A 57,671-nucleotide genomic window follows, 5' to 3' on the forward strand; every position below is an offset into this window, starting at 1 on the left:
GCCGTGTCTTCGCAAGGCGTAGCCAATCTGGCGCGGGGTCAGTCCAAGCAGGCGCGCCGCCTTCGCCTGTACCCACCCGGATCTTTCCATGGCTGCGATGACGCGCTCGCGATCGGTGACTTTCGCGGCACCCACCACGGGGCGCCCCAGCGGTGTCAGCTCGCTGCTCACCGGCTGAATGGGTGTGGCGGCTTGTGTTGGCGGCATGCTCAGCCTCGCGGGCAGTGAGATTGTCGGGCTCGGCTGTCGGGCCATTTCCGCCGGTCCACACTTCCATAGCAAAGCCGACAGGCATTGCCCGTGGCAGCACGCAAAATCATCTCTTACGATCGACGATCCTCGCGCTAGCGTCGCGGTCCGCTGCACGCAGTTTTCGAGCTCACGGACATTACCGGGAAATCCGCAATTCATGAGGACCTCAATCGCACTTGAATCGAATACCAGAGTACGGCCGTTCTCATTGTTAAAGTTCCTCAAAAAACGAGCGGCGAGAAGCGGAATATCAGTGCGTCTTTCCCGCAGCGGCGGCAATAGCAGAGGAACAACGCTGATGCGGTAATAGAGATCGGCACGGAACTCGTTCCTTGCCACCGCCTCTTCAAGATTTTTGTTCGTGGCCGCAATCACGCGGACGTCGACTTTGATCGTCTGATTGCCGCCCACCCGCTCGAATTCCTGCTCCTGAAGCACGCGCAGAAGCTTCGCCTGGAACGAGCCCGAGATCTCTCCAATCTCATCCAGAAACAGCGTTCCCTTGTCGGCGATCTCGAAGCGCCCCTTGCGCGCGTTGAATGCGCCCGTAAACGCCCCCTTCTCGTGTCCGAACAATTCGGATTCCAGCACGGTCTCGGTGAGGGCTGCGCAATTCAGCTTGATAAAGGAGCGTTTGGCGCGCGCTGAACGCTCGTGAATAGCCTTCGCGACCAGCTCTTTGCCGGTACCCGATTCGCCACGCAACAAAACCGTGCTATTTGATTTTGAGATCACCTCGATCTTGTCAAGTAGCGCGCGCAGCGCCGGGCTGTCGCCGATCATCCCCTCGACTTGGACCTTCTTACGGTCCCGCCCATGAGGCTTGAGCTCGGAGAGTTGCTTCTGCAGCCGGAACTCCTCGTCCATAAGGCGCCCGCGATCGCGCACAAACGAGCAATGCAGCTTCGTCGTCTGGCCTAGCAGGCTGGCGACCATCGTCAGAAGGCGGAGGTCGTCGTCGAGCTGCGCACGCGTCCCATTGTCCGCGATGCGGTCAATGCTCAGCGTACCCACAACTTTGCCGTCAACGTCTATGGGAACGCCGATGAACGCAACACGCGTATGACCGCCGGCATTTAGCATATCGACCTCCGAAGAACTGAAGGCCGAATGCAGCGCTACATTCTCCACGATGAGCGGCTGCCCCGACGCGACGATTTGATCGATTGCTCCTTGCGGCAAGCGCACCCGGCAGCGGGCATCGCAGTCTTCGCTCCTGCCGTCCTCTACGATGATCTCCGGCCCGCCGTCATGCTCGAACAGACATACGATGCCGCGCCGCATCTGCACGAGCGATCGCAGGCGCTCGATGACGCTCGCCAGCTTAGCCTCGAGCCGACATAGGCCAGTGAGCGTGTGCGCTATCTCAACAATCGTGCTTAGCGATTTCTCTTGGGACCGCACAATACAAGCGGAAGCATCCGCGTCGGAGGTTGAGTTTGGCTTTTCGCGCAGGGAAATGCTGTCTAGCATGACGACTTCTTCGTTCCTTTCTCGATCCTCCCCATCGGACTTGTTGGATTCGTGTTGCATGCCCGATCTGACATCCAGTTCTCAGGGCGGACGAGAGATTACCCCTCTTCATGGCACGTCGGCAGCACTTAGAGTAACTAGCTTTGCCGCTTTGTTTTCCAACTCGCTGCGCGGATTCACCCCGGCCAACATGCCTTCCATCGATGAAGCTCAGAACAGCTGGGGCTCTTTAGGGGCTGATTGAATTATAAGTGTTGCCCGCCATTGATCGGCACTTCGGCGCCGGTGACATAACTTGCCGCATCTGAACATAGGAAGAAAATGACCTTGGCGACCTCTTCGGGTGTACCCACTCGGCGGAGTGGGATCTTTGGCACAAGATGCGCTTCCGTGTCAGGCGACAAAATGTCCGTCTTGATTTCGCCGGGCGCGATCGCATTGACGCGAATGCCATGCGCGGCGTAATCGTGCGCCATTTCGCGCGTGAGACAAGCGAGCGCAGCTTTCGAAGTCGCATATGCCGAGCCTGCAAATGGATGCACCCGCGAGCCGGCGATCGACGTCACGTTGACGATCGAGCCTGACGCCCTTTTTAATTCGTCGAACAGGCCTTGAGCGAGTAGGATCGGTGCCACCAGATTGAGGTGGAACACGCTCATCCAGGTGTCGACTGAGGTCGCCAGCGATGTCAGCCTGGTACCGTTTGCCGCTTTTGGTGAGTTTCCGGCATTGTTTACCAGTCCGTGCAACGGTGCGCCAGCAAGGCGCTCCTTGATCTCGGCAATCACGCGCGGCAGCATCCGATGATCGCCCAGGTCGACTTCGATATAGCTGTCGCCCTCTGAGTCTGATGGGCGACGCGCCGCGTCCAATGATTGGCGCGCGCAAGAAATGATGCGCCAACCGGCTTTCGAAAACAATTTTCCGGTGGCGCGACCGATACCGCGCGATGCCCCGGTCAATACCAGCGTCTTTCGCTCACGCAGGGGACGGCCCGCTCGATTGGCGTGAATTGGACCGCTAGGGTCCGTTTCCGACGATTGAGGTACGACCGCTTTGTCATCTGGTAGATCTAGATTCACACGCGGCTCCCTTCCGCTCCCATCGGCTGTGCACCTTGTGCAGGATCCGGGCCAAAGCGACGCAGGGCATAAGGGGCGCACTTTTGCGACAAATGGCAGGTTCTGAACATCTGGCCTGTTTGCTTTTCGACAACAGCAACGCCGCGTCAAACCCCCGGGCGCGTTGAGTGGGTCGCACTCCAGGGGTGGTCTGTGGCTCATTCGAATTGGCGGAGATAGTTTAGCTGCCTTGTGCGGAGATCAGGATCGATGGCCAGTTCGTTCAATTTCCTCGGTTGGACGCGCCGCCGCAGATGCGGCTCTGGTTCGACATCGATGGGCTGGGGCTCGTGCCGTTGATCAGCTGCGGTCGAAAGTATTTCGCAACCAGCGCATGAACAAGGCCGTCGTCCAGAAGACGAGCTGACCGCCAAGGGATTAACGCAGAAACGGCGATACGTCTACCTGACGCGCGTCCTTGCTGCTGGGACATTCTGACGTGACCGTCTGCTACGTCAGATTCCTCGGCGGCCCGGGCCACCATTACCGTGCTCTTCACCGCGTGGCCACCGATGGCGGTTTCGGCCCGGCGATGCGGGACCCTAACCTTTTCTCCGGCCAGTCGACTTACACGTCGCGGTCCGACGTATCCCGGGACAAGGCCGCCGAGCTCGCCGGCATTGGCCTACGCTTCGCCGGGCATTCGCTGTACCACTGCATCCCGGCAGTGCGTCGGTCAGCCCTCAGCTGCGGACGTTGCGAAACCCGATGCTGTGGAAGCCAGCAGTATCAGGCCGACGATCTAAGGCGACGATTGCTCAGGTTCAGATTCGCGGCACCTCATGAAGCCGCGAAATGCTCGTATGGATTATCGACCAGGGTCAACTGCTCGGGATTGCTCAGATCGAATTCAATAATGCGTGGCACGAGCAGACGGGCATAGCGCGTAAAGGCGCTGGTGGGGGGAAAGCGGATCACGGTGGCGCATCGCGCAAGAAGATACATGTCGATGAGCGCGGAAGCTCCACCTTCAATTCCCATTTCCGCACTATGCAACGGCCCTGCCAGATCGGCCTGGAACCGTTTTGGTACGGCGAAGATATCGGGAAACAGACCCGATATGTGATCGAGCACCTGTGCGCTATCCGTGCACAGGAAGATCTTAACAGGCTTTGGATATGGCAAAGCCATGGCTTTACGGATTGCCATGCAGACCTGACGAAGAGCGAGCTCCGAATCGGCCCAGTACGGAGCATGCCCCATGATATCTTCGCCATTGCCGTGCCGAACATGAACGCCGATGATACTATGGCCGTTAAAGTGTTGCTCATACAAGTCCTCGATCCGCGCTCGAATCTCAGACCTGAGTTTGATGTTTCGGAAGATCAGTCGTTCGGCTTCCTCACCACAACGCCACATCAGGCAAGCGTCACAGACAATGGTGTTGGCCTCGTTATCGTCTCCTGCTTGGAACAGCTCAGTCAGTTCGTCACGTTCTCGGAAGATCTGCTCGTCCGGACGATTGATACAGTCGATCGATGGCCTATTCCACCACGGCGGGAAGAACGGGCCGGGAAACGAGAGCTGGTTGAGCCTGTCATCGCAAATCACCGGCACGCCAGCGATCTCCTCAACCGGCTCGAAGAACACCGGAAAGGCATTGCTGAACGGTTGGTCGACATAACAGGAACCGCGCCAGTCAATAACGAGCGTTCGCCCGGTCCGCTGCGCGTACGACCAGGCTGATGCCAACGACCAGAGGCAATCACCAAAGCCGGTGCGCCTCCGAGAAACAACAAAGCGTTCCTTCGTCACGTTATCAAACCCTTCTCGTTGCGCGAGTGTGGCGCACCAACTCATCCGCGATGCCGATCTACGCCGGGCGCTGGTCACCTGGACGCAAGTCACCCAACCCGCAAACTCATCCTGCACGGCACTGCGATTGTTAGGTCATGCTAGAGGTGTCACATTACGCACCTTTTACGACGGCCCAGTCTGTTGACGGATGCAGCCGAATACGACGCTGATCCCACAGCCCGCGCAGTTCGTTCAGGAGAGCTTCGCGCCTGGTCCTGTCAGAGGTGACCCTGGCGAGAAGATCGGCCAGAACAGCTTCCTTCTCGATTTGCATCAGCATGTCGAACAGGTCATGCGAGACGCGTACGCTGTCATGGCTGGAGTGACCCATGCGGATCTCGCAGATTGTCTCCTGGCGGTCTCGGCCCGCATGAGCGCGAACCCGGTAAAGAGATACATGGGGCGGCAGTGATACAGCGAGTGCGGTCCAATTTTCGAGCGTTGTTGCCCGCTTTTTGATGAGGAATGACCCGACCACAAGCCCATCCAGCTCGGTCGACAAAAACGCCGTAATCGCATCGGCAACGGAATCTACGATCGGTTCGGCATTGTTGTTGAACGACGTATTAAGCAGAATCGGGACGCCCGTTCGAGCTTTGAACGCATTGATAAGTTCCCAATAGGCGGCATTGCTCGTGCGGGACACCGTTTGCAGCCGAGCCGTACCATCGATATGCGTGATCGCGCCCAGCAATGCACGCATGGATTCGCGCACGCGCACGACGAAATTCATGAAGGGATATTCTGCGCGACCATCCGGCAACTCAAAGAACGCGCCCGCATCCTCCTCGAGAACCGATGGCGCGAACGGTCGATAACTCTCGCGCTTCTTGACCATCGCATTGATCCGGTCCTTGTTTGCCGCGGGCCTCGGGTCCGCAAGAATGCTGCGGTTGCCGAGCGCACGAGGGCCGAACTCGGACCGGCCCTGTACCCACCCGATCACAGCGCCATCAGCGATCCACTCGGCTGCTCTGGCTGCGACGTCAGCGGTCCGTTCAATCTCGAGGTGTCCGGCCCATCCCTTCAGTTCCTGTTCAATGCTGTCGTCGCTGCCGACATCGGGCCCCCAATAAACCGCCTGTAGTCGTTCGCGGGGCGGAGCCTGCCCGGCCTCCTTCGACACCATCAGCGCCGCACCCAATGCGCATCCGGCATCATGCGAGGCCGGCTGCACAAAAATCTCTTCGAATAGCCCTGAGTACAGCAGTTTTCCGTTTAGCGTGCAGTTGTGGGCTACCCCGCCAGCCAGGCACAACCGTTTCATTCCGGTCTGCTCACGATAATGCCGAAGAATGTGAAAGACGATCCGCTCCAGCGCTTCCTGCAATGAAGCGCTCACATCTCGGTGTTGTTGCGTGAACGGCATTCCCTTTCGCCGGACCTCGATATTGCGCAGCAATGCCGGGCCGATACGGTCGAGGTGAACGCGGTAGGCACCGTTGGGGGAGAGCTCATAAAATTGGGAGAAAAGCTCGCGATGGCGAGCGGGATCTCCATAAGGAGCCAATCCCATGACCTTATATTCGTCGAACAGGCCGTAGCCGAGGTATCGGATCGTTTCCAGATAGAACAGTCCGAGAGAGTTGGTCTCTGGAAACGTCATGAGCTCGGTCATTTCGGTGCCCGACCCCACCGCCAACAGACCCGAGAGGAAGTCGCCACAGCCGTCGATCGCGAGAACCAGGCTTTCTTCAAAACCGGACATTGCCAAAGCGCTTACGGCATGGGCCTGATGATGGCCTACGAATGACACCCGCGAAGGGTCAACTTGGGTACCGAACTCTGCCGCGAGAAGGTGCCGCAACAGGAGATTCGCATCCAGCGGAATTGAGATCTCAGGTTGTGAGATGAACAACCGTTCGAGCATCGAATTGCAGTAGGCTTCAGTCGCGTAGAACGCAATACGATCGACGTCGCGAAGCTCCACACCCGCGGCTGCTAGACAGTATTCAATCGCACTGCTCGGGAGCTTGTTCGAATGTTTGATGCGGTTGAGGCGCTCCTCTTCAACGGCGGCGATCACGCGACCGTCCTTGACGAGCACCGCGGCGCCGTCGTGCAGAAACGTGTTCGGTAGTTGCAGCGGGTTTTCATAGACCCTGTCAAGCCCGCCACTCAATCCTAGACACAGCATCTTGTTCTCCGTTCATTTTGAGAGGCCTGCTGGCCTATTTCATATCGCTTGCTTGGCGAGTAGGCTGCACGTCGCCGCGGGGCCGCAGGCATCGCCAACGAAACGAGGCTCGTATAAGCGTCGGCCGCGAACCGAAAGTTCGTTACGTCCGTGTCTGATCTCGCACCCGCGACGCTTCGCTTTAGGTCTTGTTCCTCTCACCGCATCAGGCGTTGCCGAAGCAGCGCAGCTGAGACGATGAAGGGAATGGCTGCGTAGATGCACAGTGTGCCCACATGCAAACCGACGCTGTCGACCGGCCGACCGAGCATTGCTGGACGAATGAGATCGACCGAATGTGTCAGGGGCAACAAGGCCGCGATGCGTTGAAATGAACCTGGCAGCTGGCTGATTGGGAAGATCGCCCCGCTCAAATACATCATGGGCGTGAGGATAAGGGATTGGTAGAAGATGAAATAGTCGTGGCTCGGTGCAAGAGCGGAAACGACCATTGCGAGGCTCGCGAAAGCAACGCCAGTGAGGGCGATGGCTGGTAACGCATAGGGAATGGACGACCACTCTGCATACCCCAGCGCGACGGCAACAATCGTGATCGCGGTCCCGGCGAGCAAGGCCTTGCTTGCTGCCCATGCCACTTCACCTAGAACAATGTCGCCGAGCGTGAGAGGCGTACAGAGCACCGCCTCCCACGTGCAACCTGTCTGCATGCGAGCGTAAGCCCCATAGATGGTTTCAAAGGTTGAGGAGACCATTGCGCTTGTGGCGACCATGCCAGCCGCCAGAAACGCAATGTATGAAGTTCCCTCAACGCCACCTACGATCATTCCGAGGCCAAAGCCAAGACCGAACAGAGAGCTCATCGGCTCGGCCAGATTCCCAAGAATCGATGCCAGAGCGACTTTCCGCCAGACCAGAAAGTTGCGGCGCCATACCGCGATCCAGTTCCATGGATTAGCAGGGAGCGCGGGCGCAAAACGTTGCCACATCGTTCAGTCCTTCATCTCTCGCCCGGTTAGCCGCAAGAAGACATCCTCCAGATTTGGAGGTCGCTGCAGAAGACGGAGATCCGGACGGTTGGCAAGCCGGCGACGCACCTGCTCGGGATCCGCGGCATAGCAAAACAGCGTCTCCCCGCTCACCTCAGCGTGCTGCACTTGGGTTCTGACCAGCGGCAGCAACTCATGCGGGTTACCACCGTAAATCTCGATCACCTGACACCCGATCTGCTGCTCGATCAGAGCATGAGGCCGCCCTTCGGCGATCTTGCCGCCGTGCTCAAGCACGCACAGGCGGTCGCACAATCGCTCCGCCTCTTCCATGAAATGGGTGGTGAGAAGAATCGTTTTGCCGCGCGCTAATAGCCAGCGCAAGCGTTCCCAGATGAGGTGCCGGCCGTGCGGATCGAGGCCAGTCGTCGGCTCGTCAAGCACCAAGAGCTGCGGGTCGTTAATGAGGGCACGTGCCAGCGTCAGTCGCCGCTTCATGCCGCCGGACAGTTCGGCGACGCGCGCGTCCGCCTTGTTCTCCAAGCGAGCGAATTCGAGCAGTGACGGCGTCACCGCTTTGACCTCGGTCGCGCTCATGCCGAAGTAGCGACCGAATACGAGCAAGTTTTCGCGCACGGTGAGCTGAAGATCGAGGTTATCGAACTGTGGGACAACCCCGATGCCCCGACGCGCCAACGGCGCACGTGCCGGCACCGGCTCGCCAAGCACGTAGATCTTACCTGCGTCGGGCGATGCAACACCGAGGATCAAACGCGCAAGCGTGCTTTTACCCGCGCCGTTTGGTCCCAGCAGACCGAAGCACTCTCCTGGCGAGACCGTAAACGAAAGAGCGTCCACGACCGTCCGGTCCTTGTAGGACTTACTCACCTCGAAAAGGTCGATTGCCGGGCTTGACATTTGCTTACGCGATCGCGACGGACGTTGTTCGCACCGCGTCCTTGGTCGCGTGCTTTTTCGTCCAAAGCAGGCCGTCACACCACACGTGATCGACGCGTCCCCACTGGCACGCGGCGGCAGCATCCGGGAAAAAGCCGCGTCCATGCAGATTGGCGCTGGTATTGCAAAGCAGCGGAATGGCTGTGAGCTTCTCGTACGCGATGAGAAGCTCGACCACTTTATGCTGAGATGTTCTGGAAACCGTCTGTAGGCGAGCAGATCCATCGAGATGCACGACGGCGGGAATTTTGTCCCGCCATTCCGGTCGCGTCTGGTGATCGAACAGCATGTACGGATCGGCTATTCCGGGGCTAAAAATCTCCGCCGCACGATCCTCCAGGCATATCGGCGCTACCGGCCTGAAATGCTCACGAAGCTTGACGTCGTTGAGATGATCTTTCATTCCCTCCCAGCTCGCAGCCGCGAGAATGCTTCTGCCACCCAACGCACGTGGTCCGAGCTCGGCACGCCCGGCAAGGAAGATCACGGGCTTGTCACTCGCGAGTATTGCCGCAAGTTCGCCCATAGTGCAGGGCGCGCCGTCCCATCCGGGCGGGACTTCGCTGGGACGAACGGCCGGTCCACTGTAGACCGTCCATTCCAGAGCTCTAAAGCCTTGCTGTGCCGCCAGTGCAGAGCAAGCAGCACCGATCGCTGAGCCGCTGTCGTTCGGAAAGGGCGGCACCCACACGTCATCGAACAGGCCGGTCGCGCGAAATGCACTATTCCACTTGATATTCAGGCCACAGCCGCCGGCTATGCAGAGGTTACGCACCCCCGCAAGATCCGAATGTCGCTGCACAACATCAGCAATTGTGCGAACCAGCAGGCGCTCTAGAAAGACGTGAAATGACGCAAGGATGTCTTCGGCCTGCTTGGCCTTCAATCGCAGTGCGCACGCATCGAAGAAGTCGTGCAGAGCTTCAAGTGGTGATAGTGAGCTGTTGATCCGTGCAAGCTCATGACAAGCGCCCTCAGCATCCGTGGCAAAGTGCGCCTGGTAAAGCTCCTGAAACGTCGCAATAATCTCCTCGTCGGGAGCTCCCATTGCGATATAGGCCATCAGCTTGCCGGCGATGCCGAGATCCCAGCTGGTCCGGTCTGCCCGCCTGTAAGGTCCGAAGTGATGTCCTGCGGTCGCATAGGCGTGGCCTATCATCGGAAACAGGCACTCGATGAACCGGATGCCGTGCGGCTCGACATAGTAGAGGCGCGGAAACATGCAACCGTCCCACACCAAGCAGAAAGCAGATTGTGCGGATTTGGCAAACGAGCTGGTGCAGTATGCGGATGCTACGTGCCCGGTGACATGGGGATAGCTTTGATACGGATATAGTTTCCCATCAAGCATAAGGCCGATGCGATCGCGGGACGCGAGGGGGCTATCGCCTTGGCGTTCGACATACGGCGCGCCCTTAAGCTTAACGGTCGTCGTCCCACTAAGGACTTCAAACTGGGATTCGAACTCTCCATCCCAGCCATCAATGACGAACTGATCGACATCGCTCGGATCGAGCCCGTGCTCCGCCAAGGCGCTAACAACGGAATCCAGGTTGTCGATGGTTTGATAGCGCGGATTATTGTTTAGCTTCTCCTGCTCGACGCAGAACACCACTCGCCCGTCCTCAATCAGAGCGACTGCCCCGTCATGCGTCAACTTGATACCGCAGATACGCATAGTGGCTCCTCTTAGCCTCGGCCGTTGGGTGGGATCGAAGATGGCTCCGGATTCCGAAAGCGGACCAAAAGACAGTCTTCGTCAGCCGACTGCCCCTGGCACTGCACGCGTTCGACCTCAATGAGCGCTTCAGTCAAAATCGTGATGACCGTCTCGGCGCCAGCGACATGCCCCCATCGCTTGCAGGTCGCATCACGTGCAGATCCGAAGACCAGATGCCCACCCGGAGCAAGCATCTTCACCATGTTGTCGACTGCAGTTCGCATTTGTGTCATGTCTTCGAGATAATAGAGAACTTCGGCGACCACGATCAGATCGAACCGCTCTGCGGCCGAGAACTGCAGAATGTCAGTCGCCGCCCAGCTGATATGCGACCACCTCTTGGTCCGCTGGACCGCTCGACCGATCGCTCGCGGCATAACATCGATGACCGTGAGTCGTTCGCAGTGAGGAGCAAGCTTCTCTGTAAACGCACCGGCCGCGCACCCAATTTCGAGGCCATTCGAGACGGCGCTGTTCGACAGCGACAGCCGCAGCAATTGGGTGTGACGCTCACGTTCGAACGGATTGTCGTCGAGCCGCCACGGATCCTCATTAGACAGCTCCCGTTCCAACGATTGATATGTCTGATGCACGTTCACGACCTAATCTCCTACAAAGCTGCTCACTCAGTCTCGGCCGCAATGCCATCCGGCGCGATCAGCTGCGATGGAGCGCGCGAAAGACCTGCCCTGCGAATTGCGCCAGGCATTGCCGATCCGGGGTTAAGGCTTGGTCCAGTTGTCGCGTCTTCGGTGGAGCCCTTCGATTCATCAACGTCTGGTGAGTTCGCTATTTTGCGCGAGAGCCAATCGCTGTTGCTCAAGGTACAGAGCGCATAGGCTTTCATCGGGAGCAGGAGGAAGATGTTGATCGGGGTGTGCAGCGAGAAGCCGAGAAATCGAAGCTCACGGGCACGAACGGCTGCCACGCTGCATCTTATCATCGTCATCGCGATGATGGTCAGGCCCGTCCACCAGGGCACGGTGCCCGTGAGCGCAAGCTGAGCGAGCGCGGCAATCGATGAGACGGCGAGCAGCAGCGGCCCTAGGTTCTGTCCAACCACGTCCAGCGTGAGGTACCGGTCGAGGCCGGGCAGCAGGTGCAAACCGAGCAGGGTGTCGCGGTATGTGCTGCGCGCCCAGCGGAGCTGTTGGCGCAGATACGGCAAAAGCGTGTCCGGGACCACCGTGGCGGCGATGGCGTCCGGAACGTACTCCGTTCGGAACCCTGCCTTGAGCATGAGGATGGTCAGATGACGGTCCTCACCGAAGTCGCTGGGTTTTCCCCGGAAGAACTGCGTCTCGTATTGCTCGAGCAGCAACAGCAGCGCGGAGCGCCGGTACATGGCGCACGGCCCGCAGCAGCACATGACGGCACCAAACCGCGTTTGCGCCGCGCGCTCCTCGTTGCAAGCCAACCAGTACTCCATGTCGATCAATCGGGTCAGCCAGCTGTCGTTTCGGTTGCTGGCCTTCAATTGGCCCATGGCCGCGCCGACGGCTGGATCCTGCATCTTGCGCACGAGCTTGCTGACCACGTCGCTGTCGATTTCCGTGTCGGAGTCGACGTTGAGCACGAGATCGCCGAATGAGCGGCGAATCGCTGCGATCTGCGCCTTGCGTTTTCCCACATTGCTTGGCAGCAGAATGATGGTGAATCTCGGGTCATACGCGTAGCTCGCGTGGACCGCGGCCACTGCGCCGACATTTGCCGAGCCGTCGTCGACCACGTAGACCTGCAATCGCCCTGGGTAATCCTGACTTGCGATAGACTTCAGGCAGGCCGCCAGCGTGCGCGGGTCCTCGTTGAAGCAGGGCACGATGACATCGACGCTGGGCAGAGCATCGGCGTCGACCCGGTCGTACGGCGGCAGTGGAGCGTCGCTTCGCAGCGCATAAAGCGCCTGCGCGCTCTTGTGGACGCTGGAGAGCAACGCGTAGGAGGCAACAGCAGCGGTGCTGATGGTGGCAAGCAGGCTCATGGGAATCGATCTATTCAGTGAGGTTGAGGAAGCGACCGGATTGCAAATCCACGGTCATGCAGTGCTGGAATGAGTTGGGCGAGCGCCGTCACGGTCTGGTCGCGCCGACCAGCATGAGGGCAGCGTCCGAACTCGTCGGGAGGGCATCCGTCGTGCAGGAGCACGATTGCGCCCGGCTGGACCGAGGCCAGCACCGCGGCAACTATCGCCTCGACGCCCGGACGCGACCAGTCTTGCGGGTCGACTGACCAGTGCAGGGCTGCCAGTTCGGCCTTCGCCGACACGGCGAAGGCCTCCTTGCTCCAGATCCCGTACGGCGCACGCATGTGCCGCACAGAGGCCCCGGGGCAGGCCATTCCAATGACCTTATTCGTCGTGAGGATCTCGTATTCCACCTCATCGGCGATGCATTTGGCCAAGTCCGGGTGCGTCATTGTGTGGTTTGCGACCTCGTGCCCTTCTGCAATGATGCGCTGGATCAGCTGTGGCTGGGCCGCCGCGTATGCACCGATCACGCAGAAGGTGGCGGGCGTCCGATGCTGCGCCAGAACATCCAGGATAGCCGGCGTGCAAAGCGGGTTGGGACCATCATCAAAGCTCAGATAGACGCAAGGCTCTCCGCCGGCATCGGCGTAGTCGCTCCGCGCTTCAGTCGCGTCGTTTGTGGACCTCACAGTTCTGGCCCGTTCCGTTCGATCGTGTCACCCGCCGGCCATTCGCTCATGGGTCTCGCAATCGGCAGAACGAGGCCGACCACGTCCTCCACACGCGTCGGAGGCACAGTGAGGTAGATGTCCGGACGAGCGGACCGGACGCGGAGCCCTGGCAGAACAGTCGCCAATCCCTGTCGCCCGAGCAGCCTGGTAATATGTTTCTGCAGGGCAGCTCGGACTGTGCCAAAGCCGAACGGCACGCCAAGATCTCGCAATACGGGATACATCACTCGGATCGAGTGGGTTATTCCAAGCCCCTCCAGATCCGGGCGAACCCCGTACAATCCGAGTTCAGCCACGAGCAGATCGGTCTGACCAATTTTTATGAAGCGGCGTAGTGCCGCGATGTGAATCGCAACGCCACGATCATCGTAGCCAATTGCCCGAATTTCAGGCCTTGCGCCGGCCCAGCTTCGATGACCTTCAAAGGGCTTTGCATTGAATTCCCCGGTCGGACCATAGGTCTTCCGGAAGAAGTCGGATAATTCAATATGGTCAGCAAGTTCAAGGTCATTCTCCCAGCACAACCTCCAACGGACCGGAGGGCGCGCCGAAGCACCTCGTGTGGATTCGGGCACGATCATGTTCATAGGGCGTCATTCCTGTTCGCTATCTGGCTCCTGACGCAGGCCAGCAGTTCGCTGCCTTCGAAAGGCTTGCTCATGAACTGGAGTCCAGGGCGTCGCCTCACATCGTGTTCGGAATGGCCGGTGATCAGAACGGTGGGAATCGCGCCTCCGGATGCAACCAGATGATCGAAGAGCTCGAGGCCACTCATCGCGCTCGAGTGCATGTCCGCGATCAAGCACGACGTGATCGAACGGCGGTCTGATTTCGAGAACCCCTCTGCGCTCTCGAATGGCTCAGGCACGTAACCTGCGAAAAACACCATATCCGTCAGATCTTCACGCCCTGACTGATCTGCATTCACAATCGCGACCACATCGCGCATGTGCGCAACTTTCATTAGATTCGCCAAGGACGCCTTCGCTTGCATGTTCCGCACGATTTCACCGTCGCAAGGACGCAACCCAATCGGATGCGACCAAGGCACATTTGGCACCCGCAACCGGAGGGGTGCGACCGGACGGCAATCTACGGCCTGGTTGAGGGTTCGCTCAATTCTACGGCGGTACACGGTGGATATAGAATGGGTTGGCGAAGCCATACGATGGTTTGCTCGGCGTATACGCCCACGCAACTTTGCGGATTCCGATCGTTCTAGCTCACGGCGATATGGCTTGCGCAACACGCGCGAAACTGCGACCGCTCGATCGAGACGTCTTGATTGATACCTAGCGCTGGGCTGAGACGCGCAACGGTTTGTAACCATTCTGATGGATCTGACATCTCGCTAAACTATCGTTTGCTACCCTCATTCGGTACAAATGGTAAAATCGATTATATCGATAGAACACATTCACAGCGTGGATCGCTCCGGATTATGCGTTTCAAGGGCCTTGATCTGAATCTCCTCGTCGCGTTCGACGCCCTGGTGACGCAAGGCAATCTCACGACGGCGGCAAGAAGCATCAACCTCAGTCAACCTGCCATGAGTGCCGCCGTCGCGCGGCTTCGCACTTACTTTCGCGATGAGCTATTCACCATGAAAGGACGGAAGCTTGTCCCAACGCCGCGGGCTGAAGCGCTCGCAGCCCCGATTCGCGAGGCTCTCGCTCACATTCAGCACTCCATTATTTCTCCAGACGGCTTCGATCCGTCTCAATCGAATCGGCGATTTAGGATCATCCTGTCCGACTTCATGACTGTCGTGTTTCTTCGAGGGGTCGTGGACCGCGTCGCGCGGGAGGCACCAACAATCAGTTTCGAGTTGCTGCCGCCCGCAGAGGAACCTGACGAGCTTCTCCGGCGCGGTGAAGTCGATTTTCTCATGTATCCGCAGATGTTCATGTCGAGCGCGCATCCGAAGGCGGCTCTGTTCGAGGACACTTTCGTCTGCGTGGGCTGCCCCATGAACAAGCAGCTCGCTTCGCGTCTCACGTTCGAGAAATACATCTCGATCGGGCACGTGGAAGCCCAGTTCGGGCGCTCCCTGAGGCCCTCCTTCCACGAATGGCTCTTGCTCGAGCATGGTTTCAAGATACGCACCGAGGTCGCGGTGCAGGGTTTTGGCATGATTCCGCCTATGTTATTGGGCACCAACCGTATAGCGAGCATGCCCTCAAGATTGGTTAGTCATTTCGCACAGACGATGCCGCTGCGGGTTGTCGAACCTCCCCTGCGACTTCTCACATTCACAGAGGCCGTCCAATGGCCCGCCATTCATAATACTGATCCTGCAAGCATGTGGTTGCGCGACATATTCTTGCAGCAGGCATCCACGATGGTCTCTCCGTCCGAGATCAGCCAATGTCACGGCCCGTCCTAGTACTGTTCGGGCCGGTTGCGGCCTGCTCCCGCTAGCCGGACTTACGCCAGGCCCGAAGCCCCGGTCGTCTGATTGACGTTTTGCACAGGGAAACAAAAGCGCGCTTACGCGTAGTTTGGTCGCGTCGCAGCCGATTGACTCGCGGCGCCGTGACGATCCTACGCATCACACAGCTCGCTTGCTAAGGACTTTCCGCTGATTCGGACGGGACCGCATCACAGGTGCATGCGCCAGCTTCAGAGTACGCAAAAATTATGTGGCCTGTCCGGCGAACAATGTTCGGCCTCAGCACCAAACTCGCTTGAATCGCACACCGCGTCAGGTTCAAGGCCAGAACCTGCGATCGAAGTTGCAGGCTTCACCTGGTAGCGAACCCGCATCGCTGTTTGCCTGAACTGGTGGATCTCATTGCCTTCAACAGCGATGGAGTTAGTCCCGAAGCGCGCCACTAGATACAAATGGCTGATGACCGGCAGAGGCGCTTCCTGCTCGTTCGGGTCGAATCAACATGAAAGCTGAACGCAAACGCCGCCCACGATCGCGCACCCCAAAGCCAACCGCCAGCTCGCGCAAACCCGGATGAGCGGGGAAGACTGCGTGTCTTTGCACAATGTCACAATGGAAATTCGGAACACTTCCTCTGTCGACGGCGCTTATGTTCCTCTCGACCCGGATCAAGTGACATCAGCTGGCGGCACTTTTCCGGCCGCGCGCGTGTTGCGGTGAGGAGTGTTCATGGAGGACCGCAACTGTGCCAAGGTGCGCCCGCGTAAGCGCTCGCCGCTCCCATTCGCCAAGCCTGCTCCTCCTCCAGCTTCCGATCATTTCGGCCGACATCCCCAGCCAAATCGGATGATCGGTGCCGGGACCTTCTTTCCGATGTCGCGACAATCGTGTTTTTCGAAACATTGCGGCGTGACTCACACCGCGCCACCGCCGTCCATCTCGAGCTGCTGCCTCGCACCGCTGACCCCGAAGGGCTCCTTTGCTGGGGCAAGATGATTTGCCTATCTTATCCCGAAGCATCTATGTCCAGCGCGCATGCCAAAGCGATACTGTTAGAGGCTAGAATTGAGTGAGTGAGCGGCCGGACGAGCAAGCCAATACCGCGACAGCTCGCCGTCGAGCCTTATGTTCGACGGGATCCTTACGACGAATCCGCCAGACACTGCCCCCCAGATCTGGGGAGTCGCTTGGACTTGAGCACGGTCTTAAGACGCGCATTAAACTCCTCGCCAAGCTACAGCATCTCTGCTTTGCTATTGCGGACCCGTATAGCGAGACTGCCAAAGGCTTGCCAACATCTGCAAAGGCAGTGTCGCCAGGGATCCTTGCACTTCGGGTGGATTACATCTGCCGAGAGCCGTCCGATGTACTGCGCTCCGCGACACCGAGCCGGCGCACGCCTAAACACGCAAATTATTGCTGTATTAGTTATGCCAGGCTTTCCCCGGGCGTGAGCGCGTGGCGCCTGGGGCGGTCGTAGACGCGTTTTGAGTGCCGCCACATGCAACGGATATGGCACGATTGTTCGAGACCCGGTCCTTAAATTGGGAGCACGTTTTACCAGGCGCTTCAGATGCGCCTGCGTTGAGATGATGTCGTCAGGACTGGTCTTGAGCTCCGCCTTCCCCATTCTCCCGACGTTTACGGCGACGGACCTGCGTCGTTGAAGAGCAGCCATCATCTTCCGGCGCTGAAAACCTGGGTAGCAATCGCGCGAGCGACCGCCTTCGAGCCCACAGTGCCAACACAACAGGACTAGCCGACGGTCGAAAAAGCTGTTAGGCGCCGAGCCGGCCGCCGCGCCGCGTACGTGATCGTGCGACTGATCTACGATAATCAACCCAATCAACCGCACCGCGCGCCTAGGTAATAGACGTCACAGCAAGGACTGCGACTGAAAGAGAGCATCTGGTCAGATCAGTGCGGTGTCTGGGGTCGCCGTTTCGGGAGGCCGTGTCTCAGCGGGTTGCGACGCACATGCTTCGCTTTCCTGATGATCAGGCCGCAGAATAGCCAGCGCTGCTGCAGGATCGAGGAGATATTACACACTTTGGGCTAGCGCACTGTCGGGCAGAGGAAGCAAACGCCATGTTGCACAACGGCATCACGTGGACGCACCTGTCACATTCTTTCACGCACGTCGCCGCTCCGCCTCCTTATTGCCCCACCACAGCCAAACGGCTTCTTCACGTGCGGCGCGAGTGCAATCATCAAAGGAGGTTTCTGTTGGATAAGCCGAGCGGAGTCTACGATCCGGATGATCTCGCGAGCTTGGGAAGGCTTTTCGATCAAGCGATCGCGTCTTTACCGGCATGCATGCGAACCAGCGAGAATCGCGTGGCAATCGCCGGACTTTTGATGCAACGCGCAGCGAGGGACGAATTGGCGTCGCTCGCGCACTTGATGCTTGCACTTGTCTCGGCCGCTTGAGCACCGGCATGCACTCTAACCTTCTGGGGCCTGCAGCAAGAGACGCATCATCTAGATCATTGAAATAACTTGATTCTCACGTGACGTCAGGTTGTAGGCTTGCAAATTGAGGATCATGACAAACGCGATACCACGACGGCGCCGATGGCGCATTGGAGAACTTGCAGAGGCGACCGGTGTAACCGTACGCACTCTGCATCATTACGAACATACCGGGTTATTGACGGTGTCGGAACGTACCTGTGGCGGTCACCGCATGTACGATCGGGAAAGCCTACAACGCGTCTCCCAGATTCGCGCTCTACGTGAGCTCGGCTTCTCGCTTCCTGAGATCCGCAAGGCGATCGAGGGGCGGACATCTCTCACGGACCTGTTGCGAAACCATCTGGAGCGGATTGAGCTTCAAGTCGCGCGCGCGACATTATTACGGGATCGATTGCGCACTATGACGACGCAAGGTGAGACAGAAGTCAGTGTCGACGAGCTGCCGGCGACGCTAGACGCCATGTCGCGGATTGAGGAGCGTGCCCCCTCTGCCATCTGCACGTGCGCCTCTAACGCTAGCCGCGAAGATCGGTGGCGAAAGATTCGGGACGAGCTGCGAAGCTGCATGGACCAGGGTGAGCCTCCGTGCTGCGAGCGGGCAAATGCAATCGCGCGTCAGGCCCGTTCGCTACTGACTGAGATCGCAGGAGTTGATTCGACTGTCTCGATGATACTTAAGGTGCTGACGCGATTGACCGAACCACACAATCTCGCCGGCTGGGATGCGAGCCTCATGCGATACCTCGATCTCGCCCTCGCCGCGCTAGAGGACCTGCTGGGCAAGAGTTGAGCGCACCCGTCGCCACGCCCTCCCACTGGAATGTCGCCAAACCCAATGAGCTCATGGTGATCCTTGTCTGAGCCAGGATCGTTTGGTCCCTAGCAGTTCGCCTCCAAATCTGCGTTGTCCCCACTCTATTGGTGTTTCGCTCTGCGGATCTTGGCAATCAACTCGACGAGCCCGCTTCAAAGTACTTGATTCGTACGTAGCGTCACATTGTACCTTCTGAGAGCATCGACGCAGCGGCGAGGCGACGGACAGAGCGTCGGCTAAATTAAGGGAGACTCCAATGACCGGCATCAGTTTCGGACGTTCTCGGTGAGAGTTCTCCACGAGAACACGTCGCTCGATGATCGTCCGCGCCGTCCAAGCGTCTCCTCGGCACACGTCTGTCGAGCACGGAAGATTGGCGCGAGTACCGGGTATCGGCGGGATGTTCGATATTGGTGCTGTCAGCCCTAGACGACCACTTCTCCTGACTAGTTTCGGACGTCCATTCGTCCGTGCCCGCCCCGATGGTTATGCGCAACCTGGCAACAAGCTGAGCCCATTCGTACCCACCTGAGTTCGACTCAAACATTATTGCGCCGGACTGTTGGTCGCCGTCATCCAGGAGGCGAAGCAGACCAAGTCTTAGCGCGAGACATCGGGAGCCCTACATGTCGGTCCTTCGCGTTCACAGGCTTGCAGCTGCTGCGCTCGTTTCTTTGGCCCTGAGCTCGAGCGCCAGGTCAAAAGATGTTTACATTGCCATAGCCGGTCCAATGACGGGAAGCACTGCGGCGCTCGGCGCGCAGATACGCGATGGAGCGGCCGCAGCTGTGGATTCGATAAATGCATCGGGTCTGCTGCCTGACACAAGGCTCATATTGAGGATCGCGGACGATGCATGCGATCCCAAGCAGGCCGTCGCTGTTGCCAATCGCCTGACAAGTGACGGGATCAAGCTCGTCGTTGGTCACTTCTGTTCATCTTCGTCGATTCCGGCTTCAGACATATACGCCGAAGCCGAGGTAATTCAGATTTCGCCTGGGTCGACTAATCCCCGTCTGACAGAGCGTGGCCTAAACACCCTGTTTCGGATTTGCGGTCGCGATGACCAGCAAGGCAGGGTTGCCGCCGAATACATCGTGCGGAATCACCGAGGCGCAAAGCTCGCAGTCCTCGACGACAAGAGTACAGCAGGCAAAGGCATCGCCGATATCGTTGAATCGCGCCTTCGTGCGGCTGGCGAGCAGCCCGTTCGACAAAGCTATGTTGCCGGCGAGAAGGATTACACCGCTCTCGTTTCGCGACTGAAGAGAGAGGGAATCCAGCTCGTCTATATCGGCGGCTATTACAACGAGATCGGCCTTATCGTGCGTCAAGCTGCGGAGGCGGGCGCACGCCTGAGCGTGATCGCCAACGATCCGCTGATGACAACCGACTTCTTGGCCATTGCCGGCGACGCCGTGAACGGCACGCTCTTTACCTTTATGCCGGACCCTACGAAGAATGCTGCAGGGGCAGCTGTTGTCGCCAAGCTACAGGGTTCGAGCCTATCTGACGCAGGCTACACGCTCTACGCTTATGCCGCGGTGCAAGCATGGGCAAACTCGGTCAAACGGGCCGGCACCTTAGATGCCACGCGGGTCGCTGCGGCCCTCCGCTCGGAGTCAATCGAAACGGCTATCGGCACTGTACGATTCGACTCCAAAGGAGACAATGCCGTTCCTGGCTTCATCGTTTACCGCTGGCGCGACAACACCGTCGAACCGGTCGAGCAGAACTGACCGCCTGTGCCAACACCCCACGGAGCGTTCGGTTGATGAATCATCCTCGACTCAGCGATTGCGCGCTGCTCATGTGCCTCGCGGTCGCCGCAGTCGCAGCATTTCTCACCCTCGCAGCAATGCTATCACAGCTATCGTGCGCGCCCGCAGGGCCGCCCGAAGAGTACGTTCCCATTCGCCTGGTGCCACTGCAGTGAAGATCATTTTCACATTCGCAAGGCCGACGAATATCGATGCATTCTTTCAGCTGCTGAAATGGGTGCGCGCCTCGCTCTCGGGAGTACGCCGTCAGGGCCTGTTTAGAAGGAACCTGCGTCGTGAAACGATGGCAGTCAGGCGCAGTCCGTCTGCGGATGGCGCGAGTTCAAGCCAATCGTTAGCTGCGCCGTTTGATCGAGTCGACGTAGCGTTCCATCCCCCTCCTAGAAACAGATATTCGTTCAGATAACGCCGTGCGGCGCCTGATCCGTGCTGATCACTAGCGGACCTTGAGACGGAGTCTGATCCGGTACATCCCTTAGATCCAAGTCTACCCGCCAATACTCTCATTCGCGCGCTTATCGGGTCCGCACATGGCGCACGCACCACGTACGCTCGCCGAACGCCCTCAACTATTCTCGTCGACAACAAGGGAGAACGCCACTTTGGATGCAAAGCTGCAGACTATGATTTCCTCGCTCTCGCCGGTCGCTCGCGAACTGGATGCTCTACCGTCGGGGCGTCCCACCACCGACAACAATTGCGTGAAACTGAACACGAATGAGAACCCATTTCCTTTGCCAGACATCGTGATGCGAAGCGCAATTGCAGCTCTTGAGCTGCAATACCGCTACCCAGAAGACGACAATCTCAGCTTGAGGCAAGCGGCCGCAGCTGCGTATGGCATTGCAACTGATCGCGTGATCGCTGGCAATGGATCGTCTGAACTCCTCAGCCTGATTTACAGAGCCTTTCTTGCCCCGGGCGACGAGGTCGCAATGATGTCGCCGGGTTTTTCCTTCAATCTCAAGCTTGCCATGTTGCAAGGGGCCCGCTTTATAGAAATTCCCTGGTCAGCACCTGACTGCTTGCCGATGGACCAGCTGCTTGTCGGTCCGGCTAAACATGCAAAGTTCATTCTGCTGGCCAATCCGAATAATCCGACCGGAACCTTTGTTCCGCTCGCTGAGATCGAACGCCTCGTTACACGATCTGACCGATTGATCGTATTGGACGAAGCTTACGTCGATTTCGCACCTGAGGACGGCCTACGCCTTGTTGAGCGCCATTCGAATCTTCTGGTCCTGCGCACATTTTCCAAGAGTTATTCGGCCGCTGGCATTCGCGTGGGCTTCGGTTTCGGCCATCCCGAGCTGATTGGGCGGCTTCGCAACATCCAGAACGTTTTCAACATGAATGTGGTCGCTCACGCGGTGGGCATGAGCATCCTTGCGCATCGGGACGCCTATGAGGAGAACCATCGCCACGTCAGGCTTGAGCGTCAACGTGTAACGGCCGCCCTCGCAGACGTTGGATTCTGCGTAACGCCTTCGCACGCGAACTTCCTCCTCGCCCGTGTGCCGTTAGGCCAGGGTGGCAGATGGTGGCAGGCGGCGTTGCAAGACCAGAGAGTCCTTGTTGCCTTCTTTCCGGATGCCGGCCTGGAAGAGTGCATTCGGGTTAGCATCGGTACAAAGCGCCAGATGGATGCGTTTCTTGCGGCCGTCGGCAGCATTCTTAGGAAAGTGGGATGTCGTGGCTAGTGGTCCCTTCCACTCATGTCATAGATCTCCGTCGTAATCGATCCGGTCCCACACATCATGCGGCTTCGCGACGCAGCCCTGAGTCAGTTTTTCTCCATTCGCCGCATTACGCCCCGTTGTGAACGACTTCGCAGTAATAAAGCGCATTACCAGCGAGCACCTCTTGCACTCCCGAAACCCGGCGGACTCCGGTCCTCTCTATATAGGAGATAACTGAGTGAGAAACGTTGTTCCCTCGAACCTGACCTGCGGCATCTTTGACCATCTTGACGAGGACGGCCGCGATATCACCCGGCAATACGCTGACCGCCTTACCCTGGCGGAGGCCTACGACCGGCTCGGTTTCTATGCCTATCATCTGGCGGAGCATCATTGCACTCCACATGGACTGGGTCCGTCGCCGAATTTGTTTCTGTCAAGCGTCATACAACGCACACGGCGACTTCGCGTCGGTCCTTTGGTCATGCTGCTCAACCTCTATCACCCGCTGCGTGCATTCGAGGAGATCTGCATGTTGGATCACCTGAGCGGCGGCAGGGTTGAGGTCGGCCTTGGTCGCGGCTCTCTGCCGATCGAACTGAGCTATTTTGGCGTTGGAGCCGATGTCGCCTCGAGCCGTTACGAGGAAGCTTCTCAAATCTTCGTTGGCGCGATGAATGGCGGCCCGCTCACATACGAAGGGCGGCATTTTGCGCTGAGCGACGTCCCTTTGACGCTTTCACCTCACCAGCGTCCTTGTCCCCCGACATGGATTGCAACAAATCGGCCGGAATCCGCCCGCTGGGCGGCGGCAAATGGCGCCAATCTTGCCTGCATGGGCCCCTCTTCTGCCGTTCGCAAGATCACCGATGTCTATCGCGCTAATCGAAACGTCACGGGCGACGCCAACAGCTCAGCGCCATTTCTCGCGTTGCTCCGCATGATCGTGATTGCCAGCTCTGAAGCAGCGGCCCGTTCCCTCGCCGCGCCTGCCTACGAAACATGGCTCAAAAGCTTTAAATTCCTGTACGAGCTCAATGACATCCCGCCTCCGTCCAACCTGCCCCTGACCTTGGATGCCGCAATTGAGAGTGAACTGTGCGTTGTCGGAACGCGCGCTTCGGTGCGCCAAACTCTTCTCGATCAGGTCGAAGAGGCAGGCATCAACTATCTCCTTTGCCAGCTCGCCTTCGGATCTCTGTCACTGGATGCCTGCCTCAACACCGCAAATGCCATTCACTCCGAGCTCATAGCGGCAGATCGCTGACGGTGACCCGACAGCGGTCCAATAAGTTCGCCCTTGACCCGGCAATAAATGGCGACAGCCAGGCCAGTGAGTACCGCAGCCGAATGCATCGGTCAGGCTGCTCTTATCGTTCAAATGGCCATTACGCGCATGCGATCCGTTCGACTACATTACCAAACAGGGCGCTTAACGGCAGTAAATGCCCTGACTCTAATTTTGCGTGCGTTGGTATCGACCGAACAGTGGCCGGCATGGACAGGTGAGTTGGCTCACGCTGATCCCGCTTTGGCGCGCCAGTTGGTCGATCGCATTTCACACAATTCCAGGGTGTGCCCTATCGCCCGGTTGGGCCTGTCGTGACGCAGTGCCGGCGGCGCTCCGACCGGACGGAGGAGATCGCGCGTAAGCTCGAGATCGTGCTGGCGGAGTTGGCTTCGCTGCGCATTCTGCTGGCTGCGCACGGCATTAGCACCCCGCCACCTCTCGATGATGACTACCTCACTGTTCAGCGGTTCGCGGCGACGAATCACATAAGTCCCGAAGCCGTGCTCTCTCGGATCCGCCGCGGCAAGTTGCGTGCGGAGAAACGCGGTGGTCGCTGGTGGGTGAAATGCACGGTTTGCACAGCATAGCCGTGCAGTGACGAGGACAGTAAGAGAGAATGGATCAAGATACGGAAGCGGCACATGGAAATGATTTGTGCGTTCACGTTGGTATCTCCTCTGGGCTCGACGCGACAGCCAATGGAAAATCAAGAGATTCATCGAGGTGAACGTGGCGCACGACCAACACACCGACGTAAGACCGCGAGGCTCGATTTCGATGGCCTACGCAATCACAAAACGCGTCGGCGCCCCGAGCACTTGCACATCGGATGACCATCTTTACGTGACCGGGATCACTCAGTCGATTCGGTCTTGTCAACAGAGCGATCCGAGTGAACAAGCGAAAGAGCACGGACGCGTGCCACCAAACGTTCCACCCGGCTGCAGCAAGTCTTGTAGCAAATGGAACGCGGCGCACACGCTCCATCTCGGTTTTGAACGTGAGCCACCGCACGCTTACGGCCTAGAGCATAGGAAGAGAGATGCTTTGCTCGCAAGTCGCACAGCTGCGAGTTTCCCTGATCATAACTCGAACGTCCGTCTCACACCCGTAGCAGCGGCAAATGTATCCAGGTCATTTCGCCTATTCGGGCCTCGGCTCGCGCACCGGTGTCAAACGGAACAAATCTGATTTCGCTGGGATGCGCGCCAGAACCTGGCTGCAGAAGGAGATAGCCGATGATGTCACCAAGACTGATGTCAGTCCTCGGGTCGATGGTAGCGGTCGAGCGTATGTTTTGGAAACTTAGAGAAATGATCGACGGCGACAGCTCGATCCCACCTGATGTTCGAGAGACGCTTCACATAATGTTAGACGCAAAGCTTCTTGCCGCAAAGGACAAGATCGTGGGCGACGCGCGCGCTGCAATTGATGAAACTCCCGATTTGCCGCAGGCGGCCCGCGACCGCGCATACAGATCGCTCGGCTCTGCAATGAAAATGTTCATGTCCAGCGAACCGCACCGCACTCCGCATGCTCGTAGCGAAATCGGTCTCTCCAGCGCTCATCGCAAGATGCATTGACGCATGCTCCGCTCCATCGAGCGCTTGCCGCGAAAGGGCTAGGTTAACCTACTCAAACCGGCGACAAGAAGACATCGCCTCCATTTTTTCGAGACTGCCAAGCGATGCATGTAAGCCAACGTCTTTCTTATCACAGATTGTTCCATCAGTAGGCAAGGCCTGGAAAGATGGCTACGGCACCTTCTCCGGCACCATCGCTCGTAATTCCGGCCCTCGGTCTCAGAGGATGAGTGCGGTCCCCTTGCACTTCAATGCGGCCGGCTGGCAGCCTGCCGACCCGCAAACAGCGCGTGACGACAGTTGCGCCAGCGCGTGGGACGATGCCGTCGAGACAAGTGCACCACTCTGACCAGACCACATCGATCGCCATCAGGAGTTTCCTTTCCTGCAACGATCACCGCGTGTGGACTGCTCCGCTAGTGATCTGCAGAGCTGTGTCAGGCTAAGAGAAGAGAGATCCAGAACGCTCGCCCGACGTCGCTTTGATCTCGCATCAGGATCAACGTTGAGCTCACCGTGACCAATAGTTCCTTGCCCAGTTCGATTTGCTGAACTCGCCTACCTAAACTGAGAGGTTTCGAAGGTGCGGCTTCCTGCCTAGAACTCTACTTGCGATGGTCAGTACAGCGGATGCATCATGAAGCCTGACGAGCGCCTCGCCGAAGTAATCGAAAATAGCGCGTGTTTTGATAATGAGGCATGGGAGGTGTGGGCACAGTGCCTCTCACCCACCGAGCGGCTGGCGTATATTCGCAAGCATCGCTCTCACTTCCGGTTCACAGATTACGATGAAGTAATAGCTGTTGTACGCGGTCGTCGCTTCACCGGTTGCTCATCGCAGCTCCTTACATGGCGCCACAGGATACGCGCAAGGACGCTGCAAAGCGCTTTGCTCTTCTCGGTTGCGGTTTGGCTGGGGGTCATCTGGCTTGCGGTGCGCTTCATCCGCTGAAATCAGCAGCCGGGTTTTCGTCCACACCTGAGCGTCACTGTGTTCGCACGCGAGTGAGCACTGCGGCGTCGTTGGAGATGATCTGAAAAGCCGCAACCTGACCCAGCGTTCGGTTCGAACATTCCATTAGGCGCTAAGGTTAGGATGCAGTTACAGCAATTCTCACCGACGTTGTTAAGACGCACGAGGCTGGGGGCGCCAAGACAAGAGAGTTGAAATGAAGAACTTATTGCTTGCGATTGGAAGCATTGTGGCGTTTGGCGCGTTGGTGCCGGCATTCGGTGCAGATCTGACTGGACTGCCGGCCAAGCCTCTCTACACCAATGCCCCGCGGCCGTCGCGGCTGCAATCTACGACTGGAGCGGCTACAACGTCGGTATGAACGGCGGCTTGGCCTCAAGCTCGAATTGCTGGGATTCCGATGGCGGCAAGCCTGAGGGCTGTCATGATGCGACCGGCGGAAGCGTGGGTGGCCAGATCGCTATCGATGGCAGATGGGCCCGATCGTGCTTGGTCTTGAAGGCCAGGGGAACTGGGCTGATTTGACCGGCTGGAATCCCAGCGCTGCTTTTTTGGATATCAACCAGACCAAGATTGATGCGTTCGGCCTGGTAAAGGGGCAGATCGGTTATGGCTTCGACAACGTACTGCTTTAGGCCAAAGCGGCGCCGCGGTGACGAGCAACACGTTTCGAATCATCTGGACGACGGGCGAGCCGGGTGGAGAAAGCAAGCACGTTCTTTGGGGCGGCGCGTTGGCAGCCGGTATCGAGTACGGCTTCGCACCGAATTGGTCGGTTGGGTCCGAGTACGCACACCTGTTCATGCGGCCTGCCATGGTCAGCTTCACCGAGCCCGCTGGTGGGGTCGACCGCGTCCGCCAAGATTTGGATCTTTTGACTGCACGGCTCAATTACAAGTTCGGCCGTCCGATTCTTCTCAAATATTGATCTACCGTTCAATCGGCGGATCGAAAGCCCCGGCCCATGGCCGGGGCTTTTTTTGACCTGTTGGCCTAGTGTACAGGAGGCACACAGCATTCCGGGAGACCGCGCTTGCTGAGAAAGCCGTTCCCCTGCGCTAGTCATCGCAATCTCCGCCCCCCTCACTTACGCGAGGGTGACGAACCCGGCAGATGAGGCCCGTACCTTCCGAAGCTGCTGTTCGATTTGGCAACGTGGCGCTGAGCGGGCCTCTTTTGCTCTGGGGTCCACTCGACCTCAGGTTCACAGGGACTAACCCGTAAAGAGCGCGTCCGCAGAATAGGGGAATCGTGCGCATAGTTGAGTTTCCCGCGCGATTGGGCAGCCAGATTGAGGGCAAGAGGAACATCCAGCGTGCATGTCTTGACCAGTTGCATGCGCGCCCATCCTTGAGCGGGCAGCAGCACGGGCTCGAGGGGTCGGGCTACGCGCCAATGATGACGCTTGCGCTGCAGATCACTTCACTTCGGGGAGATTGGTGGGCCAGATGATATCTATTTGGCCCTGCGTGGATTACGCACGCTGGCGGGCCGCATGGGGCAGCACTACGAAACCGTAGTCGTGAGGGCTGAGATCACTGAGTGCAGGTGGCGCCGCGAACGCTCTGCGCTGAGTGTAATAATATGCCTCTTTGAGCGGGGCCCAGGCGCGGGATAGCTGCTCGAACGCGGTGCCGGGAGCGGTTTCGGAATAAGGTATCGCCAGGGGCTTTCCCCCGGGAGTTATAGGGCCCAGGCTCGCCCGGACCGGTCGCTGCGATTTGCGACAGAGTTGGCTTTGGCGCTTTTAACTTGCTTCCGCCGGACAGATCCATGCGATATGGCACACCTTCGACGGCAAGCGTACGCGCCAACATGAACGCGCTCGGCTTTGCCGGGAATTGCACCGCGACTACGGGCAAGACCCCCGAGGTCAGTCGATGAGAAATCGAATATCGCGTCTCCGGCTCCGTTGCCACTCGCCGCCCCTGCATGTCAACGGCTGGTAGCTGCCTCACTCTGCGGCGGCCTGGGCTCGTGATCCATGGTTTGCAGAACCTGACGCACGTCGAAGACGGATGCAGGATGTTGAGCCCGGATCCTCGCCGCATCATGCGTCATGAATGAGTCCAGCGCATCAATGGTCCGTTCAGCCACGCAATGCGGTCGGGCGATTAGCGGGCACGCTGACAACCGGTCCCGCGTTCTGCCCGAGCAGGATCGCTGGATGGGCGTAACGAAGCCATCGACCGAATCGTCTGCCCCCTAAATCAACAGCGCCCACAGGATACTTTTCGCTCTCGGCGCGCTCGGACAGCGCACCTCGCGGACCCCCTTTCCTCTTCTCAGAACTGATAGTAGAACTCCGTTCCCGTTTGAGCTATTCCTTCCAGGTCGATGAATACTTGCCGCCCAACCACGGCCACAGCCGATTGGCGGCCAATAGCCGAACTTTGAAGTCGCTGATGCTGGTTTCGAGTGCTGCGATGTGAGTAGCAAGACAAGTCGACAGTCGCTTGAGCCGGAGCACCTCCGCTATGGGTTGTTCCACATGAATGTGAGCTGTCACCCAGCGAAGGGGCATGGTGATTCAGGTCCTCGATACCCGTTCAAGTGACTGCGCTCCGCCCATTGTTTTTGTCGGCAAAAATCGGGCTGGTAACTGGATTGCCCGCGAAAAACGGGGCGCGTTTGGCGGGCTTTTTATCAACCGCGCCGAAGCTCTGAAATACGCTCTCTTCAAGAACGGACGCCAACCAGAGAACATCATCGAAGTGGCGCGTGAGATCGAGCTCGATATTCCCAGCCCGTGAACTGCAGAACACGAAGGATTGACCGCCCTTCTGCATCCGCTGACCCGTCGGAGCCGGGCACTCGCTAATCGATGTTATTGAGTGTGCGCACTTCAACCTTCAATTAGGCAGCCCACAGGCTTCCCGCTGCAGGTTCTATCGTCGGCAATCATCGGCCAATCGTGCTTCCGCTCGATGAGCGCCACATCGTTATAAACCTGAACATCAGCCGTCCTGATTCGACTGCGACGACCCAAGATGAGAGAAGGACGCACCATCGACTGTTCCATCTGGCACACATTTCATTACGCAAGCATAGCGCACAAGTTAAAGAACTAGTCAGTTTCATCTGCATCGGGCTATCTTGAGGTGGAATGCGTTCGCGGGCGTAGCGCCATCTCGTTCGCAGCGATACTCAGAAACACTCAGATTCGCGGCGTCCGCCGCAAACATATTTAGCTTATGATTTGAGCCGCTAGATCATCGCAATCTTCGCATTGGTGGTCCGCGAAAAGGTAGTTCATTAAGCTAGCTGCGGGCGCGTAATTCGCTGCGCATTTCGCCGGAGCAACCCACAGTCGCCCCTTACATTTCGACAGATCTGCGTCAGCGGGAACGGAAGCGCGGCCGTTACTTCAAATAAGACGCAGACGCCGTGCCTTGACGACGCACTGCGTACGGCTGGTCGTTTGCAGCTTTCGCATTGCATTTTTGACATGAAAGTTGACGGTGTTCTCGCTTACTTTCAGGATGACTCCGATGGCCCAGGATGACTTCCCCTCCTCGATCCATAGCAAGCACTGTTTTTCCCGTTCCGACAGCGCAACCTCTTGCACATCCGCCATGAGTTTCTCCTGAAGCCGAGAGGACGTGGATCGAGATCAGCAAATGCCATACCAGTCAGTGGCACCGCAAACTCTCGCGGCAGGACAAGATCTTGGGAGATTGCCGGTTCACTTCTCCGGAGACTGCAATCCAACTGCAGCCCTATGGACGGGATTGCGACATATGTCGAAAACGCAACTGCAGTATTTGAGACAACCGTAGCAGGTCGATATTTGCTGAACATCTGCGTGAGCTAGACATCACCCTTTGGTCAAGCGTTCCTCCCGCAAAGGGTGAATGCTCTGTGAAGGCCGTAGCACCCGGCTCGCGAGCCGAGATCCTTCATTTGCACTAAAGCTTTCCTTCCAACGTGTCGGCTCCGATCCACCCACCACAACAGCCCCGCTGTTCGGCGCCACCCTATGGCGATAATGCAAGCTTTCACGTCCAATCAACTACCAACGCTGGTCATTGATCGGCATCACAACAAAACGGTATGAGCAGTGGGGCTTGCGCCAACCGAAGCTCGGCCTCCAGGACTTCTTATGAAGTACCAACCACAATCCGCCCGGCCCAACGCAGGTCATCAATGCACTCGGCCGTCGCCTGTCGAAATGCTTCGTGCCAGGTCTGCTCGGATGGCGAGCTCTCGTTTCTGATGGAAGCGCATGACGGCCTGGCCGCCACAATCGCTCAGCGGTCAGGATCTGGTTTGTCGATTGCTAGCTCGCTCGGCTATCGCGATGCCAATGAAGCTTCATGGACCCAGCTCGTCGAGAGCGTCGAACGAATAGTGGATTCGACCGAGCTACCTGTGGCTCGTTGACGGCGACGGGGGGGTCGGTAATTTCAACACTGAGCGCCTCTTGGCACGCAAACTCCGTCAGGGTGGCTCGCTCGAGGACAGCTGCTTTCCAAGATGAACTCGCTCATTGGAGAGCGGCATACGCTGGCTAATGTCGACGAATTCTCCGGTCGTCTGCGGGCTGTGAAGGATACGGTCGCTGAAAACCTTGTTCTCGTGGTTAGGATCGAAGCGCTGATCGCCGGCCATGGATTGAACGAAGCCGTCTTGCGTGCTCATGCCGATGCCGACGCAATCTTGATTCATTCGCGAAAGAGTACCGCGGACGAGATGCTTCGTTTGTCAGCGAGTGGCGGAACCGGCTACCTGTTGTGATTGTTCCGACGACATACTATTGAACGCCTCGACCTCTCGTGAGGCGGGAATCTCCACGGTCGTCTGGGCCAATCACTCATTGCGAGCTGCGGCAGCTGCAATGCGGCGCGTCTGCGACAGTATCGCAGCGCAGGAGGGCATTGCGGGCATTGAATCCCATATCGCACCGCTCAGCGCATTGTTCGAGCTTCTGGGGTATGACGAATTCGCCGCGGCCGAAAAACAATATCTGCAGCCCAGTTAGTCCATGTCAGCAGGGTTGGCACCTAAAGTTCCTTTCTTCAAAACCGGCCGATGCGCCCCTAAGCCTCTCGTCGGTGTCGCTCCAGTATCAGCCAGCAAGGCCCGCGACCTAACATCCGGGGACAGCTCCGGAACATCGGTAAACATCTGCCCCTGACGCTGAAGGAAGCTCACACGGCGGCTGATTCAGGTGTATGCGTTGCTCGCCATTCACACCCACCCCTCAAATTTCTGGGATGGTCGGACAAGACTCGGCACTTAGCACTGAACAGAGGCGGTCACGATGCTTGCGAGGCGAACGCGGGATGAAGAAGGCGAATGAAATGCCTCTGAAAGCTCCCAAGCATGCTCTCATTCTCGCCGCTGCCAGTTGGCTCTCGACTGCGACCGCTTACGGATCTAAACTCGAAACCGCTAGCCCAAATCCATGGCACTGCCATCCTGCACAACGCGCTACATAACGGGATCTATCAAGATCGCCCTCCTGGCGGTTATCTCCCCCGCGCCAGCGAACCGCGGCCTGTCAATACCGTCATGTGGCGCGGGCCGTCACGCCTCACCGATATCGCGCCGGGCGCCATTGTTGGAGGAGAATTTGTGAGTAATTGAAAGCTTCACCGGATGGGTACCTTGTGGAAGAATTGACGCGCATGAGCTGTGTGGTTAGATGTGCTGCCGCAGCTCACGCATCGCGTTTTGCCATTGTGCGCGAGCTTAACAAACTACAAATTTTCATCGAGTGCTTGGGCGTGCTAGGAACGAGGCCGTGAAGCATTGACGCGCGGTCCCGCTGCGCGCGAGGCGCGTCCACGCGCTGGAAAATTGACAGAACAGGAAAGACGCTCGAATGGCGCCTGGAGAAGACCATAGACCGAATCATCTGCAGTATCCGTACTGAACTTGTAACACCGTCGAAGAATGGGATATCCAGTTGGGACTCCGAATAGTTCTTCGAACTGACCGGTGGCGGGAGCGGCATCAATGATAAGATCAGTATTTGTCACAAGAATGCTGTGACGGCGCAGCGCTTGAGCGACAAATTGCTCAGCAAACTCGTCTACGATCTCACCGTCCACATCTGTAGACAGATAGGTCGAGTCATACAAGAACGGCATATCGTCGATAAATATCGTCTTGCGGACGCACAGCATCGCTTCCCTCGGCGGGCGGAAGGTAAGCATAACCGGGTCTGAAATCCTCTCTGAAAGCAATTTCATTGTCGTCCCTCAAAGGAGGGAGCCGTAAATCTAGCGTGCGCAGAATTCCGGCCTGCTTCTTGACGTTGTGCCCTTCTCCGCAACAGAGATGGGTCACGCCAGCAGCTTGGAGGTCGCGAAGCGCCCGTTTAATCGTGATGAGGCTGACTCCGAATTCCTCTCCAAGCATAGCAGTGGACGGAATTGGAGCATCCGGCTGATAAGTCTCATTGGAGATGCGCTTCAGAATCTCCTTGCCTACCGTGATGTGAAGCGATGAGCTGGGACGGAGACGAGAAGGTGCTGTCGACATTTCGTTCCGATCTCCCTCTGGCCGAACGTATTCGCATTCCGATTGCGGCTAGTGGAACTGTCCCTAGCAATCTCGATCGTCAGCGAGGCGCCTTGATTGCGAACACGTAGCCCAGGGCGATGGCATACCTTATGCTTGGCATTTTCTGTCAACGTGCTGCATTGAATTGCGTTACGGCAGCTGGAATTGGGCCTTAGTAGCAATCTCCAGGATACAAAGACGAAATCTTGCTTGGTTTGAGATGTATGAAATGATGGTCACCGCTTTCCGTTTTTGGTCCCAGCGTGACTTCGGAACCGGCCTTGAACTCTGGCGGATCATGCTCCGTTGAAGCGCATGATAGGGAGTTCGCTGGAGGACAGCGTGGCATGGCCACCGAGCGCGAGTATCAAGCGACATCCTCCATCAACGACATTAGACCAAAAAGCGCATCCCCCGTGTGAGCCAAAGTCGGAAAGCGTCGGTAAGCAACGACACCAGAGGCAGGAAACTTCAGTTCGGCCGGTTCGGCAGCAACATCACCTAATGGATAGACCCGTCCCGCCGGCTGGTTCGCCTTGACTTCATCGGCCGGTTTGGCAAATGGCTCGAACAGGCCGTCGCAAGGCGCGTAGATGGAGTTGTGCGGGCTTTGATATTTGAGAATCACGGACGAGCTGGGCTCGATGCGGTCCATAGCCGGAAGAATTTCATAATCGTGCAGAACCCGTCTCAGGCCACGCTCAGCGATCCGCAGCCCACGTTGTGAGAGAGTGGCCCCGAAACCCAGCTCAGTCGTCAGAGCAGGAATTCCGTGTTGCTCAGCAGCGGCGTAGAGAGTTGACCCGGCACCTGCACCCGCGCCATGGGTAATCGCCCCAAATGGTGCGTCAAAGCTTTTCAGAAGCCGCAAAATCGCGGCAGCCTCAGCGTCGTTCCGGCCGGAGCGGGCGAGCGCGACCGGCAAATAGTCCAGCGACCGGCCTCCGGAGTGAAGATCAAGGACCACATCCGCCAGAGGAAAAAGTTCTGACGTCACATAGTGGGCGATCATTGCGGTTGGCCCACCATTTGCGTGGCCCGGAAACTCACGATTGAGGTTACCGCCGTCGAGTGGAGAATTCCGGCGACCAGCGCTAACGGCAGGCCAATTCAGAGCAGGAAGGATAATGATTCGACCGCGCAGATTTGCGCTTGAAGACAACTCCCGTGCGAGATTGCGTAGCGCGATTTGGCCCTCGTACTCGTCGCCGTGCGTTCCTGCTGTCAATAGAGCGGTTGGTCCGCTACCGCCGTTGAAACAGAGTATGGGAACAGGTATCCAGCCGTAGGCGGATATGTCGGACGAATATGGGACGCGGGCATAGTCCGCCTGCATTCCAGTTGCCGAAAAATCGATCTTGCTCCACACGCGGCTTTTCATTGTTAACCCTGTTCAGTAAGCGATCTGGCTGTCATCGCTCGGCTCACGCAACGAAATTTTCTTCGCTTGCAGGTCGACGACTACGGCGGGACCATGCGGGCTTGATATAGATTTTACAGATCGACTGGGCAATCGCTCGGGCGCGATCTCGCTCAGAAATTCAGGACGACTTTCGGTAGCTCGAAAGACTTCTTCGGTCTGATACACGCCGCCCGTCATCTCAAGCTTGCGTTCAAGATGCAGGACCATGTCTTCCAGAATGATCTCGTTCGAGCCGGCCATCAATGATGGCAGTTCCGTTAACGCGTTACCTGAGCCGTGGCCAACACGACGCGCCGCCGTCAGGCGAGACTGGTTGCGCTCCGACCAGAGTTCCTCAAAGGGACGATAGACCATGGCGCCGGTCATCCCAGGCCTTACCTTCTCTGCTAATCGAATTGTCACGCCTCTCACGAACCCGTCAGGTCTTCCTGCTCTGGCGTTGCCTTACTGATCTTTCGCGACCCGATCCAGATCACTGATCTGATCAGCACGGCGTGCGCCTATATCAACCCAGATGAAGTTGCCGGGGGCCAATGGAACATTGTAGTTCGGTTGTTCGTAACTCTTTCCTGCGGGATCAAAGCGAACTGGAAGCCGGTCGACGCTATCGGCCCCCAGCGCGATCATTCGCTGCTTGAGCAATTGGCCGAACTCATATTCATCCATGTCGGGGCGCAGATCGGCCGAAACTAGCAAAAAAAGCTCGCCGTTGCTATGCGACGGGCCTGACGTTTGGTGGCCAGCTCGTGCTGACTTTTGACGAGCCGCTGCTGCCAGATGAGGTCGGCCTGGTGCGATAGCCTACACTTGCGCTGCGCCGCCCTCAAGTAATCGATCAGTGCGATCGGTCCGCGCCTAAACATGTTGGGTCCATAGTCAAATCGAACAGCAGCACCGGCCGAGAGATCATTCAGAAACTCGCCTGCGGCGGATACTGCGACTTCGGTGTAGCCATGATGATACATGGGCTGAACATGGCGGTTCGGCCATGCTTGCGCATTGCGCTCTTCCGAGCTGCTAATGATTATTGCAATCCTGGCGCGATCACGTCGCGCAATCGCTAACAGCGGCCTGGTATCCAGAGTCCAGAATAGCGTTCTGAACCAAGAGTAATAATCACGATTCTGCCATGACGTCAGAATCACGGCATCGACATTTGCATCTGCTATGTTGGCGCACAGGCGGGCAATGACCTCCGCTTCACCCAGGCAGGTGGAGGCAATGCCATGTTGTTCTCCATCGCTTAATTTGATTTGCATGAGGTCGACTTCGCAGGCGACTGGCCGGTGTGAGGGCGGTTCTGCCAAGGTTTGAAGCTGCGGCGGCTAACATCATACGTGATATACTGCTATGTCAGCCGGCTTCCTCAGAGCCGACATACCAGATATACTCGCCCAAAGTGGCGCAGCGAATCTGCCCGACGCAAGCGCCTACCAATCGTTCTAGCGCTGCAGAAGATTCTAAAAAGGGACCCAATGGTTGCAACCAAGGACGCAGATGCGCCCCGGCGGTGGTCAAAAGCATCATATGAAGGCGATGGAGGCATTGGCACAAAAGCGCACATAGGCATGATCGTGATGGATAACGCTCAGACTCTGTCACATGAAGCGCGTGGCATGCTTACCTTACCTAGCGTGGCGCTGTATCGAATCTCGACACCGGGAAATGGTGCAACTTCGCTTCGGTTGATCGCGTTCTCTGGACTTGACGAAGCGCTGGCTCAGATCAACGCAACGCGTCCGTGGTTTGCGTTTCGACCTGAGGACAAAGAACTCCGTGACTTGATCGAGATCAATGCCTCGCTCAGAAAAATCGTGAAGGCTTTGTTGCAAGAACGATCATGAGCTACGACTTCCCTGAGCGTGATGCAACGCCTGCTACAGCGAAATAGCTTTGTCGAATCGACTATCGTTAACTACCCAAATAGTCCTCCAGACCTGCCGCTCGCGGGCAGTTCATACGATGCCGGCCGGCCCTCTTCGGGTGGTACGTATCGCGATAGGTCCGCGCAGAAAAGTAGAAGCGCTTGATTAGGCCCCATGGACATCAGCTCGAACAACAACGAAACCCTGTGCGTCGATCCGCCCCCCGCGTCGCTCGAAGGGTTTGCTAGTCTCTCGGTACCGCTTTATCGAGCTTCAACGATTGTTTTCCCAAACGCAGCGGCCTATCGCGCGCGTGCGACACGGTCGCCGGATGGCTATACCTATGGCCTCTCTGGAACTCCAACAACCCGGACGTTGGAGAACCAGCTGGCGGCAATTCATTCCGCAAGCCGATCTATCATCGTGCCGTCGGGGCAGTGCGCGATAACATCCGTTATGCTCGGCCTGGTGAACCATGGCGAGCACTTGTTGATCGCCGACAATGTCTATCCTCCGGTGAAGCTATTCGCGCGGACAATCCTTCAGTCCTTTGGAGTCGATACAGAGTACTTTGATCCGACTCGTCTCGCCGACCTCGACGCCAAGTTCCGACCTGGCGCAACCAAGCTAGTTTGGGTTGAGTCGCCGGGCTCAACCACGATGGAAATCTGCGATATCCCGGCCATCGCAGCGAGGTGCAGAAGATCTGGCGCGCTTCTGGGATGCGACAATACATGGGCGACTGGTTTGCTGTGTAGACCTCTAAGCCTGGGCGTGGATATCGTGGCCGAGGCGCTTACTAAATATGCAGGTGGTCACTCCGACCTACTTCTCGGTGCGATCATTCTTGATGATCTTGATCTGTATGCGCGTTTTCGGAGCACTTTGGGCGCTCTGGGGGTGGGCACATCCCCCGATGATTGCTCGCAGGCATTACGGGGCATCCAAACGATGGCTCTTCGGGTAAGGCACGCGGGCGCACTTGGCGAGCTATTCGCGCATCGCTTGGAAAAGTCAGGTCTTAAGGTCTTGCATCCATCTCTTCCTTCGTTCTCTGGGCATGCCTTATGGCAGCGTGACTTCGCAGGCTGCTCCGGTGTTTTTAGTCTTCTACTGCAGGGCGTCGATGTCGGCAAAGTTGACCGTGCTCTCGACCAGTTGAGGACGTTTGTCATCGGTGCTTCTTGGGGAGGTACGCGAAGCATTGTCGCCCCCATGACTGTCGCAGGCGAGCGGCAGGCAATGCCCTCGCAATTGCACCGAAGCTATATCCGATTGAGCCTTGGTCTGGAAAGCGCTGAAGAACTTTGGCGCGATCTTGAAAGAATGTCGGATGTTCTCTTGGGCTGATGTGCAACTGCACGTAACCCACGCTTAACGTTCGAGATATCGACGGGGCAATCTCAGGAACAGCGGGAGAGTTCGTTTCTGCTTCAAGGCTGAAACGGCGCCGACGGAGCAATCGCCCCGGAAACGCTTAGACGAAAGTACCGCTTTTCGTGGTTTAGCTCTGAAAAGCAGGACGGCAGTTCTGCGCCGATGGTGAAAGTCGTAGCCCTAGTGAGTGGGTGCGATGAAGCCCTTAGGCCAATGACAGAGCGGGGCAAATCACCCGCCGTGGGCGGGAAGTAACACCTATGACCACACCCGATACATTTTGCGTTTCCGTAATCGGCGCTGGAATTACCGGCATCACAACGGCCTATCACCTCGCCAGGCGTGGCTGCCGGGCGACAGTCTTCGGCCGCTAGCCCTTGCAGTCGAGCTTTTGGAGACGCGCATGTGAGCGATGCCTTACACGATGCCGGTGAAGTCGGACCGCAACGACGCGCGTAACATCGCGCAGCTGATGCGGCTAGCCTGATTACGGCCGGTGCACTGCAAGTTATCGACGCGCAGGAAGTGCGAGCCCTGCTGACGGCGCGCAAGCTGATGCAGAGCAAGCCGCTGGACGTTGAGAACAGCCTGCACGGAATCTTGCACGGCTTTGGTTCGCTCGGTTTCGATCTGGTCAGGATCGGACCGGAGGCTGGACCGCTATCGCAATAGCTTTATGCGGCCATGACGCCTGCGCTGCGGTGGAAACTTCCTTCACCAACGGTGGCCGGCTCTCTGCCTCGAACGCCGAGGTCTGGAAGAGCTGGTCCACGGTACTGAAGGACATCAAGTGGATGTTCACGGCGGGAGCCTTGCTTCTCGTCAATCCGACACCGTCTTGGCACAAGATGTCGTGGATGGCGCAATTCGCTACGTCCATCCGAAATACGAAGAGAACACAATCGCAACAGCACGCGAAGGGCGCGAACTCATCCCATGCGGATGGCGCAGGATGAAGAGATCACGGTCGAGTGTGAGAGAAAAGAAGAATCCTGCGCTTCCGTCACAGCAAGGCCGAGTTCGACCCGGCAGCTCGGGTTTCCGCACTGCTGGCCAGGGGTGGCCTCGAGCGCCGAGCGGTGACGCCTGAGGAGATTTGCGCGATCGAGCCGTCGCTCAGACCCATTCGCTCGCGGTTCTTGAGCGCCCGCCCGACCCGATCCACAACACGCTACCATCGCGCACCTGGCCAGGTTCGCTGTTCCAGATTGTGGACTTGGCGCAATTGTCGCACCGACAAGCTCTCGGCAGAGGTCCGAAATTTGAACGTCAGTGGCTCGACTATGCAAAACAGTAACAGGGAAGGACCAAGATGGCTCGAGCTTGCGTTTCTCCAAGGAGCGATACAGAGCGTTCTATGAAATCATCGCCGTCCAATACGATGCTGGTCAGGCGTGTCGATGTTAGAATAAAGACAATCGATGCGTAAGATTTCCGACAACCTGTGCCGGGCCGAACGCGCCAGTCTTTGTTCGTACTCACGTGCATCCCCGGCGCGCTAAAATGCATTACCAAAAGTCGCGAAGCGCTGCTTATTGACCGGGAGGTTCGCCTCCACAGTGCGGCCGAACTACGATAATATGAGTTTCGAAGACGCAAATTGCGGGACAGTAATTTTCAGGCCTTCGATCACATATAAGGCGCAGCGCCTTGCGATCAGTGCCCTCAAAATTGCTTACCTTGGCACGATACCTGCTCATATTCTCGTCAGAGCTCTTTCGCAGATCGCTTGTGTTTATCCAAGCGCCCCGTGGCGGAGCGAAGATGGGATGCGATTACTTAAATGAATGACGCTGGATCGAACTACTCCATAATTAAACTGCAAGTCACGCGGCTGAGGCCCACCGAGGAAATTGACATTGAACGAGCTAGGCTGCTGGCAAAGGCAATCAAGGAAGAGGGCAGGTGGACGGAGCCGATCTTAGTTGAACGCAGCCATTCTGTGATCATGGACGGTCACCATCGATGCTTCTGTGCGATCGGACTCTGTTTGGCCGTCGTTCCATGCGTCCTGCTTTCCTACGACGACCCCAATTTGGAAGTAACCTATTGGGCCGATGGGGCACCTGTTGATGCGGCGCGTATTATCAAGGCCGGCCTTTCAGGTGATCTGATGAAATACAAGACAACACGACACCGGCTACATGTCCCACTGCCATCTTGCTCGGTGAACCTTGATGAGTTGAGACGACAATCACTGAAACAGCTGGTGGCTCAAAACGGATTGAAATGATTGGCCCTTTGTTGCTTGAGAATTTAGTGGAGCTACATCGCCCATCGAGCGAAGTTCGCGCTGGCTGATCGGCAAATAACTGCTTGTTGGATAGTTTACTGTAAGGTGGCCGCGCTGCCGCAATGCTAGTGCCCCAAACCAGAAGGCCGCAATATAGGGTCACGGGCGTTGCGGTAGGAATACCTACCGCGGTCCTTCCGTCGAGCCTCATGGGCCGTGTGTGCACGATCGGAACCGGCGTGGGACTGTGCTTTCCCAGCTTCTGCCTGGGCATCGTGCTGATGCTGGTCTTGTTAATTCACCTCAACTGGTTCCCCTCCGGCGGCGCGGAGAGCTGGCGCAGCCTGGTTCTGCCGGCAGTCACGATGGCGCCCGCAAGCTCCGCCGTGCTTGCCCGCTACACCCGTGTCGCCGTTCGCGAAGCGCTGGACAGCCGGTATGTGTCGGCTGCGCTTACGCGCGGCATTCCGTTCTGGCGGATGTTGATCCACCACGTATTGCCCAATGCGGCGGCTCCGATCCTGACGATTCTTGGCCTCTTCATCGGCCGAACGGTAGCCGCCTTACCGTGGTCGAGACGGTCTTCTCATGGCCGGGTATACAAACCTCTTCCTCACTTCAGTCGCAAACAGGGATGTTCCAGTGGTGCAGGCAATTCTCCTGCTTGCTGGCACTGCGATGATCATCACCAACCTGGCCGTCGATCTCGGTTACACCTGGCTCGGTCCGCGTCCGAACTCCTCAGGGACATAGATGAGCATTGCCTGGGCGTATGAATGGACTTGGAACATCTTTCGTTCTTCGAAAGCCCAACGCCCGTAAGCAGCCCAAATGGGACTCCATGGTGCCGCGATATGGATTGTCGGATGTGTGTTGATTGCCGCACTGGCTCAGGTGATCTCCGCCTATCCTCCAGCATAGATCTCCTTGGATGCACGGCTTTCGCCGCCACCATTCTTCGGCGGTAGCTGGACCATTTATTGGGCATTGACGAGCTCCGTCGGGACGACCTGGCTCGGATATATTCGATCCAGATCAGCATGCTCGTTGCGGTGGGCGGGACCTTCATCAGTACCCTGCTGGGCGTTTCGTTGGGCTTCCTCGCGGCCGAGCTTGGCGGACAGATTGAAATGGATCCCGGTTTGGGGACCAGAGGCTAAATTGGAGAAGGGCCGCTCCGTTTGATAGACGGAGGGCATGATGACGAAGAAGACGAGACGGAAAATGGACGGGGCACTGAAGGCGACGATTGCGCTGGAGGCGGCGCGGGAGCAGGCGACGGTGACCGAGCTGGCTCAGCGCTGTGAGGTGCACCCGAACCAAATCTATGCGTGGAAGAAACAACTTCTGGAACAAGCGGGGCGGGCCTTTGACGCGGGTGTCGGGCGGGAGAGCGAGGAAACGCGCGAACGCGAGATCGAAAAGCTGCACGCCAAGATCGGGCAATTGACCATGCGATTCTGGCGTGGCGGCTGTCGAACACGATGGACGTCTCGTTCTGCGTGGCGGTTTTGGAGAGGCGCTGGCGAAGTACGGCACGTCGGAGATTTTCAACACCGACCCAGGGCAGCCAGTTCACCAGCACGGCCTTCACCGGCGCGCTGGCGGGCGCAGGGATCAAGATCTCGATGAATGGCCACGGCCGCTGGATGGACAACGTCTTCATCGAGCAGCTGTGGCGGTCGCTTAATCATGAGAATATCTATATCGAGGGCTATGCCGACGGCCGCGAGGCCAAAGGAGGGATCGCAAACTGGATCGCCTTCTACAACGATCGCCGCCTTCATCAGGCGCTCGGCTATCGCGCGCCGATGGCGCTCTGGCGCGAACGGATGCGCACCGGAAGGCTGTGGACATGGTAGACAACGCTGACGCGTTGACCACATGCCACAGCAACAGCAGCAGACAGAGTCTCTGGCAGAGTGATAGAAAGTGATCAGGGGCGGTCAGTTTGCAACTAACAAACCGGCTCAATTGATCCCGTCGGGTCCATTTCATGATCGACGAGAGAGTCATGGCATTTGTCGATGTGCAGGCTGCTGTGCCGTTCATGATGACCGCACTTCTTGTCATAACGATATTTGACAATTCGCTGGGACCCTTCGTCTGTCTTGTGGGCGTGCACGGCTGAGAACGCCAAGCCCGCATCGCGAGAGGCCTTGCTTTGATGGCCCGCAATCGGCTCCATGTAACGGCGGCCCGGGCCTATAACGCTTCGCGGGTTCATATCTACGCAAGGCATAGTCTCCCAGCCTGTGCACCGACCATCGTGGTCGGCACGACGCTTGGGCTCACCGAGACGGTTCTCCTGGAAAGCACCCTGAGCTTTCTGGGAATGGGGATACAACCGCCCCCGTCCAGCTTGGGCAATATAGTGGGATTCGGCAGTGACTATTTGCTGACCACCTGGTGGATCGCCCTCGCGCCAGGGTTCGTCATCGCGGACAGCGATCGCCCTCATGACAATCAGCGCGTCCCTACCCCGGACGGGACCTCGCCCAGCTTCTTTCACAGCCATCTGAGGAGACGTCATGTCGCGTCCGGACGTCGAACGCTCAACAACTCAAATGATCAGGAACATCCCTCTGTATCAGCAGAAGAGGAACTTCCATTGGGTGGTCTGCGAAGGGAACGCGAGACTCCACCCCCGCTGCCATTGTGGTGTTGTCCACAATCTCGAGCAGCGCCGGTAGATGACGCCGTACAAAGAATAGCCTTTTGCGCTCGACCGGAGTGGCGCCGCCTGAATGGTAGGCATTGATCATCAAATCGATCGGGCCTGCATCATGAACGATTCCCTTTCTCCATGCTGACGTCGCCAGCACCAACTTCTCGGCTTGAGGAAAGTAGGTGTAGCGCGCGAGAAAGAACTCGAACTCGCTCGGTTTGAACTTGGGAAAGCCGACATAACGCCGCGCCGGGCGGCCAATGACATCTGGCAAAGCGGCCAGCAACGCTAGTCGATGAAGGTCAAAGGGCAATCTGAAGATCCGGCTATATCCGAGGAATATCTCGTCGGCACCTTCGGCGGTAAGGAGAACCTTGTGAGAGTGGCTGACCGCTCGCGCAAGCAAATACATCGCCGCTTCGTTGTGCATGCCGATTGGATGACCGCGTAATGCTGTAAGGCGCTTAACGACATCCAGGCTCATTGCCCCAGGCAGCTGGACCAGGACGTGGGAGCTTGAGGGATTTCGCGACCTCGACAGCATAAGGGCTTTCGTCGTATGCATCGTTGCATACGATTTCAGTAAAGCGTGTCGGCTTTTGCGACGAGTGCCTTGGAATCGAGCCCTCCGGAAAGCGGCGCAGCGTCTGGAGTGTGCGGCAGCAAATGTTCCTCCACGGCGCTGCCAATCAAGGGTTTGAGAGAACTGCAATCATCACTCTCATTGAGGTGGACAGGATCCCACCAACGTGAATGTTCGTGCGATTGCACTGTGATTTTCAGCCAAGGTGCCAGGCTGCCGCTTTCGAATATCTGCAAACAGCGTCCTCTCGCCGAAGACGGCACGGTAGGAGACGGCTTGATAATCCAACCGGATCGAGCTTGGAGCGGACGTTTGGCCACTACGATCGAGTGCGGGATGTCCCGCAACCAGGCGGCCAAGCAGTTTGGCGGCGATCAGCACCGCCATCGGCTGGATGCAGCGTGTCGATGAGACCGGCAGCGTTGAGCCTGGCCACATGGGCGGTCACAAGAACGCGGTTTCGGGAGACCACGCTGTGTGGCTATCGCAGCGGATCAGGGACCGCGATTTCACCATCCGCGGTCTCGTTGCCGAGCTCGCCCGTCGCGGCCTGAAGGTCGATTACCACTCGGTCTGAGACTTCGTGCATGCCGAGAAGCTCAGCTTCAAAAAAGGCGTGGGCGGGTGGCGAACGCGATCGACCCAAGGTCGCGAGGCGGCGAGCGCAGTGGACAAAGTACCAAGATCGCGTCGAAACTGAGGGGCTGGTCTTCATCGACGAGGCATGTACCAGGACCGATATGGTGCCCCTGCGGGGATGGGCGCCGCGCGGACACAGACTTCAAGCGAAGGTTCCTCACGGCCGCTGGAACGCGCCACGCGGCTCAAATAGACGTCAACCCTCGCTCAAGAGGGCCGCAGAGCTACGCTTACTATTCAGAATTAAGCTGGCACTGAAATAGGCAAAGCTGTCAGCTCAAGGGCTGTACACCCTCCGCGCTTCAATTGAGACATGTGAAGGGATCTGCGCGATCGCGCCGTCACCAGAGATTGAGACGCTGCCGCCTCGCAGCAAGGATGGTGGCTCAAGCCGCATCCTTACAGCGGCGCGCGGGGACCTAATAGCCACTGACGGCCGCGCTCTCCAAGGCCCCCGAGGTCGGACTGCGTGAATAGGCCTAGCTTACCCTTCCCAGCTGAGCGGTGCGACTGCCTAATAGAGAGATAGTTTCGGCTGCTGTTTGCGTTCGCGCGGGCTCGGCTGTGAAAGCCACCATGGGTCATGACCCTCACCGGTTGAGATGCAACGTTAACCGGCACCTTCTTCGCCAACAAGGCGCTCCAGCGCGAAGATACGCCCTGGCGTAGGTTCGTTTATTCCGCAATATGGCGCACCGCGCAGGTCCAAATCGTGCTCGCCATATTAAGCAAACGCAAGAGTACTACCACTCTTAGTAGGTTCGCCGTGACGGGCTTCTCAGCTTACTAGCGGAGATGAGACCCACATCGGGAAAGACGTGGCCCGTGACGAGCCGCCCGTTATAGGGCGGCTGCGTCTGAAGATAACGTGCTTGTTCGTCGAACCAGCAGCCGAGGAGGCAACCATGGCTAACGCACTCGACCAGTCGCCCAAAATGGAACGTTTCGAAATCCTCGAGTCCAATGTTCGCCCATACTCACGTTCGTTTCCTGCCATTTTCAGCCGCGCTCGCGGCTCTATTATGCTAACCGAAGATGGCCGAAAGGTCATTGATTTCTTCTCTGGTGCCGGAGCACTGAACTACGGCCACAACAACCATCCTAGCACCGCTTTACCGCTCGCGGTAACAGGAAGACAAGGTGCAAAATGAAACGGCCCAATCCGCTTCAAATTTCGCGCTTCCTCCAAGTGTATGACACTGCCGCTAGGGGATGTCCCGGGTTCTGTTGAATTTCTGAAGAGGTCGGCGTTGCCCACCTTGAGCCGGGTGCTGATTCCACCAAGGAGAGCAACGCCATGACGAGAGATATCACACCGGCTGGTTCGCCGGCGACCGGGGCTGTGGACGAAGCGTTTGCAGAAGTGCGGGCGAGCTTCGATCGGTTCTGCCTTGCGGCAGGGATCGAGGCGCTCGGCACGATGATGGAGGCGGATGTCACGGCGGCCTGCGGGCCGCGCCACGATCGCGACGCGGCGCGGCGGGCGCACCGTTGGGGCCGAACGCGGGGACGGATCGGCTTCCACGGCGGCAAGATCGAGGTCGAGCGCCCGCGGGTCCGGGGCGTGGATGGCGGCGAGGTCACGATCCCGAGCTGGGAAACGGCGGCGCAGGAGGATTGGCTCGGTCGCTGGGCGATGAACCTGATGCTGATCAATGTGTCGACGCGCCGGTTCGGCCGCGCCGTCCGGCTGCCCGAAGGTGACGTGCCGGCACCGCCCGGATCGGGGGTTTCGAAGTCGGCGGCCTCGCGGAGGTTCGTAGCGCTGTCGGCGGCGCGGCTGGCTGACTTCACGGCTGCCGATCTGTCCGCGCTCGACCTTCTGGTGGTCCAAATCGACCGGCTGCATCTCGGCGACGATCTCGTGCTGGTCGCCGCGATCGGAGTTGACGGCGAAGGCAACAAGCATCCGCTGGCGCTGGTGGAAGGGGCGACCGAGAATGCCGCAACGGTTCAGGCCCTGCTGGACAACCTGGTCTCGCGCGGGCTCGACCCGACGATGCCAAGACTGTTCATCGCCGACGGCGCGAAAGCGTTGTCGAAGGCGATCCGCCGCACCTTCGGTTCGGCCGCTGCGATCCAGCGCTGCCAGATCCACAAGGCGCGCAACATCATGGAACGCCTGCCGAAAGAGCATCATGCGCCCACCCGTCGGGTGCTGCGCCAGGCGTGGGAGCTCGATGACGCCGACAAGGCTGAAAAATTGATCCGCAATCTCGCGCGTCGCCTCGACCAGCAATGGCCCGGCGTCGCGGCCAGCATCCTCGAAGGCCTCGACGAAATCCTGACTGTCGTCCGGTTGAAGCTGCCGAAGGAGCTTCGTCGATCGCTCGCCTGTACCAACATCGCCGAGAACATGATGGGCACCATTCGCCGCGTCACGCGCAACGTCAAACGCTGGCGGGATGCCGGTATGGCCTTGCGATGGGTCGCGGCCGGTATGATCGAGGCCAACAAGGGCTTTCGACGATTGAAGGCGCATAAGCAATTGTCGGTTCTGCGTGCAGCCCTTCAAGCTCACCACGATCGCATGACGATCAAGCCCGTTGCCCACGTCTCGAGGGCCGCGTAACATTCATCCCGGCAACGTCGGCCCGACGTAGTTCAACACCGATCGGGACATCCCCCTCTGCCGCTATTCAGAAAGGCGTCAAGCTTTCGATAGGGTTCGATTTTGATGAGTACGTCTCGATAACGAGCGGCATCCCGACAAAGGGGCGGACATACCCAAATTTTCGCCCCGATCGGTCCCCCATGTTAGACCCGGCGACGGTTATTGGGTCGTAGGCGCTAACGAGAATAAGGCGGTCGTTCTCGTCGAAGCTGCGAGACTATATGACCTATCGAACAGCAATCTTGCCGAACATCTTGAGAACTTGAAATTTTTCTACGCTCAGCCAAGCAAGCATGCACATCCCGGTGATCGTTGTATTTGCAAAGCCCCAATTGCGCGGCAGATCACTGGAAAGGTTGCCTATCACGGCGATCTTTGGGTGCGCAAAGATTTTAGGGGACAGGGTATGGTCAATATCACGGCCGGAATCATGCGGGGCGTTTCTTTTGCGATGTGGGCTCCCGATTTTACCTGCTATCTTGCCGCGCGGTGGTCCGTCGAGAAGCGCGTCTACGACGCATCCCAATGTGAACCGGGTGGTTCAATACTACGTCTGGTGGCAGAGGGAATTGTGGACGACGATTGGCTTTTTTGGAAAACCGGCGAGGATTTAATGAGGTCGGTCAATGCTCAGGCAGAAACGCGGTGACACTGCCGCCGCGACAATCACTGGACGCTCTTTTCGCTGACCGGATCGCGCAAAACGCCGCTTATCGCAAGTGGAACGCTGCGACATGATCGGTTGGATGCAGGCCGCGAGTGGAATAGTAAACGAGATAGTAGGGTTTATCGTTCAACGAGAACGAAATTCGTTAGTGCCCAGGCTCCTGCTGCGCTAAATAATCAATGCCCCGCAGCCGCGCCTCTGGCGCAATGCCGCGAAGGGCGCGGTAGTGGTCGCCCTTATGAGCAAGGCAACTCAACCGGTCTCACCGTAACCACTTTGGTGAGTGGTCGCGCTGGTCTCGATCCGATGAGCTGCGGCGAGGTAAGAAGGAGAGAGGGATGTGATCCATCCCGCAGCACGGTTGGCTACGAGGCGACCCGCCATCGCCGAGCGATTGCGAGACGGCTGCCGCCCGAGCTTCGAAATGTCCACAGCAAGTTTCGCAAGTTCTGTTGGCATGCCGACCAACCTACCCGCAACGTTTGTGGCGAGAGATCTTCAAGGTGCTCTCTGGCTCAGAGGAGGCGCGCAAGAGGTGGACCCGGCAGGCCAAGCATGGTTCTGAGGAGAGCTTGGCACTATAGTCTTGCTTCGGCCTGAGAACTTGCACGGATCAAGAAAGGGCAACGGTCAGTCTTCGTGTTGGAAAGCTTCAGCCGATTCCACGGCGTCGCGCCGCAGGATGTGTAGAGTCTTCCGATGCATTAATTTGACTGTCGTTGCGATTTAAATGCGCGAGGTGCGTTAAAACAATTGGGCACAGCAAGCTTCATACTACGGCTCAATTGCGGCTTTCAGGCGATCACCTGAGCACACTGCTACTTCATATCTTGCGAACTGCACTCTCGCGACCAGCGTCCCCCGGGGCAAGTCAACTCCTCTCTTTCGATAGTCGTCCTGAACAAAGGCGCATGCCATTACTCCTACCAAGCGCCGCTGAATCAGAGATGCCTGCTCAGAATGCAACACCAGAGGTATTTTCTTTTCAATGCTTCCGACGCTTGTGAGCCATCCCGAGAATTCAGGCGACCTGCCTTTGCTCAACTACGGTCCCGGTTGTTGTGAGTGTTCACACTTCGCGCAATGAAAGGGCATTCACTGCGGAAAAGCGCTCGCTCATTGCGTCGACTGCAAAGCAGATTGAAAAATGCGCTGACGTCAAAAATGGATCGGATCGAGTTGGCCCGATTTGCAATGCGCAGCTCAGTTTGGAGGGAGAGTTACCTATGAATGCACGTGTCCAGCGAAGTCGATTACCGGCGGCTATCGCGTCCAGACTTGTGGTACCGCTTGTCGCAGCGCCGATGTTCTTCGTGTCGGGGATGGAGCTTGTGACCACTGTCTGCCGGTCTGGTGCGATCGGCGCCTTCCCCACTGTGAATGCTCGATCGGTTGAGGAGCTCGATAACTGGCTAACTCGAATCGACCATGATCAGGCTCAGCTAGACCGGCCAGCAGCCCCCCATTGTCCAAACTTGATCATACGACACCCGCGAATAAAGGATGATCTTGCCTGTCTCATTCGTCACAAGGTGGAAATTGTCATAACCAGCATGGGATCGCCCAGATTGGTGACCGACGCCTTGCACGAAATCGGCTGTTTGGTGCTCGCCGCCGTTCCGTCGCTCCGCCATGCTGAAAAGGCGATCCGGGCCGGTGCTGACGGCTTGGTTTTGCTTACCGCAGGAGCCGGAGGCCATACCGGCTGGGCGAATCCGTTTGCGTTCGTGAGGGCCGTTCGTGCCGCGTTCGACGGTCCTATTATCCTTGCGGGTGGCATAAGCGATGGAATTGCCCTTGCGGCAGCACGTTTGCTTGGCTGTGATCTCGGGTACATGGGGACTCGCTTCATCGCAACACGTGAGAGTATGGCAAGCCCTTCCTACCGCGAAATGTTAGTCGCCAGTACGCTGGACGACGTGGTCTTGACCAAAGCCTTTACGGGATTAGAAGTTAGTATGCTAAGGCCGTCGATCGTAGCCGCAGGTCTTGACCCTTCTAAACTCGACGAAACCATCTCCCAGCCACGTGCCGCGCAGATATATGGCGGGAACGATTCGAGCGAAGGGCCACGGCGCTGGGTTGATATCTGGAGTGCAGGTCACTCCGTTTCAGGGGTGAGCTCGATCGTTAGCGCGGCTGAACTGATACGAGAGATCGCCGAACAGTACAACGAGGCTGTACTAGATGCGATTCCGCAAATGCGATAGATAATGCGGCCTCTCTACTTCGGTCATCATGCTGTGGAGCGAGCCGTGCGCGTTGCCATTCGATAGATTAGGTAGTCGTCCGTTAAGAAGCCGAATTGAGCGGGACTGGAGATGCAAGCGTATGCGATAGCTGGATCATGAACAGGCACAAGAGTTCTCTGAGCCAGGCGAGGATACGGCGGAATTTGTAGCCGACAGCTGAGTGCACGACGTTGGCGGCGTCGCCGGCGCGGCCTTTGAGGTAGCAGAGGCCAAGGTGACCTTCGGCCTCAGGTGTCCGATGATGGGCTCGATGGCGGAGCGGCGCCGCAGCTCGCGCTTGATGGCGACGAACACGCCGCGCTTATGGCCCGAAATGAAGACGCGACGGGGGATTTTGCGTGGCCGCGATATCCCTTGTCGATGTAGGCCCGCTCGATCGCACAGCCGGTGAGCGCCTCGGTGCGGTCGATGACGTCCCGCAGGGTATGACCGTCGTAGGGATTATCGGGCAGCGACCTGGCGTGCAGCAGGAGCAGGCCACTGGGAGCCCGGCGGTTGTTGGTGACGATGGAGGCTTTGACGCGAACTCGTAAAGGTGCGGCGGCCTTGCCCTTGCCAATGCATTCCACCTCCGGAGCATGGAAGGAATAGAGCTTCCGGCCGCCCTGTCGCTGCTGCTGCGAGCGGATCTGCACGGCCCGGCCAAGCGGGACGGCGAACGCCTCCTCCGGTGCCGGCTCGCCCTCGATCCTGCGGCGGATGTCGCGGATGATCAGGCCGAGCCGGCTGCGCAGAATGCGCAACTGCCGCTGATACCACCGCGAAGGCTGTAGACATGGTGGACAACGCTGACGCGTTGACCACATGACCACATGACCACATGCCCACAGCAACAGCAGCAGACAGAGTCTCTAGCAGCATGATAGAAAGTGATCAGGAGCGGTCAGTTTCCAACTAACAAACCGGCTCAAGTGGTCCCGCTCCGCGGGTCCATTTTACGGATCGTATCGGTGGCGACCTGCGTGTAGCGCGCCGTCGACGACGGATTATTGTGCCCGAGCAGAACCTGGCCGATCCGGATGTCGATTCCGTTCTCCAGAAGATGCGTCGCGAAGCTGTGGCACAGCGTGTGCAGCGTGACGCGCTTGGTCAGGCCCGCAGCCTTGACCGCCGAGCGGCAGGCGACATGCAACTCGGTCGGATCAATCGGGTGACCTTCGTCACGCCCAGGGAACAGATAAAGCCGCGGCCGGGCGAGCCGCCAGTAGGTGCGCAGGATGCCGAGCAGTTGGGACGACAGCATCACGTTGCGATCCTTCGCGCCCTTGCCGTGGCGCACCTGGATGACACCGCGGGTGCTGTCGATGTCTTCGATCCGCTGTCCCGCGACCTCGGAGGCCCTGGGGCCGGCCGCATAGGCGGTGGTGAGCGCGGCGCGGCTCTTCAGGCTCCACACCGCCTCGAGGAACTGCACCACTTCGTCGGCGCTGAGAACGACCGGCAGCTTGCGGGGCTCTCGCGCATAGGGAATGCGCTCCGGGATGAGCGCCTCGCCGAGCGTGACGCCGTAGAAAAACCGTAGCGCACAGACGATGATCTGGTTCAGCGCCGGCCATGAGATGCCGGTCGAGACCAGATGCACCTGGAAGGCCCGGACGTCTTCCAGCTCCAACCGCTCCGGCGATCGGCCGAAATAGCGGCTGAACTTCGAAACCGCGCTGATGTAGGATCGCTGCGTCGCCGGCGACAGATTGCGGAGTGTCATGTCCTCGATCATGCGGCGGCGAAGAGGGCTCAAATGCTCAAATCGGTCATCTCAATACTCTTGTCTGAGGGGGATGGGCTCCAACACCCATATCCTCTCAATCAGGAGGCGATCTACGCCACCTTACCCCTCACGCCGCGGCAGCGGCTTCGTTCAATCCACAAACGGAAATTGCAAGGTTTGGGGGCCTCAAGCCCCCAATCCCTACAATCTCAAATGCCACCGCAACCGAAAACTGAATCCTGCTCAATCGCTTAGAGCCTTGTTCACGGACGACTCCTTTCCGAAGAGCCACTGGTCCAACTGGGGGGCGATCGTTGGATCGAGCAAGCTGCGCTTTGCCATCCAGTCCTCGTTGAAAATCGTGCTCAGATATTTCTCGCCCCCATCGGCGACCAGTGTTACGACAGAACCGGTGAGCTTGCCTGCGGCGATGAATTCCAGAGCTTTGTAGATAGCTCCGCCGGAAGACCCACCGACTAAAAGTCCTTTGCGCCTAGCGATGTAACGCGCGGTCTCGAAAGCTTGAGTATCGGTCACCTGTACGCCCTCATCGATGCATCCATAGTCCAGGACTTTGCCGACCGCGTCACCCGCGGGCATGCCAGTGCCGGACTGGTAATAGGCATGCGCGGGTTTTCCGAAAATGATGGATCCAGCCGGCTCCACACCGATCGTGCGCACCGTCTCTTTGTAGCGCTTGAGCCGTTGCGCAATACCGCTCATTGACCCGCCGGTCCCAACGCATCCGACAAACGCGTCGATGCCGTTGGGAAGTTGAGAGATCAGCTCATCAACGAGAGCGGCGTAGCCTTCCGGATTTGCGGGATTGTCAGATTGGTTCATGAACAGTGCGCCGCTAAGATCTGCGGCGAGCTGTGCCGCTAGGCGCTGCCTCTCGACAACGGCGACTTCGTTTTCAGCAAACTCGCCTTCGACATAGCGGATTTCGGCGCCGAGGGCCTGCATCATCCGGACTTTGTCGGGTGCCGCATGGTGGTCGACCACGGCGATGAAGCGCAGGCCAAAGTCCAACGCGGACAGAGCCAAGCCTATACCGGTATTACCAGAAGAAGATTCAACAATGGTGCCGCCTGGAGCGAGGCGCCCATCCTTCAGTGCAGCCACAACCATGCTTCGCGCCATGCGGTCCTTCATCGAGCCGCCGGGATTGTTTTTTTCGATTTTTAGCATCAAACGGGTGTCCCGGTTGGGAATATCAATCGACATTACCGGCGTCTGCCCGATCATCTGCGTTACGGTCTGGTGCAGCATAGCGTGCCTCTCCTCCTGCTTTGTAATGAGTGGAACGACCCTTGTGCTGCTCTCCACGCCACAGCGGGCGGGCCGGGGCCAGTGGTGGAATTTTGTTTCGAGGTGACCCAACTGCCGCCGCGATAGGCTGGTTCTAGTCAGTAGCTTGCTCGGCGCGGATGCGCTGCACCGCATATTCCATCGTGCCCTTCACGCATTGCACGGAGGAGGAGATGCCGAGGATGCCGCGGATGGACGGCATAGCGACGCTGCGGCGCGGGCGGAAATCCGTAATCTGCTGCTGAGAACGCCCTCATCCAAGCAGGCACCGCCGGTCGCGCCGGCAATGTAGGCTCGCTGAGATTTGGGTGCCTGGAATGCCTTGCCAACACAAGGGTCAAAAGGAACACAATGATCACACTTCTCCTCCCAAACCGATCTTGCGTTCAAGAATGTTTTGAGTGCCGCTTGGGCCGAAGTGAGTCGCGCCCGTATCCCGAAACCCCGACTTCAGGTAAACAGCTCTAGCTGTCTCATTGCGTACATTGACGCCAAGCATGAGACTGTTAACAGATGGACGGTTTGTAGCGACCCATCGAGCGGCAAGTTTGATCGCTGCCCTACCATATCCATTGCCCTGGCATGCTCGGTCCACGCAAAGGCTGTGCAAAGTCATCGCGTTTGGGAGGGCCCATTCAGGCAACGCTGCCCCTTCTCGGAGAACAAAAAAGCCGACGATCTCATCGCTGGCGACGATTGAGAAGGCGTGCGCAAGGCCAGCCCATGAGTTATTTTGAAGTTCGGAGAAGACCAACTCCAGTGAGTCCACAAAGTCTTCTTGCTCTGGCTCTATCTTTAGATGGGCCACCACCGCGTAATCAAAACGAGACAAGCTTTTCAGCGCCGCGCGCATACTAAGTCTCCGTATCAGCCGCCGTTTTGCCCTTTGGCGAAAAGGGAGAGAATGATATCTCGCTCGAGACATGATTATCGTTGTAGCTCGTTGGGTTCTGACGGCAGGCTCTCAAAACTCGTGCCAATTGACGCAGTCCAATGAATGTCCATTTATAGTATGAATTTCAAAGGCTTACATCATGGCGGGAAGAGGCGAGGCGCTGAGAGCATATGTCGCGGACTCGACAAACCTAACAGACAATTGTCTGCCATTTCCACGATGCGGTACCCCTCGTGCCTCGCTGGGTGAGAGCTTGTCGCCCACTCTCGGGTTCAATTCCGACGCGCCAGGTCTAGTTCTGCCCGTGCCGTCAACATTCAGTCATGCAGCGGGCTTGGCATTAGTGTGATCTCCCAACTGTGACTACTCAACTTATCAGGCTACCGTTCAGGCGCTCCCGTTTCACGACCAGAAAGCTGGCATTGTGCGAACCTCACCGGGCCAGCAAAGCTTGCCACCTTTAGGACAAGCAGTCGCGCATCTTCGCGGTGCTCGCGTCAAGCGCTCAATAGCCTCGTCGCAGATCAACCAAATTCTTCAGCGGCAGTCCTTTAAGGTAGCGTTCGATGTTGTCTGCAACAATTTCAAACGCTCGCTCCACATAGTCTGTGACGATTCCTGAAATATGTGGCGTTACAATCACGTTTGCCATGCCCCACAGCGGGCTATCCTGCGGCAGCGGCTCGCGCTCGAACACGTCGAGCATCGCGCCTGCGAGTGTGCCCGCCTGTAGGGCGCCAATCAATTCGCACTCCACGACGACGCTGCCCCGGGCGATGTTGATCAAGAATGCATCACGTCGCATACATGCGATCTCGTCGGCACCGATAAGACCGGCTGTCTCCGGCGTAGCTGGCACGGACAGAACCACGAAATCGCAGAGCGGCAGTAAACCCTTCAGCTCATCGGAGCCGAACAACCGGTCGATACCTTCGACCGAGACTGAAATATCCCGCTTCGCACCCAAAACAGTCATCCCCGCGCTCTTCGCGCGCCGAGCGATCGTCGTCCCGATCGAACCCAACCCGACAACGCCAAGCGTTTTGTCGGCCAGTGGCGTTACCGATCGAAAGTTCCATTTGCGGTCCGCCTGCTCGCTCAGAAGTTTGCGAAAATCCCAATTCAGCATCGTCACGCCGCCCATGACGTAATCCGCAATTAAGCCGCCATGCATCCCACGAGCATTGGTCACGATTATGTCGTCCGCTCTGTCACGGATCGGTAACATGGAATCAACACCCGCGCTAAGGGATTGGAACCAACGCAGTTTCGTTGCCCGGTCGAACAATTCGACTGGGAATTGATAAGCAAGCAACGCGTGCGCCTCACCTATGTATCGCTCTAGCCGATCAGAATCCGGCGCCACAATGACTCGAACTTGCGGAAAACGTTCACCCAACACTCGCGCATAAGCTTCGGCCTCAGGGTGGTTGATGACAATGGTGAAGGGGGGGCTTTCAATCGTCATGTTACCTTCATGGCTATGCGTTGGCGGATGTCTCGACACCAATTCTTGTTCGGCCAAGACACCCTCCTGGTAAATCGGAGCGAAGATCTGCACAAACCGATGCATAGGGCCGAAGGTATGTGCGCCTTCGTGGGCTCGGCGAAGCGCCTGGGACTCGCGTCAGCAAATGCCGTTCCAGACCCGCGGAATTTAGCGAAATTAAAATTGGAAATTCTTTGATGGGGCGCCGCCACTGTCCGAAATTCTGCGTCCTTGCATTGATTCCACAGAATTTGCTCACACTTCGGCCTTGCCGCGGGATTGTCAGCAGTACAAGCCCCTGAAATATTTCCCTATGCTGGGTCAACGCGGAGCATCGTTCAGCCTAACGACACATCATGATGATCGCCTTTCGGACGGTGGATGGGAGGGAATGGAGTGGCGGATGATGATCCTGTCGGGCTTCCTTCACAAGGCGCAGCACGCGTCGGCGTTCGATTAAAACGAGCGCGCCGACGGACGAGCGCAAGCCGTCGGGGAAGCTCGTCACGAAATCGGCGAGACGCAGACAAACTTCCTGCCCCTCGATTGGTCTTCGATTGCTTGCAGCTTCGGCCGATGCCCCTCAGTCAGGCCGGGAAGGTCGTCAAACACTAGTATCTGCAGCGAGCAGCTAGGACCCGCGCCGATTCCAATGGGTAGGATTGTTAATGACTCGGTTGCCCGCGCCGCGCTTTCCAAGACCAACGAGAAACAACCTGATTCCTGCAGGCGAAAGACGTCCTCGAGCAGGCGCAAGACATCATCCGCCCTGCGGCCCTGCACCTTGACCCGCTATGGCGTTGACGCTTTGCGGGGCGAGGCCGAGATGGCCCATCACTGGGATCTCGCAATCGACCTGGAAACGCACCATTTCGATCCGCTTGCGCCCTGCCTTGAGCTTCACGGCAGCCGCGCCCCGCTGCAGAACTGGCATGACGGATCGTGTCCTCAATGCCGAGGTGAAAGCTGAGAAAGCGCATATCGGCGACGAGCAACGCGCGCGGCTTGGTACGAGCGACCGCTTCCACGTGGTGGTTCATCACCGCCATACTGATTGGCAACGTATTATCGAAACCGAGGGCAGACATTGCCGACGCTGTCGGACGACGAGAATCATCTCGACCACCGGATCAGCGATGTGAGCCGTCGTCGCGTCATAAGTGGTCGTCATCAAGCAGAGGGCCTTCCGCTTTCCAACGCGTCAGCAGGAATGGTCACCTGAGTGGCCGGCTATTCGGATATGTGATTCGGATATGTGACTCATCGCACGCATCCTGACATCCGGATTCTAGTTTAGTCTGCACTGGCGGTGCGAAGCGGCATGGGTTCGGCCTCGCCCGCATCTCCTACTATCGCTTAAGTGATAGCGCCCGGCTCCGTCGCGATTCACCGAACAGGTCGACACATCGACGATCCGGTCGTCGGGGTTAAAGACGAGGGCCTTCGACTTCAGGTGTTCAAACCGCAGAGGATGATCTGGCGTATAGCTGATGTGCGTCCAATCGCACCATTAACGACAAAATAGCGCGAGCCGGGTTGGTAGCAAGGCGAAATCACCGCCGACATCTTCGCGTTCCTCACCTGCGAACCGATCGCCGAGGTGGTACGCATCCATCCAAAACCGCGAGCGAAGAGGCCGGGATCAAACCTGGTGGCACGTCTTGGCTTGCTGACCGCCCGACGTTGCTGCTGGCTTTCAAGCCATCGTCCGCCTCGTTCGCAATAAGCTTCATAGACCTCGGTTCCCCGTTAGCCGCCACTTGGTAGAAGTAGAGCGCGCAACGAGAACGGCTCCGCGGCCGGGACGGAGCGTCAGCCCTCCAGCTAATCCAACTTCAGCACCTCGTCGGAACTGTGTTCGATCAGTATTGGAGGGGCAAGCGCTTGCGCTGCGGCGATTAGTCAGCGCCATTGGCAAGCGGCGAAGAAATACCGCGGCGGCGGCAGGCGGCCTCGATCGTATTCCTGAGCAGGCACGCGATGGTCATCGGACCCACTCCGCCCGGAACTGGTGTCAGCGCGCCGGCGACGCTGCGCGCCCCCTCGAAATCCACATCGCCGACCAATTGCTGCTTGCCGTCGCGTTCAATGCGATTGATGCCGACGTCGATGACGATTGCACCGGGTTTGATCCAATCGCCACGAATGAACCCTGCCCGTCCGGCCGCGGCAACCAGAATGTCCGCACCACAACAGACCAAAGGAAGATCCTTGGTCCTGGAGTGCGCTATGGTAACCGTACAGTTTTCTCGTAACAGGAGTTGTGCCAGCGGCTTCCCGACTATGTTTGAACGGCCGACGACGACTGCGGAAAGCCCGGCAAGATCCTTACGGACGCCCTTGATCAAAAGCATACATCCGAGTGGCGTGCAGGCGACCAAAGCGGGTGCGCCGAGCGACAGGTTGCCGACATTGATAGGATGGAAACCGTCCACGTCCTTTGCCGGATCGATGGCGGCAGTCACTTTCTGGGCATCAATGTGAGGGGGTAGCGGCAGTTGAACGAGAATGCCGTCAACGTCTTCGGCCGCGTTCAGGCGCTTGATCAACGCCAGGAGATCACTTTCACTGGTTGAGGCGGGCAGCTCGTGATGGAACGATCGCAAGCCCGCTTCGACCGACCTGCGCACCTTGTTGCGAACGTAAACCGAGCTTGCAGGATCATCGCCAACGAGCACAACGGCAAGACCAGGCGTCGCCCCCCGTTCCACGAGAGTTTCGACGGCACTGCACAACTCGTCGTGAAGCTGCCTCGCAGCGTTAACGCCGTTGATCAGCACTGCGCTCACCTCCCGTTTGCCCGTATCGTGATGCTCATCGAAAGACCACCGTGCGATCGCCGTTCAACAGGACCCGGTTCTCGGCGTGAAACTTGACGGCTCGCGTCAATACTGCGGCCTCCACATCTCGTCCGACCCCCGAGAGTTCCTCGGGCGTGAGGGAATGATCAACGCGTAAGACGTCTTGCTCGATGATCGGCCCCTCATCCAGGTCCGCGGTGACATAGTGGGCTGTCGCGCCGATCAACTTGACACCCCTTAACTGGGCTTGATGATACGGACGCGCTCCCTTGAAGCTTGGCAGGAACGAGTGATGGATATTGATGACCCGTCCGGACATCTTCTGACAGAGCCCATCCGACAAAATCTGCATGTATCGGGCCAAGACAATCAAATCGATGCGTTCCTGCTCGACCCGCTCCATTAGCTTTGCTTCCTGGACGAGCTTTGTGTCGGCAGTGATCGGCAGATGATGGAAAGGAATGTCGTAGGACGCGGCGAGGCGATAGAAGTCCTTATGATTTGAAAC

The 57,671-nt window shown here is 58.0% G+C and carries 46 protein-coding genes, 9 pseudogenes and 1 riboswitch (1 of these 56 cut by a window edge); of the genes and pseudogenes, 24 read left to right on the forward strand and 31 right to left on the reverse strand.

The genetic code is table 11. The features are described 5' to 3' along the window. On the reverse strand, positions 1–1,785 hold a 1,785-nt coding region (gene nifA / locus ACFQX9_RS17125; RefSeq protein WP_377789704.1), incomplete at its 3' end, for a nif-specific transcriptional activator NifA. Between nifA and ACFQX9_RS17130 the strand changes: the two genes are divergently transcribed. Next, positions 1,784–1,969 (forward strand): hypothetical protein, encoded by a 186-nt coding sequence (locus ACFQX9_RS17130; protein WP_377789706.1) that lies wholly within the window; start codon positions 1,784–1,786, stop codon positions 1,967–1,969. The two genes, nifA and ACFQX9_RS17130, sit on opposite strands and share 2 nt — an antisense overlap. Position 1,970: 1 nt before the next feature. On the opposite strand, the gene ACFQX9_RS17135 is transcribed toward ACFQX9_RS17130, so the two are convergent. From ACFQX9_RS17135 to ACFQX9_RS17185, 11 genes are all read right to left on the reverse strand, one after another. Then, a complete protein-coding gene (locus ACFQX9_RS17135; protein WP_377789708.1) occupies positions 1,971–2,807 on the reverse strand; it encodes an SDR family NAD(P)-dependent oxidoreductase in 837 nt (278 codons plus the stop codon). An 819-nt stretch (positions 2,808–3,626) separates the two neighbouring features. Next, complete coding sequence (locus ACFQX9_RS17140) at positions 3,627–4,646, reverse strand: nodulation protein NodZ (protein ID WP_166517534.1); 1,020 nt, start codon at positions 4,644–4,646, stop codon at positions 3,627–3,629. A 109-nt stretch (positions 4,647–4,755) separates the two neighbouring features. Next, complete coding sequence (locus tag ACFQX9_RS17145; RefSeq protein WP_377789710.1) at positions 4,756–6,780, reverse strand: carbamoyltransferase; 2,025 nt, start codon at positions 6,778–6,780, stop codon at positions 4,756–4,758. Between the two features lie 197 nt (positions 6,781–6,977). Then, positions 6,978–7,766, reverse strand: coding sequence for an ABC transporter permease (locus ACFQX9_RS17150; RefSeq protein WP_231189075.1), 789 nt, complete (start codon positions 7,764–7,766; stop codon positions 6,978–6,980). Positions 7,767–7,769: 3 nt separating this feature from the next. Then, positions 7,770–8,684: a nodulation factor ABC transporter ATP-binding protein NodI gene (gene nodI, locus ACFQX9_RS17155; protein WP_377789712.1), complete on the reverse strand. Its 915-nt coding sequence runs from the start codon at positions 8,682–8,684 to the stop codon at positions 7,770–7,772. A 4-nt stretch (positions 8,685–8,688) separates the two neighbouring features. After that, complete coding sequence (gene nodU / locus ACFQX9_RS17160) at positions 8,689–10,401, reverse strand: nodulation protein NodU (protein WP_377789714.1); 1,713 nt, start codon at positions 10,399–10,401, stop codon at positions 8,689–8,691. An 11-nt stretch (positions 10,402–10,412) separates the two neighbouring features. Further along, a complete protein-coding gene (nodS, locus tag ACFQX9_RS17165) occupies positions 10,413–11,042 on the reverse strand; it encodes a nodulation methyltransferase NodS (RefSeq protein ID WP_377789715.1) in 630 nt (209 codons plus the stop codon). Positions 11,043–11,065: 23 nt separating this feature from the next. Then, positions 11,066–12,424, reverse strand: coding sequence for a chitooligosaccharide synthase NodC (nodC, locus tag ACFQX9_RS17170; RefSeq protein ID WP_377789716.1), 1,359 nt, complete (start codon positions 12,422–12,424; stop codon positions 11,066–11,068). Between the two features lie 14 nt (positions 12,425–12,438). Further along, positions 12,439–13,098, reverse strand: coding sequence for a chitooligosaccharide deacetylase NodB (nodB, locus tag ACFQX9_RS17175; protein WP_377789717.1), 660 nt, complete (start codon positions 13,096–13,098; stop codon positions 12,439–12,441). Next, entirely contained in the window at positions 13,095–13,727 is a 633-nt protein-coding gene (locus ACFQX9_RS17180) for a NodA family N-acyltransferase (protein ID WP_377789719.1), read from the reverse strand. The genes nodB and ACFQX9_RS17180 overlap by 4 nt, the downstream gene beginning before the upstream one ends. Beyond that, positions 13,724–14,104: a response regulator gene (locus ACFQX9_RS17185; RefSeq protein WP_377789720.1), complete on the reverse strand. Its 381-nt coding sequence runs from the start codon at positions 14,102–14,104 to the stop codon at positions 13,724–13,726. Before ACFQX9_RS17185 ends, ACFQX9_RS17180 begins: the two co-directional genes overlap by 4 nt. Positions 14,105–14,581: 477 nt before the next feature. On the opposite strand from ACFQX9_RS17185, the gene ACFQX9_RS17190 reads away from it, so the two are divergent. The 8 genes and pseudogenes from ACFQX9_RS17190 to ACFQX9_RS17225 all read left to right on the forward strand — a co-directional run bounded on the left by ACFQX9_RS17190 (position 14,582) and on the right by ACFQX9_RS17225 (position 27,056). After that, positions 14,582–15,526, forward strand: coding sequence for a LysR family transcriptional regulator (locus ACFQX9_RS17190; RefSeq protein WP_377789722.1), 945 nt, complete (start codon positions 14,582–14,584; stop codon positions 15,524–15,526). 2,551 nt (positions 15,527–18,077) lie between these two features. After that, positions 18,078–18,797 (forward strand): MerR family transcriptional regulator, encoded by a 720-nt coding sequence (locus ACFQX9_RS17195; protein WP_377789724.1) that lies wholly within the window; start codon positions 18,078–18,080, stop codon positions 18,795–18,797. 650 nt (positions 18,798–19,447) lie between these two features. Then, positions 19,448–20,560, forward strand: a complete 1,113-nt coding sequence (locus tag ACFQX9_RS17200; protein ID WP_377789726.1) for a branched-chain amino acid ABC transporter substrate-binding protein — start codon at positions 19,448–19,450, stop codon at positions 20,558–20,560. A gap of 665 nt (positions 20,561–21,225) precedes the next feature. Beyond that, on the forward strand, positions 21,226–22,302 hold the full coding sequence (hisC, locus tag ACFQX9_RS17205) for a histidinol-phosphate transaminase (RefSeq protein WP_377789788.1): 1,077 nt from the start codon (positions 21,226–21,228) through the stop codon (positions 22,300–22,302). A 217-nt stretch (positions 22,303–22,519) separates the two neighbouring features. Beyond that, the gene (locus ACFQX9_RS17210; RefSeq protein ID WP_231189090.1) at positions 22,520–23,548 is read left to right on the forward strand and encodes an LLM class flavin-dependent oxidoreductase; all 1,029 of its coding nucleotides are present in this window, start codon (positions 22,520–22,522) and stop codon (positions 23,546–23,548) included. Positions 23,549–24,810: 1,262 nt separating this feature from the next. Continuing rightward, a complete protein-coding gene (locus ACFQX9_RS17215; RefSeq protein ID WP_377789728.1) occupies positions 24,811–25,155 on the forward strand; it encodes a hypothetical protein in 345 nt (114 codons plus the stop codon). A 637-nt stretch (positions 25,156–25,792) separates the two neighbouring features. Then, positions 25,793–26,107: a hypothetical protein gene (locus ACFQX9_RS17220; RefSeq protein WP_231189093.1), complete on the forward strand. Its 315-nt coding sequence runs from the start codon at positions 25,793–25,795 to the stop codon at positions 26,105–26,107. Between the two features lie 217 nt (positions 26,108–26,324). Next, positions 26,325–27,056, forward strand: a pseudogene (locus tag ACFQX9_RS17225) (outer membrane protein). A 588-nt stretch (positions 27,057–27,644) separates the two neighbouring features. Here the strand turns inward: ACFQX9_RS17225 and ACFQX9_RS17230 are convergent. Continuing rightward, positions 27,645–28,222: pseudogene (locus ACFQX9_RS17230) on the reverse strand (shikimate kinase); the annotation flags it as partial. Between the two features lie 428 nt (positions 28,223–28,650). Here ACFQX9_RS17230 and ACFQX9_RS17235 point away from each other — a divergent pair. Next, on the forward strand, positions 28,651–28,881 hold the full coding sequence (locus tag ACFQX9_RS17235) for a hypothetical protein (RefSeq protein ID WP_231189095.1): 231 nt from the start codon (positions 28,651–28,653) through the stop codon (positions 28,879–28,881). Between the two features lie 614 nt (positions 28,882–29,495). Here the strand turns inward: ACFQX9_RS17235 and ACFQX9_RS17240 are convergent. Next, a pseudogene (locus tag ACFQX9_RS17240) lies at positions 29,496–29,690 on the reverse strand (response regulator transcription factor); the annotation flags it as partial. A 584-nt stretch (positions 29,691–30,274) separates the two neighbouring features. On the opposite strand from ACFQX9_RS17240, the pseudogene ACFQX9_RS17245 reads away from it, so the two are divergent. Continuing rightward, positions 30,275–31,109, forward strand: a pseudogene (locus ACFQX9_RS17245) (isocitrate lyase/phosphoenolpyruvate mutase family protein). Positions 31,110–31,860: 751 nt separating this feature from the next. Here ACFQX9_RS17245 and ACFQX9_RS17250 read toward each other — a convergent pair. The 6 genes from ACFQX9_RS17250 to ACFQX9_RS17275 all read right to left on the reverse strand — a co-directional run bounded on the left by ACFQX9_RS17250 (position 31,861) and on the right by ACFQX9_RS17275 (position 35,320). Next, positions 31,861–32,325 (reverse strand): UTRA domain-containing protein, encoded by a 465-nt coding sequence (locus ACFQX9_RS17250; protein WP_377789730.1) that lies wholly within the window; start codon positions 32,323–32,325, stop codon positions 31,861–31,863. Beyond that, positions 32,207–32,617: a GntR family transcriptional regulator gene (locus tag ACFQX9_RS17255; RefSeq protein ID WP_377789732.1), complete on the reverse strand. Its 411-nt coding sequence runs from the start codon at positions 32,615–32,617 to the stop codon at positions 32,207–32,209. The genes ACFQX9_RS17250 and ACFQX9_RS17255 overlap by 119 nt, the downstream gene beginning before the upstream one ends. Positions 32,618–33,005: 388 nt before the next feature. Continuing rightward, positions 33,006–34,019 carry a succinylglutamate desuccinylase/aspartoacylase family protein gene (locus ACFQX9_RS17260; RefSeq protein WP_204513551.1) on the reverse strand — a complete coding sequence of 338 codons (1,014 nt, stop codon included), beginning with the start codon at positions 34,017–34,019 and terminating at the stop codon, positions 33,006–33,008. A 12-nt stretch (positions 34,020–34,031) separates the two neighbouring features. Further along, the gene (locus ACFQX9_RS17265; RefSeq protein WP_377789735.1) at positions 34,032–34,472 is read right to left on the reverse strand and encodes a M24 family metallopeptidase; all 441 of its coding nucleotides are present in this window, start codon (positions 34,470–34,472) and stop codon (positions 34,032–34,034) included. A 33-nt stretch (positions 34,473–34,505) separates the two neighbouring features. Further along, a complete protein-coding gene (locus ACFQX9_RS17270; protein WP_377789737.1) occupies positions 34,506–34,727 on the reverse strand; it encodes a hypothetical protein in 222 nt (73 codons plus the stop codon). A 23-nt stretch (positions 34,728–34,750) separates the two neighbouring features. After that, the gene (locus tag ACFQX9_RS17275) at positions 34,751–35,320 is read right to left on the reverse strand and encodes a hypothetical protein (RefSeq protein WP_377789738.1); all 570 of its coding nucleotides are present in this window, start codon (positions 35,318–35,320) and stop codon (positions 34,751–34,753) included. A gap of 216 nt (positions 35,321–35,536) precedes the next feature. Here ACFQX9_RS17275 and ACFQX9_RS17280 point away from each other — a divergent pair, with 216 nt between their 5' ends. The 3 genes from ACFQX9_RS17280 to ACFQX9_RS17290 all read left to right on the forward strand — a co-directional run bounded on the left by ACFQX9_RS17280 (position 35,537) and on the right by ACFQX9_RS17290 (position 37,677). Continuing rightward, positions 35,537–35,905 carry a hypothetical protein gene (locus ACFQX9_RS17280; RefSeq protein WP_377789740.1) on the forward strand — a complete coding sequence of 123 codons (369 nt, stop codon included), beginning with the start codon at positions 35,537–35,539 and terminating at the stop codon, positions 35,903–35,905. 195 nt (positions 35,906–36,100) lie between these two features. Continuing rightward, the gene (locus tag ACFQX9_RS17285; RefSeq protein ID WP_377789742.1) at positions 36,101–37,276 is read left to right on the forward strand and encodes a trans-sulfuration enzyme family protein; all 1,176 of its coding nucleotides are present in this window, start codon (positions 36,101–36,103) and stop codon (positions 37,274–37,276) included. A gap of 53 nt (positions 37,277–37,329) precedes the next feature. Continuing rightward, positions 37,330–37,429: riboswitch (glycine riboswitch) on the forward strand. Positions 37,430–37,563: 134 nt separating this feature from the next. After that, positions 37,564–37,677, forward strand: a complete 114-nt coding sequence (locus ACFQX9_RS17290; RefSeq protein WP_377789743.1) for an FAD-dependent oxidoreductase — start codon at positions 37,564–37,566, stop codon at positions 37,675–37,677. Between the two features lie 43 nt (positions 37,678–37,720). Here ACFQX9_RS17290 and ACFQX9_RS17295 read toward each other — a convergent pair whose 3' ends face one another. After that, positions 37,721–37,909, reverse strand: a complete 189-nt coding sequence (locus ACFQX9_RS17295; RefSeq protein ID WP_377789745.1) for a hypothetical protein — start codon at positions 37,907–37,909, stop codon at positions 37,721–37,723. A 1,177-nt stretch (positions 37,910–39,086) separates the two neighbouring features. Here ACFQX9_RS17295 and ACFQX9_RS17300 point away from each other — a divergent pair. From ACFQX9_RS17300 to ACFQX9_RS17320, 5 genes and pseudogenes are all read left to right on the forward strand, one after another. Next, a complete protein-coding gene (locus ACFQX9_RS17300; protein WP_231189105.1) occupies positions 39,087–39,536 on the forward strand; it encodes a ParB N-terminal domain-containing protein in 450 nt (149 codons plus the stop codon). Between the two features lie 122 nt (positions 39,537–39,658). After that, positions 39,659–40,084, forward strand: a pseudogene (locus ACFQX9_RS17305) (ABC transporter permease subunit); the annotation flags it as partial. A 652-nt stretch (positions 40,085–40,736) separates the two neighbouring features. After that, positions 40,737–40,904, forward strand: a pseudogene (locus ACFQX9_RS17310) (transposase); the annotation flags it as partial. Positions 40,905–41,020: 116 nt separating this feature from the next. Next, on the forward strand, positions 41,021–41,398 hold the full coding sequence (locus ACFQX9_RS17315; protein ID WP_377789747.1) for an integrase core domain-containing protein: 378 nt from the start codon (positions 41,021–41,023) through the stop codon (positions 41,396–41,398). 305 nt (positions 41,399–41,703) lie between these two features. Further along, positions 41,704–41,913 (forward strand): annotated as a pseudogene (locus ACFQX9_RS17320) (ABC transporter permease subunit); the annotation flags it as partial. A 178-nt stretch (positions 41,914–42,091) separates the two neighbouring features. Here ACFQX9_RS17320 and ACFQX9_RS17325 read toward each other — a convergent pair. Together ACFQX9_RS17325 and ACFQX9_RS17330 are read right to left on the reverse strand one after the other, a co-directional pair. After that, positions 42,092–42,769 (reverse strand): asparagine synthase-related protein, encoded by a 678-nt coding sequence (locus tag ACFQX9_RS17325; protein ID WP_377789749.1) that lies wholly within the window; start codon positions 42,767–42,769, stop codon positions 42,092–42,094. Positions 42,770–42,783: 14 nt separating this feature from the next. After that, on the reverse strand, positions 42,784–43,023 hold the full coding sequence (locus ACFQX9_RS17330; protein WP_377789751.1) for a hypothetical protein: 240 nt from the start codon (positions 43,021–43,023) through the stop codon (positions 42,784–42,786). A gap of 128 nt (positions 43,024–43,151) precedes the next feature. On the opposite strand from ACFQX9_RS17330, the gene ACFQX9_RS17335 reads away from it, so the two are divergent. The 5 genes from ACFQX9_RS17335 to ACFQX9_RS17355 all read left to right on the forward strand — a co-directional run bounded on the left by ACFQX9_RS17335 (position 43,152) and on the right by ACFQX9_RS17355 (position 48,917). Continuing rightward, a complete protein-coding gene (locus ACFQX9_RS17335; RefSeq protein WP_377789753.1) occupies positions 43,152–43,364 on the forward strand; it encodes a hypothetical protein in 213 nt (70 codons plus the stop codon). Positions 43,365–44,331: 967 nt separating this feature from the next. Continuing rightward, positions 44,332–44,577 (forward strand): hypothetical protein, encoded by a 246-nt coding sequence (locus tag ACFQX9_RS17340; protein ID WP_377789755.1) that lies wholly within the window; start codon positions 44,332–44,334, stop codon positions 44,575–44,577. A gap of 146 nt (positions 44,578–44,723) precedes the next feature. Beyond that, positions 44,724–45,998, forward strand: coding sequence for an IS256 family transposase (locus ACFQX9_RS17345; RefSeq protein WP_377789757.1), 1,275 nt, complete (start codon positions 44,724–44,726; stop codon positions 45,996–45,998). 304 nt (positions 45,999–46,302) lie between these two features. Then, complete coding sequence (locus tag ACFQX9_RS17350; protein ID WP_377789759.1) at positions 46,303–46,689, forward strand: hypothetical protein; 387 nt, start codon at positions 46,303–46,305, stop codon at positions 46,687–46,689. 1,244 nt (positions 46,690–47,933) lie between these two features. Next, positions 47,934–48,917, forward strand: a complete 984-nt coding sequence (locus ACFQX9_RS17355; RefSeq protein WP_377789761.1) for an NAD(P)H-dependent flavin oxidoreductase — start codon at positions 47,934–47,936, stop codon at positions 48,915–48,917. A gap of 82 nt (positions 48,918–48,999) precedes the next feature. Here ACFQX9_RS17355 and ACFQX9_RS17360 read toward each other — a convergent pair. The 8 genes and pseudogenes from ACFQX9_RS17360 to purU form a co-directional block, all read right to left on the reverse strand. Beyond that, a pseudogene (locus tag ACFQX9_RS17360) lies at positions 49,000–49,720 on the reverse strand (IS5/IS1182 family transposase); the annotation flags it as partial. A gap of 146 nt (positions 49,721–49,866) precedes the next feature. Then, positions 49,867–50,676: a site-specific integrase gene (locus ACFQX9_RS17365; RefSeq protein ID WP_377789790.1), complete on the reverse strand. Its 810-nt coding sequence runs from the start codon at positions 50,674–50,676 to the stop codon at positions 49,867–49,869. 234 nt (positions 50,677–50,910) lie between these two features. Then, positions 50,911–51,939 (reverse strand): cysteine synthase family protein, encoded by a 1,029-nt coding sequence (locus ACFQX9_RS17370; protein WP_377789763.1) that lies wholly within the window; start codon positions 51,937–51,939, stop codon positions 50,911–50,913. 394 nt (positions 51,940–52,333) lie between these two features. Beyond that, on the reverse strand, positions 52,334–52,831 hold the full coding sequence (locus tag ACFQX9_RS17375) for a GNAT family N-acetyltransferase (RefSeq protein ID WP_377789765.1): 498 nt from the start codon (positions 52,829–52,831) through the stop codon (positions 52,334–52,336). A 547-nt stretch (positions 52,832–53,378) separates the two neighbouring features. Further along, entirely contained in the window at positions 53,379–54,398 is a 1,020-nt protein-coding gene (locus ACFQX9_RS17380) for a D-2-hydroxyacid dehydrogenase (protein ID WP_377789767.1), read from the reverse strand. Positions 54,399–54,929: 531 nt separating this feature from the next. Further along, a pseudogene (locus ACFQX9_RS17385) lies at positions 54,930–55,570 on the reverse strand (3-methyl-2-oxobutanoate hydroxymethyltransferase); the annotation flags it as partial. Between the two features lie 690 nt (positions 55,571–56,260). Further along, positions 56,261–57,151: a bifunctional methylenetetrahydrofolate dehydrogenase/methenyltetrahydrofolate cyclohydrolase FolD gene (gene folD / locus ACFQX9_RS17390; RefSeq protein ID WP_377789769.1), complete on the reverse strand. Its 891-nt coding sequence runs from the start codon at positions 57,149–57,151 to the stop codon at positions 56,261–56,263. A gap of 25 nt (positions 57,152–57,176) precedes the next feature. Continuing rightward, positions 57,177–57,671, reverse strand: the 3' portion of a protein-coding gene (purU, locus tag ACFQX9_RS17395; RefSeq protein ID WP_377789792.1) for a formyltetrahydrofolate deformylase. It continues 360 nt past the right edge of the window; only the last 495 of its 855 coding nucleotides appear in the window; its start codon lies off the right edge, out of view; it ends in the stop codon at positions 57,177–57,179.

The organism is Bradyrhizobium sp. GCM10028915, assembly GCF_042666195.1.
In the GTDB taxonomy this organism is placed as follows: Bacteria; Pseudomonadota; Alphaproteobacteria; order Rhizobiales; family Xanthobacteraceae; genus Bradyrhizobium; species Bradyrhizobium canariense_D.

What these genes read in the sequence shown, in the direction of transcription:
- ACFQX9_RS17130 (WP_377789706.1), top strand. Translation starts at nt 1,784, where the DNA reads ATGCCCGATCTGACATCCAGTTCTCAGGGCGGACGAGAGATTACCCCT.
- ACFQX9_RS17140 (WP_166517534.1), bottom strand. Translation starts at nt 4,646, where the DNA reads ATGAGTTGGTGCGCCACACTCGCGCAACGAGAAGGGTTTGATAACGTG.
- ACFQX9_RS17145 (WP_377789710.1), bottom strand. Translation starts at nt 6,780, where the DNA reads ATGCTGTGTCTAGGATTGAGTGGCGGGCTTGACAGGGTCTATGAAAAC.
- ACFQX9_RS17150 (WP_231189075.1), bottom strand. Translation starts at nt 7,766, where the DNA reads ATGTGGCAACGTTTTGCGCCCGCGCTCCCTGCTAATCCATGGAACTGG.
- nodI (WP_377789712.1), bottom strand. Translation starts at nt 8,684, where the DNA reads ATGTCAAGCCCGGCAATCGACCTTTTCGAGGTGAGTAAGTCCTACAAG.
- nodU (WP_377789714.1), bottom strand. Translation starts at nt 10,401, where the DNA reads ATGCGTATCTGCGGTATCAAGTTGACGCATGACGGGGCAGTCGCTCTG.
- nodC (WP_377789716.1), bottom strand. Translation starts at nt 12,424, where the DNA reads ATGAGCCTGCTTGCCACCATCAGCACCGCTGCTGTTGCCTCCTACGCG.
- ACFQX9_RS17180 (WP_377789719.1), bottom strand. Translation starts at nt 13,727, where the DNA reads ATGAACATGATCGTGCCCGAATCCACACGAGGTGCTTCGGCGCGCCCT.
- ACFQX9_RS17185 (WP_377789720.1), bottom strand. Translation starts at nt 14,104, where the DNA reads ATGAAAGTTGCGCACATGCGCGATGTGGTCGCGATTGTGAATGCAGAT.
- ACFQX9_RS17190 (WP_377789722.1), top strand. Translation starts at nt 14,582, where the DNA reads ATGCGTTTCAAGGGCCTTGATCTGAATCTCCTCGTCGCGTTCGACGCC.
- ACFQX9_RS17195 (WP_377789724.1), top strand. Translation starts at nt 18,078, where the DNA reads ATGACAAACGCGATACCACGACGGCGCCGATGGCGCATTGGAGAACTT.
- ACFQX9_RS17200 (WP_377789726.1), top strand. Translation starts at nt 19,448, where the DNA reads ATGTCGGTCCTTCGCGTTCACAGGCTTGCAGCTGCTGCGCTCGTTTCT.
- hisC (WP_377789788.1), top strand. Translation starts at nt 21,226, where the DNA reads ATGATTTCCTCGCTCTCGCCGGTCGCTCGCGAACTGGATGCTCTACCG.
- ACFQX9_RS17215 (WP_377789728.1), top strand. Translation starts at nt 24,811, where the DNA reads ATGATGTCACCAAGACTGATGTCAGTCCTCGGGTCGATGGTAGCGGTC.
- ACFQX9_RS17220 (WP_231189093.1), top strand. Translation starts at nt 25,793, where the DNA reads ATGAAGCCTGACGAGCGCCTCGCCGAAGTAATCGAAAATAGCGCGTGT.
- ACFQX9_RS17235 (WP_231189095.1), top strand. Translation starts at nt 28,651, where the DNA reads ATGGTGATTCAGGTCCTCGATACCCGTTCAAGTGACTGCGCTCCGCCC.
- ACFQX9_RS17250 (WP_377789730.1), bottom strand. Translation starts at nt 32,325, where the DNA reads ATGAAATTGCTTTCAGAGAGGATTTCAGACCCGGTTATGCTTACCTTC.
- ACFQX9_RS17255 (WP_377789732.1), bottom strand. Translation starts at nt 32,617, where the DNA reads ATGTCGACAGCACCTTCTCGTCTCCGTCCCAGCTCATCGCTTCACATC.
- ACFQX9_RS17260 (WP_204513551.1), bottom strand. Translation starts at nt 34,019, where the DNA reads ATGAAAAGCCGCGTGTGGAGCAAGATCGATTTTTCGGCAACTGGAATG.
- ACFQX9_RS17270 (WP_377789737.1), bottom strand. Translation starts at nt 34,727, where the DNA reads ATGGATGAATATGAGTTCGGCCAATTGCTCAAGCAGCGAATGATCGCG.
- ACFQX9_RS17275 (WP_377789738.1), bottom strand. Translation starts at nt 35,320, where the DNA reads ATGCAAATCAAATTAAGCGATGGAGAACAACATGGCATTGCCTCCACC.
- ACFQX9_RS17280 (WP_377789740.1), top strand. Translation starts at nt 35,537, where the DNA reads ATGGTTGCAACCAAGGACGCAGATGCGCCCCGGCGGTGGTCAAAAGCA.
- ACFQX9_RS17285 (WP_377789742.1), top strand. Translation starts at nt 36,101, where the DNA reads ATGGACATCAGCTCGAACAACAACGAAACCCTGTGCGTCGATCCGCCC.
- ACFQX9_RS17290 (WP_377789743.1), top strand. Translation starts at nt 37,564, where the DNA reads ATGACCACACCCGATACATTTTGCGTTTCCGTAATCGGCGCTGGAATT.
- ACFQX9_RS17300 (WP_231189105.1), top strand. Translation starts at nt 39,087, where the DNA reads ATGAATGACGCTGGATCGAACTACTCCATAATTAAACTGCAAGTCACG.
- ACFQX9_RS17315 (WP_377789747.1), top strand. Translation starts at nt 41,021, where the DNA reads ATGGACGTCTCGTTCTGCGTGGCGGTTTTGGAGAGGCGCTGGCGAAGT.
- ACFQX9_RS17325 (WP_377789749.1), bottom strand. Translation starts at nt 42,769, where the DNA reads ATGCATACGACGAAAGCCCTTATGCTGTCGAGGTCGCGAAATCCCTCA.
- ACFQX9_RS17340 (WP_377789755.1), top strand. Translation starts at nt 44,332, where the DNA reads ATGGCTAACGCACTCGACCAGTCGCCCAAAATGGAACGTTTCGAAATC.
- ACFQX9_RS17345 (WP_377789757.1), top strand. Translation starts at nt 44,724, where the DNA reads ATGACGAGAGATATCACACCGGCTGGTTCGCCGGCGACCGGGGCTGTG.
- ACFQX9_RS17355 (WP_377789761.1), top strand. Translation starts at nt 47,934, where the DNA reads ATGAATGCACGTGTCCAGCGAAGTCGATTACCGGCGGCTATCGCGTCC.
- ACFQX9_RS17365 (WP_377789790.1), bottom strand. Translation starts at nt 50,676, where the DNA reads ATGATCGAGGACATGACACTCCGCAATCTGTCGCCGGCGACGCAGCGA.
- ACFQX9_RS17370 (WP_377789763.1), bottom strand. Translation starts at nt 51,939, where the DNA reads ATGCTGCACCAGACCGTAACGCAGATGATCGGGCAGACGCCGGTAATG.
- ACFQX9_RS17375 (WP_377789765.1), bottom strand. Translation starts at nt 52,831, where the DNA reads ATGCGCGCGGCGCTGAAAAGCTTGTCTCGTTTTGATTACGCGGTGGTG.